This is a genomic window from Ruminococcus flavefaciens, from assembly GCF_900116855.1.
GTDB lineage: Bacteria > Bacillota > Clostridia > Oscillospirales > Ruminococcaceae > Ruminococcus > Ruminococcus flavefaciens_R.
The window spans coordinates 173,014-230,684 of sequence record NZ_UETD01000002.1; the positions used below are offsets into that span (position 1 = coordinate 173,014).

Below are 57,671 nucleotides of genomic sequence, written 5' to 3' on the forward strand. Positions count from 1 at the left end.
TCCTTAGCGATAGGTGCAGGAGGATTACCGTACTCGCCCTTTATGTAGTTCTTGATCTCCTTGGAGATATTCTTGTATCTTTCGCCAACAAGCACATTTGTTACAGCCTGATTTCCTACCATCTGAGAGAGAGGTGTAACAAGCGGAGGATAGCCCATATCAGCTCTTACCTTCGGTATCTCGGCAAGAGCATCATCGAACTTATCCATTGCGTGCATATCGGTAAGGTTAGCGATCATGTTTGAAAGCATACCGCCGGGAACCTTGTAAACCAACGCCTGAGCGTCTGTACCAAGGCTCTTGGGGTTGAGCTGACCGTTGTCGATATACTTCTGCTTGATGGGCTTGAAGTAATCGTTTACCTTGTTTATGATATCTTCGTCAAGACCGGTCTCGATGCCGTACTGGCTGAGAGCATAGAACATACTCTCGGTAGCGGGCTGAGAAGTACCGCCTGAGAAGCATGAAGTAGCACAGTCGATGACGTCGATGCCGGACTCGATAGCCTTTGTGAGAGTCATGTAAGCCATACCTGTTGTGCAGTGAGTATGGAGAATAAGAGTCATATCGCCGATAGCATCCTTGATGCCCTTGATAAGGTGCTCAGCCTCATAAGGAGACATTGTACCTGCCATATCCTTGAGACAGATAGTATCAAAGCCCATTTTCTGGAGCTCCTTACACATCTCGATATACTTGTCAACTGTATGCACAGGGCTCTGAGTATATGAGATACATCCTGAAGCGATAGTCTTTTCTGTCGCATACTTCTTTGTGGCATTGAGAGCTGTCTCAATGTTTCTGAAGTCATTGAGAGCATCAAAAATTCGGATAACATCGATACCGTTCTTTATTGAAAGTTCAATGAACTTCTCAACTACATCATCGTGATAGTGCTTATATCCCAGAAGGTTCTGACCTCTGAGAAGCATCTGCAGTCTGCTGTTGGGAAGATTTTTCCTCAGATTGCGAAGTCTCTCCCACGGGTCTTCACCGAGATAACGAAGACAGGAGTCAAATGTTGCTCCGCCCCAGCACTCGATAGAGTAGTAGCCCGCCTTGTCCATATCAGAGAGAATGCCCTCATAATCAGAATAAGGCAGACGCGTAGCCATCAGTGACTGATTGGCGTCACGCAATACGGTTTCTGTCAGTTGCACTTTTTTCATGTACAAGCCTCCTCAAAAATAAATCTGCATAGCAGAAAAAATATACTGAAATTTGATCGGTCAGGAAATATTTGTTCAACATTTCTTAAAAAAATCCCAATCAAAATCAATTATAACATATTACAGAATAAAATTCCACTATTTTTTCGGAAAATATAATTATTTTTTTATTTTACTCAAAAACAGCATGTTTTATATAACCAAAAAGCAGACCTTTACAGATCTGCTTTTATTTCACATTGAGTCGATAAACTCTTTTATTGAAACCTCGGCGGCTTCGTATCTTTTTCTGAATTCAGTGGCAGAAATCCTCATAGCACCGTTTCCGAGGATTATCATCTGCTCCAGACCATCTGATGTAGCGACCCTTACTTTATGCTTCTTTGAAAGCTCATGAGAAACCCTCTCGATATAAGAATCCGCAGTTTCAGACTCCTTTGTATATACTATATTAATATTGCAGTATTTCTCAACTTCGCGGTGCTTTCCTTTTACTCTGTAAGCATCAAATACAAGTATCAGCTCGCAGCCTGCGTACCCCTGATAGTTGCACATACGGTTGATAAGCTCTCCCCTTGCCGCATCAAGATTATCCCCTGCTATTTTTTTCAGGTCATCCCATGCGAATATAATATTATATCCGTCCACAAGAAGATAATCGGGGCCTTCATATTTGGGAAGTCTCACTTTTTTATCGTCTATTGAAACAGCTTTTGTCTTCTTGAAGGCTTTATGAGGATCACGGTTAATCTTACCATATGTCCTCTCAAATATCTCCATAAGCTCCTCGTCGCTGACAGCCTTTTCAATAAACCTCTGAGCTTTGTTCTTTCTTGCCTCGGGAGCCTCATCATCTTCGTTCTCATCAAGACTAAGCGGCAGGTGCATATGATCGTACACCTCGTTCCATTTAACAAGATAACCTGCACCGTGTGAGCAGAATACAGAATCTGCACTGTTCTCTGTATCATTATCAGCCGAATATCCGATGGAACTTATTACTTCATCAGCATTGTGACACTCCTTGTATCCGCCGAGAGAAAGCGAAAGCTTACCTTTGCCGTGAGTATAAGCAATGATATCTGCCTGATAGCTGTTCATTTCAGCCACAGGAGCACTTCCTCTTATAACCGAGCTTTCGCCGATAGTCTCCGGAGTGTCAAAGGAGGCACACATACGCTGAAGATCGGAGATTGCTCTGCCAACATTTTCTGTCGGAACTTCCAACTCATAATCATAATACGGTTCAAGAAGAACGGATTCAGCCATTCTGAGTCCCTGTCTGATTGCACGGTAAGTCGCCTGTCGAAAATCGCCTCCCTCGGTATGCTTCAGATGTGCCTTTCCCTTTACAAGAGTCATCTTTATATCCGTAACAGGCGAACCTGTCAGAACCCCAAGATGAGTTTTTTCTTTTACATGAGTAAGAATAAGTCTCTGCCAGTTTCTGTCAAGCTCATCCTCAGGGCACACAGTATCGATAACGATACCGCTCCCCTGCGGCAATGGTTCAAGAAGAATATGCGCCTCGGCGTAATGTCGCAGCGGTTCATAGTGGCCGACGCCCTCTACAGTATCCCGAATGGTTTCTCTGTAGGTGACCGCTCCGTCCATAAATTGAATATCGAAGCCGAACTTATCAGCAATGAGCTTTGTCAGCACCTCAGTCTGAACGGCGCCCATAAGCTGAATATGTATCTCACGATTCTGTTCATTCCACAAAATGTGGAGCTGTGGGTCCTGATCTTCAAGGATACGCAGTTCCTTCAGGGCTTCATATACGTTCTTATCCTCAGGCAGGGATACACGATAGGTCATAACAGGTTCAAGAGCCGCTTCATCCGAGTCATTCTCCGCACCGATGCCCTGACCGGCATATGTCCCCGTAAGTCCGGTAACAGCACATACCATGCCTGCTTCTGCTGATTCCGACGTTCTGAACTTCTCACCGGTATAGAATCTTATGGAGCTTACCTTTGCGTTGACAACATTTCCATCCTGATCACTATAGCTCATGTCATCCCGCATTTTCAGCACTCCGCCTGTGATCTTCATATGTGTCAAACGACTTCCCTTAGCATCATATGATATCTTGTAGACCTTAGCGCCAAACGATTCTCCGTAAGCTTTCCCCGATGTATATCTGCAAAGAACGCTGATAAATTCCTCCACGCCCTGCATTTTCAGCGCAGAGCCAAAGAAGCATGGAAAAATCTGCCTGTTTTCAATTGCAGCAGAAATGCTTTCTTTACTGAGGGAACCTGTCTCGATAAACTGCTCCATAAGCTCCTCACAGCAGGTCGCACAGTCCTCGTCTATATTGTCGAAGTCACCGGTAAAATCGACACACCTGTCCGAAAGCTCTTTCCTGAGTCTATCTATCAGGTGAGCCTTATCGGCTCCTATTAAGTCCATCTTATTGACGAATACAAAAACAGGAATATTGTATTTTCTCAGAAGCTTCCATAGAGTTGTGGTATGGCTCTGTACACCGTCAGTTCCGCTTATAACAAGAACCGCGTAGTCGATGACCTGCATGGTACGTTCTGTTTCCGCAGAAAAATCAACATGTCCGGGAGTATCAAGCAGTGTAAACATAGTATCATCTACAGTAAACTCTGCCTGTGACGAGAAAATAGTGATACCTCGTTCGCGTTCTATTGAATTTGTATCAAGTGTGGAATTTCCGCGGTCAACTCTGCCAAGACTGCGGATAGCACCCGAAGTATAAAGCATGGCTTCCGCAAGAGTTGTCTTTCCAGAGTCAACATGAGCGGTTATGCCTATAATAACGTTTTTCATAATAGCTCTCCGAAATATATTATTGCTTTATTTTAACATAAAATCTCGAATTTGTCCATAGATGCGAACACAAATGGTTCAAAATGAATATAATAAATAAAAAGGAGCTTTATTATGAGAACAATGCGCAGAAAAAGATATCGCAGATATCGTGTGGTTATCCTGTTAAGTATAATATCAATAGTCGTCTTCATTGTCTTTATCGAAACAGAAAAAGCACTGAAGCCTGTCGCAAAACTTCGGGCAGAACAATTCGCTAAGCAAACAGCCGATAACGTTATCGCCGCGGTTGTTTCCGAATATCTCACCGATAACAGATTTACATACGAGGATTTCGCTGTTGTAATGTACAATGATGACAATTCTCCTGTTTCCGTAGAAGCTATACCGTTTACAATCAACAAGATACAATCCGAGCTGACAGCCGAGATCAACAAGAGACTCAACTCATCGGGAGACAGGTCTGCCAAAATACCACTTGGTTCCCTGACAGGTTCACCTGTTTTTACCGGAAAGGGTCCCTCAATAAAGATAAGGGTTTGCCCTGTTGGCAGTGCCGAGGTGAAGCTGAAAAGCTCATTCACTCAGGCAGGACTTAATCAGACCTGCCACAGTATTTCAGCCTGTGTAGATGTAAAAATGACATCATCCGTGCCAATGTACAGCTTTAACGTAAAGGCGGAGTTTGAATTTATTCTTGCAGAAAGCATTATTGTAGGAAAGGTACCTGATATTACTCCATATATGGCGCAAAAATAAATGCCGTATCAAACAATACGGCATTTCTCATCACTTGTTACCTTCAGCGCAGACCCACTTTTCGCCTTCCTTGGTATGAACAGAAACATTCTTGAAGCCTGCATTTTCAAGGAGTTCTCTGAACTGTTCCAGAGTGGGATTAAAAAGGTCATATTTTCTGATACCCTCAATATCCTTTTCATCAAGGTCTGCATCTCCGTTTATATCAGCAACTATAAGGAACTTGCCGCCCTCTTTGAGAATTCTGTATACCTCTTTCAGGTTTTCCTGCGGATCGGGCCAGAAATAGAAGCTCTCAACGGTGATTATTTTATCAAATGTATCACTGTCAAAGGGCAGTTTCTCAACAGACGCCTCCACGACGTTGACTTTGCCGCTTTTAACATTCTCCATGTTACGCTTCAATGAAAGCTCCACTGACAGCGGCGAATAATCTACTCCCCACACTTTTCCGCCGCTGATATGATCAGCAATTCTGCGAATAGTCTCACCGCCGCCGCATCCGATATCAAGTACAGTGTCGCTGCTGTCGAAGTTGAAATAGTCCAGAGCCCATCCTGTTACCGCATAGTGTCTTTGGTTCATACCCTCCAGCATCTCTGCCCCTGCATCACCATGAGGTTTGCGTGGATTTCCCAAATCTGTTACAGATACTTTTTTCTCATTCATTTTCTATTCTCCTTAAAAGCCTTAGTGTTTTCATTTGATTCTGCTTCTCGCGCACTTTATGACTTCATAAAAACACCTATTTTACGGCATATTCAAATGCCGAATTTGATCTCAATGTCCTCGCTGAGGTGTGAGATGTAAACGACCTCGATCATCTCAGCGGCAACATCATGTTTTTCCTGCACTGTCAGGGTATCCCACATGGCAAGCGGTTCCGTCAGCGGTTTCGAGTTGATTGCTTTGCGCTTACGAGACTTGGTCTGCAACTTGCGTTCAAGCTCCGACTTCTTGGAGTGTAACTCCTTGATTCTCTGCTGAATGTATGCGAACACCACATCGTCTGCTTCTGCCATTCTGTCCATGAGGGAACGGATCTCGGTATCCAATTTCAGAATATCGCCCTTGATGCTCTCGACTTCCATATCGGGAGCTTCTTTCTGCTTATGGGCGATCTCGATCTGCTGTAATCTCTCACACATTGCTGCGTAGACGCTCTCCTCAATATCGTCAATTCTGATGCTGTACTTTCTTGCGACACACTTGTTGATCGTAAGCCAGCCGCTGTCAGCGAGGTATCTGTGGATATTGGTCGGTGACTTTTTCTGCATATCAATGATAACAGACAGTCCACATTCTTTGCATTTCAGCAGACCTACAAGCCATGAGTTGAGCGCCTTCCTGTTTGTCTGAAAACGCTTGTTCGTACTTTTCTTGTCCTGAACTCTCAGCCACAGTTCCGAGGAAACCAGTCCCTCATGATAACCGACTTTGACATATTTTCCACCGTCTGCGTTGTCGTGCATGAAAACTCCGTGAACGCCGTCATAGGCTTCGACCTCATCTATGATCTCATAGCCACGGCTCTGGAAGAAAGCATACACATCTTTATCAGCACGGACATATAACGGATTTTTCAAGATTGCTGATAACGAGCCTGCATTCAATTTGCCGCTGTGACTTCCATTCTTACCGCCGTATTCATCGGTGCGGAGATAGCGGATCTCGTCCTCATGCTCCTTAAAATATGTGAGAATATCACGGAGCGAGGTTGACGGTTCAGCGTACATCTGATAGGCGAGCTTCAATGCTTCTGCCTGTTCCGAGGGAACAAGCACTGAGCCTTTTTTACCATTCACGATCATACGCTGTGTAGTGTATCCGAAGCTCATCATACGTCCCTGAAAGAATCCAGTTTCTCTGCTTCTGGTGTTATAAGCATCTGCCACTCTGCCTGCGATCGTTTCTCTCTCAAACTCCGCAAAGTTCAGGAGATTGTTTCGCATCATGCGCCCTTCCTTAGTCTCCGTATTGAACGGCTCAGAGAGCGAGTAAACAGTCACACCGAGCTTGTCCAGTTCCTCAGAAACATTCAGATAGTCACGCAGATTACGGCTAAAGCGGTCATACTTTTTTACAACGATACGACTGATAAGACCTTCACGGGCATCGCTCATCATCTGCTGAAAAGCTGGTCTATGCTCAGTGTCTTTTCCCGAAAATCCGTTATCACAATACAGGCGATACACACAATCTTCGCCTACATATTTGATGCAATCCTCCTTCTGCGATTCGATGGACAGCGAATTGTTATCCCTGTCCGCTACGGAACGGCGGACATAGATCGCAGTCACTCCGCCGTTGTTTGTTACCTTCTTTTTCATGTTTATCGACCTCCGATTATATGCAATCGACAGCCGATCTTGCTATATCTATATCATAGCGCAAATCGGCTGCCATTGCAATAGTTTTTTGCAAATTATTCCGATTTGTGCTGAGTGAGAATGTCATAAATGTGGTTGATCTTTTCCTGCCTTACCACATCAGAGACATCAGTCGGATACGAAATAAAGACCTTCGTATCCTTTGCAGTTGTAATAACCTTATCTGCCTTTTCTCTCTCTGCGACAGATGTGTTCTTGTTCGTTCTACACTATCCTTTCCGACAGCTCGTTCCATTTTCGCACTTCCTGCTGTCTGTATCCATAAAAATCGTCCCGTCGGTTACGGGGAAAATGCCTTGTGACCGTTCAGGCATTTTAGTCATCATCGCTGTCCTGCTTATCGTAGAACGCAATGTCATCGCTGTCCTCAGACGAGCGACCGCTGCCTGCAAGCTCTGCAATATCTGCATCACTCAGACCGCTTGTCTGGAGCATCTCTGCCTGCTGATGTTCTCTGCTGAGAATATCGAGCAAATCCTGCCCCGTGCAGTTGTACTGTTCGCAGATTGCCTGATAGCTCAGTCGGGCATTTTCCTCCATGAGCTTCTTGCGTTTCTCAGTATCACGCTTGATGTTCTTGGAGAGCTGTTCGATCTTGCGATCATTGTCAGCGATCTTTTCAGAATAGAGTGCTATGGGAATCACCTCACCTTCGTTTTTGTTTTTTCCATATTCCATGAGCCGAAGCCCTGAATTCTCCTTTTCATACTCCAATTATAGCGCGCAATTCCATTAAAAATCTACTGGCAGACCAGACAAACTTTTCTCAACATAGCCCGAAATCGGAGCAACCGAATTTTCAGAAACGTGCAGTTATGAGGGGGTTACGATACCCTAAGAGCATAGAAACCCGCAACTGTCATTTTGACGAATACCCATTTTCCGTTTCATTGACTTTTTGATTTTTTTCTTGTATCATATCCATAGGGACGGGCGCAGAGCTTTGAGCCGAAAGCGATACAGAGAAATATAGTCGCTGACGCTCCAATTCCACACATGGAAGTGCGGAAACAAAGCAGAGCCACAGGCTCAAATGCAAAATAGCCCCACTGGGGCTAACACAAATCGCAAGCTCGGCAAATCGTGGGCGCACTAACGGCAATCCACAATTCGCACCGCTTGGCAGAGGGCTGCTGCCCCTACGACCCCGCACAGAAGAATAAAAAGAGAGGTTTACACCAAAATGAATGAGAAAGAAAACAAGAATCGCCGTGATCTCTACCTGAAGATCAGGGTGAGCCGTGAGGAGCTTGACGCCATCGACCGCAAATTCCGCAACAGCGGAATGAAGTCAAGGAGCGAGTTCGTCAGGGCGATGATCTTCGAGGGCTACATCGTTCAGTTTAACGATGAGAAGCTGAGCGAAATCCTCAGACTTGCAAGGAACATCTCAGGCAATATCAATCAGATCGCTGTCCGTGCAAACAGCGGCGGCAGAGTTTATGAAAACGATATTGCTGAGATCAAGGAAGGGGTGAATAAGCTCTGGCAACCACTAAGATATTTTCAATCTCTGCTGATGACCTTGCAGCACTGAACTACATTGCTAATCCTGAAAAAACGGATAACGGCAGACTGATCATCACCGAAGGTTGCAGCTCTGATCCGTTGCAGGCAAGTCATGATTTTGCTGAGATTCGGAAACACGGTACAGGCAAAAGCTCCGTTCTCGCCCAGCACTTTATCGTCAGTTTTAAGCCTGGGGAAATTACTCCCGAACGAGCATTGCAGCTCGGTCAGGAGATATGTGAGCAATTTCTGAAAGGTGAATATCAGTATTTCATGACCTGCCATATCGACAAGGAGCATATCCATCTACACACAGTTTTCAATAACACCAACTGCATCGACGGCAGGACTTTTGAAACCCATGAGAACCGCAGGACTACAAAGCAGGACAGATCATTTCAGAAGCTCATGAACATCACTGATGAGGTATGTAAGCGGCACCACCTCTATGTTATCGAGCGCCCTGAAATGGGCAAGGGTAAGAGCCATTGGGAATGGGATATGAGCCGTCAGGGATTATCGTGGAAAGCAAAGCTGAAATTCACGATAGATCAGGTAATCAAGGTCAGCGAAAATTTTGAGGACTTCCTTGCAAAATGTGCAGATTTCGGAGTGCTTGTCGAGTATAACCCCGACCACAAGATCGACCTGAAATTTATGCTTGCCGAACAGCGTGAACGCAATCCGAGAGCTAAGTTCACTCGGAGCCGAACGCTGGGCTGGTATTATGAAACCGAGCAAATCAAAGGGCGTATCGCACAGTATATGGGCGGTATGATATATGTTCCGAGAATCAAAGTCAGACAAATCACTCCGAAAGCTGAGGAGAACAAGTTTGTTCGTGACGCTATCGACCGTGGCAATATGAAGGTGGCAAGCATCGCCAAGAACATCATCACCGCATACGGTGTTGAGCCGAATCAGGTTCGTGGTGCTGCGATGGCGGCATTTATTGAAAGGGCGCATCTTGTCGGTGAGCTGAATGACCTGAACGCACAGATCAAGGATTTGCAAGAAAAGCTCAAAGTACTGAAAAAATATCGCAAGGTCAAGCATATCGGAGAGGAACTGAAAGCACTCAGCGGTCGGGAGGAAAAGAAGTACCGCAAGGAACACGGCGGCGATATTGCCGAATATCACGAAACCTGCAAACAGGTTTTGGAGCTTTACCCGTCAGGCAATATTCCGAAAGTTGAAAATCTTGAAAAGCATATCGCATCTTTGCAGAAAAAGCTGTCGAAGAAAAATACAGAATACAATCAGGCGGATAAGAAGTCCCGTAAGCTGTCCGAAGCAACGAGAACGATAGAGGAATATCTGCGACAGGAGCAGAGCCGAGATCAGCAGAAGAAAAGAAAGCGGAATGACCTTGAATGATACAGCGCAATGTACCGAGGAAAAATGTGATATTGCTGCGCTCTGCACAAGATTTATTACAATTATTCTGATATGCTGGACTCTAAAATCATTGTAGACTATAATATGGTTACTATGAAACTGGAGGTGCAACGTATGTTAGCAATACCCGAATTGGCGATGCCGAGGTCACGCAAGGTTACGACTGTGTACAACGGTAGGTGTGAGGTCTGGACAGACTACGAAGAAGCTAAGTCACATTTCCTTGAAATAATGATGACCACCGAGGGTGAGGAGCGTGACCGAGCAGAGTGCGTATACATTCAGCTCACACATGGATTGTCGGAGTGTTCAGACGAGGACGAATAAGCAGCACAGAGGCTTTGCAGAAATGCAGAGCCTTTTGCTTTGCCTCAGGCGAACGGAAAAGCCACTCAGTGCTGTGCGTGATGATTATAGTGGAGAACACCCACTGAAAAAGAAAGATGGCACAGAGAGCGTTCTCCGTGCCGTCTAATAGATGTTACCATTCAGTTTTCACAATATTGAGCTGATCCCAATTTGCGTATATCGCATCAATGACTTCCTGTGTAAGCGCAGCTTCATTATCCGCATCTCCAATCAGACTCGGTCTGCGCCATACATAAGAATAGGATGCGTTCTCGTCAAGGTGAAGATAGTAAACTGTTCCGTCAGGTGCAGTCAGCTTATGTGTAGGCAGTCCGTCACAGCTAATTGCCTGATAATTCAGGCTATCAAGCATTTTGAAAACATCGTCAGCCTTTCCGCTATCAGCAACAGCAGGAGCATCGGTTGTCACAGCCTGTGTAGTGGTTGCCTGAGTGGTACTTTCAGTAGCAGCAGACTTTTCCGTTTTTGCCGGGGATTGTTTTTCCTCTGCCTGTGGCTGAGGTGTATCGTTATTCTCCGATATTAAATTCGTAGTGCTATCTTCTGCCTGCGTTTCAGAAATCGAAACGTCACTCGTGGTTTCCATACTCGTTTTCTCTGTTGTCGGCTGGGCGGCAGAGGTTTTCTCCGTTTCTGTTATAGTTTCAGTGGTAACTGAATCAGTATGCACCTCCGTCTGAATTTCGATCTTTGAAGCAGGCTTATCGTTGCTATCAGTAGTTGTCAACGGTTCGTTGATCTGACCACAGCCTGCCAGTACAACAGCCATAAAAGCCGTTATTGCTAATATTCTTTTTTTCATAATAATTCCTCCTGTAATTCGTAGTATTCCGTTGTATTCATATCTACGCTATCCTTGTTGTCTGTAAGCCAAGTGATAATATCATCAGGCAGTACAGCTTCTGCGTCCACACCGTCTTTCCATATCCATTTACTGCTGAGATTCAGCCAGTAGACAGCACCGTTATCATCTGTCAGCTTGTACTCAGGCAGTCCGTCACAGGTGATCGGTATGTATTCCAGCGAATTCAGTCTGTTGAACATCTCTGCTTTATCAGCAACAATAGGTGCGACTGTTGTTGTCTCTGTTGTTATAGGCGTTGCTTCTTCCACAGATGAAGACGGGACGCTTTCTGTAACATTCGGTGCGACGGACAGCTTTACCTCATTAGCCACGCCGAATTGCGACAGCATTTTCAGTGTCAGCTCATATCTGTCATTGCCCGTGCTGCAACCTATAACAGCAGAAAGATAGGTCTTTCCATTTCTCTCAAAGGCGGCAATGAGACAGTTTCCTGCACTTGCGGTAGTTCCTGTCTTAATGCCGACAGCATCAGCACAGTAATAGGCGCTGTTTGGATTCAGCAGAGCGTTGGTGTTCGTCCATGTGATATTTTCGCCCGACACAAAGTATACCTTTTTCTGATATGTGCCTGTTATCGTCTTTATCTCAGGTATCGAAAATGCGTGATTCGCCAATACAAGCAGATCGGAAACCGTTGTATACTGGCTTGCATCGTCCCAGCCTTCGGGAGTCGTGAAGTGACTGTCTTTCATACCGATAGAGCTTGCGTAGCTGTTCATCAGCTCTGAGAAGTATGCGACTGCCTGGGCATCCGTCATTGCTGTATCAGGCTTTACAGCTCTTGCTGTTGTTACCGCTACGGTATAAGCTGCATCGTTGCCCGAAGCCATGAGCATACCCTTGAGCAGATCGTATAATTTCAGCTTGTGTCCCGGTCTGATAAGGCATAAACTGGAACCCGATTTCACAAGACTCTGTTCCGAGCCTACGGTAACTACCGTATCAGGACTCAGATAATGCAGAGCGACCGAGGCGGTCAGCAGCTTTGTTAGGCTGGCAGGAGCGATATGCTCATTGATGTTATCGTAATAAAGCAGTTCGCCATCGTCCGCACAGGCAAAAGCCGCTGCTTTGCAAGCAGGAGAAGTGATATGTACGGCTTCGCTTGCATATATCAGCTCCCGTTTCATCAGACACAGGTCAAACACATCGAGCCTGTTGTCCTTGCAAAGATCGGCTGCCTGCCAGTTTTCAAGGTGCGTATCAGGAACGGCAAGAAGCCATTTTTGCAACAGCACCACATCAGCTACATCAAATACTCCATCGGCATTCACATCGCCCTTGATGCTGAATCCCTCAGCGTTTACAGGCAATGCAGAGAGCATCGCAGAACCGACCGACACAGCGAGCAGTGCGGATATTATTTTTCTCTTTATCATTTATCTTCTCCTGTCCTATCTCAGCAATTCTTTCAGTGTGATGTTCTGCTCTGGTGTAAGTTCCTGCATACCAGCGATATAGCCATTACCGATAAACGGTTGATAGACAATATCTTTCAGCACTGTACCGTTCTTGAAAACAATATCAAAAGTAATATCCTCCATTGTATAGGCACTCGGATCAGATTTGCACGCTTCCCAAGCATCTACCACCCATTGCGGCGTTGCAGATGCCGAATCAGAAGTGTTCTCCGCTTTGAGCTGATACAGAATATCCACGATAGAAGCGATTCTGTTTCTGTCGGTGATCGTTCCCGCTTGTGCAACTTCATATACTGCACCGTTTGGTACAGTGATCGTAAAGGAGATACTCTCTATATCATCAGCCGAATATGCACCATAGACCTTGAAAGTTTCTGCAAAAGCGGAGTTTTCATCAGTTGCAGTCGTCATACCGTTAAACATGAAGATACTGCATTGTTCTCCCTTTTTTACAATGATAACAGCGGAACTATCCGCAGGAGCATAGTAAAATACGTCAGCTCCCGAAAGATTCGGCTCTTGTGAAGATACTGTATATTTGGAAGAATCGTCATATTCGCATAATTCAGTAATTCTTCCGACATACTCACCGAAATCGCTGTCGGATACAACTGCGGAGATATTGTGTGCAGGGTGTTCTGAGGTGTCGAGCTGATAATAATATCTGCCAGAAATAATAACGCTTACAAGATGCAGCTCATCCTCGCCATAAGCATCAGAATAGGGATCGACCGTAGCTTTGAAGTTTTGGTAGTAATTATTTGCGGAGGTCGGATCTTCTGGCGGATCAGTATGATCATGTTCCTGTGCAGTTCCTTGTTGTGTATTCGGTGTTGAACTCTCGCCGGGAAGCTGCGTTCGGGAATCCGTCTTGCTTGCAGCATTTTCCGATTCGACTGCATCAGTATCTTTTACTGGCGTAGTAACTGTTCCTTTGGTATCTTCTTGTGGTTTATCTGTTTGTGATGCGATTGCTGAATTGTTTGTTGTATGTTCCTCTGATTTGTCACTGCTTGTAGTGGCATGAATGCCCTGATGATCGGAATTTGCATCATTTTTATGAGAATTATCCTGCTCGATGACTGAATGATCTGCAAGCAAGTCCGAGGGCTTATGAGCATTGTAAAAAGCAACAGAGCCAACCGTGATCACAGCAGCGGCAGCGACAGAACCGAATACACAGATATTTCTCTTAGGTGTTACACGGCTATCCTTCTGCTTAACATCAGACATAGCCCCTCTGATAAGGTCGTCGTCGATCTTTCCCATTATTTCGAGAAATCTTAGCTCATTCATAATCGTACCCTTCTTTCTGTAAAAAGGCTTTTAGTTTTTTTCTTGTCCGAAAAAGATAAGTGGCAACGGTTTTCTCCTTCATACCGTAAAGCTCTGCGATCTGAGATAATGAATCGCCAAACCAATAGCGCCTGATAAACACATTTCGGTGTCTTTCGTCCTGACTACGCAGAAAACGGCTGAACGCATCGGCAAGTGCATCATCGGATACGCTCTTGTCATCGTCCGAGGGGATTATTTCAGCGATCTCATCTATCGGAACGGTGAATTGCGAATTTCTCTTTTCAGCAGAGTTATATTTCAGCCTGTTGATTGCGATGTTACGCACAATACGGCACAGGTATGATCTGAAATCGTTTGGATCGTCAGGCGGTATGTTATTCCAAATCTCATAATAAGCAGAATTTACGCATTCGTCTATATCTTCACGCTGGGAAAGGATATTGCCGGCTACATAACAGCACAGCTTGTCATACTTCCGCTTCATTTCAGCGATCGCCTGTTCATTTCTTTCACGGAACAACTCAATAATTGATGCATCATCCATTGGATATGCCTCCTTCCGTGAGGCGTAGAGGTCCTCTACCCATATAGTCAACTTTCGCTTCACAAATATTTCACTTCTGAAAAATTTTTCTCGGAAATCTTTTATACATTCTTATTATAAGGCTTAAACTCCGCTTTTTCAAGCCCAATTATAGAAATAGAGCTACTCTCCAGATTGAAGAATAGCTCTTACTTTCATTATAGCAAAATCGTCTGTTTATTGCACTATTTGATTGTTCGTAAGGCGTTCGGGTAGGTTCTCCCAATACAAAAAGGCTGACGTATAAGAGTAGTACTTATATAGAAGTTTATATGTAATTATTGGAGGAAAAAACCTTTCTGAGGAAAGGTTCTTTTCCCCCAAGCCCCCTTTTTCCAAAGACTTTATAACTGAATTTAGCCCCAACAGGGCGCTCCACACAAGATGTGAAAAACAGTAATAATACTGAGAGCGCCCTGACGGGGCTAAATTTAATGCTAAAAGTTTTAGGAAAGGAGTTTGAGGAAGAACCCTTTTTCAAAAGGGTTTTCCTCAATATCACTTGTAAAACTTCTATAAGAGTACCGCCCTTAGCGACAGCCTTTTGTGATAAATTATTCAACAGTTACGCTCTTTGCAAGGTTTCTCGGCTTATCCACATCATAGCCCTTGGCTACAGATACATAGTATCCGAGAAGCTGAAGCGGGATAACGGAGAGACTTCCTGCAAAATGTGCGTCAGTCTGGGGGATATATACTGTAAAGTCAGCAAGATCCTCCATGCTGTAATTACCGTAGGTTGTAAGTCCCATAAGTGAAGCGCCGCGGCTCTTTACCTCAACCATATTGCTGACAGTCTTCTCGTAGAGCTCCTGCTGAGTGAGTACGCCGATAACAGGTATACCTTCCTCGATAAGGCTGATAGGACCATGCTTGAGTTCACCGGCAGCATATGCTTCAGAATGGATATAGCTGATCTCCTTCATCTTGAGGCTTCCCTCAAGACCGATAGCATAGTCTATACCGCGTCCGATGAAGAATGCGTCCTTAGCGCCGGCAAGCTTGTTTGCATACCACTGGATGCGCTCCTTGTCCTCAAGAATCTTTTCAATCTTGTCGGGAATAGTATAGAGCTCTTCAAGAAGCTCTCCGCACTTCTCCTCTGACATCTCTCCGCGGGCAACAGCAAACTGCATAGCAAGAAGATATCCGGCGATAAGCTGAGTACTGTATGCCTTGGTTGTAGCAACCGATATCTCGGGGCCTGCCAGTGTATAGAACACATTGTCTGCTTCACGAGCAATGGATGAACCTACAACATTAACTATGCCGAGGGTCTTTATGCCCTTTTCCTTAGCCTCTCTTAGAGCAGCAAGGCTGTCGGCAGTCTCACCCGACTGGCTTATGATTATTACGAGGCTATCCTTGACAAGAGTCATCTTTCTGTATCTGAATTCGGATGCAAGCTCTACTCTTACAGGAATAGATGTGAAGTCCTCGATAACATACTGAACTGCCATACCTACATGATATGCACTTCCGCAGGCAACGATATATATCTGGCTGATCTTCTGCATCTCCTCATCTGTGAGGCCGATGTCTGAGAAATCGATCTTTCCGTCCTTGACTACGGAATGGATAGTATCGCGTACGACCTTGGGCTGCTCATGAATTTCCTTGAGCATAAAGTGCTCATAACCGCCCTTTTCGGCTGCCTCTGCGTCCCATTTGATCTCTGTAAGAGACTTCTCGATCTCCTCACGATCGATATTATAGAAGGTAACGCCGCCCTTTACAAGCTTTGCGATCTCCATATTGCCTATATAGTAAACATTTCTTGTGTACTTGAGAATTGCAGGTACATCTGAAGCAACATATGTCTCACCGTCAGCGATTCCGATGATCATGGGGCTGTCCTTACGGGCAGTATAGATCTCACCGGGATAGTCCTTGAACATTACGCAGAGAGCATATGAACCTCTGATACGGATCATTGCTCTTGCAATAGAGTCAACAGGGCCCAGACCATACTTCTTGAAATAGTAATCGATAAGCTTTACAGCTACTTCTGTATCAGTCTGTGAGTAAAACTCATAACCGCTTTTTGTAAGCTTCTCGCGGAGCTCCTGATAGTTTTCTATGATACCATTGTGAACAGCGATAACATTCTCATCGTCACTGCTGTGTGGGTGAGCATTTACAGCAGAAGGCTCACCATGTGTTGCCCAGCGGGTATGACCGATTCCACAGCTTCCCTTTACAGCACTGCCGTCGTTGGTCATTTCCTTCAGGACTTTGAGCTTGCCCTTTGCTTTGACTACTTCTGTCTCCTTCTCTCCGTCACGGACAGCAATACCTGCCGAGTCATATCCTCTGTATTCGAGCTTAGAAAGGCCATCAAGCAGTATTGGAGCTGCCTGTTTACTTCCTGTAAAGCCGACTATTCCGCACATAATATGTTCCTCCAAATATATTTTCTGTTATTTTGTTCCTACCTATTTATACAGCGGTAATAAAACGCCATATTACACCTATTATACTACAATTAAACGTGTTTGTCAACCGTGTTATTTTCTCACATTGGGATGATTTGGCGGAGCAGTGTTCGTCCTCGCTATCGGGCTCTTTTCTGTCTTGACACCAAGATATGTATCGTCGTTGACTCTGAGCTTCAGACTGTTTTCCTTGCGATAAACGGCAGCGCCTGTCTGTTTGTGTACCGACTTCATGCTTGACTTCATTATCGAAACTGCAATAAAAGCGGCAACAAGTCCGATAATAAGGCTTATTATAAATGACTTTACGGGATTGAATGTTCTTTCCGATGACCTTGAATCATAGGACGAGCTGTAGGATATATCCTCATCATCCAACTCAATATCGTCAATTTCTATTTCATCGATGTCTACATCATCAACGTCAGTATCGTCGCCGATATAGTCAAATTCATAGTCCGCATATGCTGTTGTTCCGACAGAAACGCTGTACTGTCCTGCTGCCGCTATCGGCACCGCAAAGAGGAGAAAAAGTGAGGCTGCTGATGCAGCAATTTTTCTAAAATTCATAATTCCCCTCCTTACAGTCCAAGCAGCAGCGAAATGCCGAAGCATACAGCTGTTACACCTGCTGCTATAGCAAAGAACCACTTTGTCGCTGCACCCGAATCAACAGGCAGATCACCTACGAATTTGCCAGTCTGACCGTTCATTGCAAATGTGTATTTATTGCCGTTCCAGGTAGTATTCAGCAGCCACACGGGATAAAGCGCATATTTAGCCTTTCCGTTATTGAGCTTGATATTACCGCTCTCCCTTGAGAATGAGTCATATCCGTTCACGGTGCTGTCGAATATCTGCTGGGTAGTCCTCTTTATACGCTCATTTGCACGAGCAATGCTGTCCTCTGCTGAAACATCGTACCTGTCAGCAAGATATCCCGACAGATAGGCAGTCTGAAAATCAACAGCATCCTTGAAATCAAAAGGCTCAATAGACTCCATAAGCTCATCCTGCATTTTGGTGGAACCGTCTACGGGAACAAGTTCAAAGGCAACATTTCCCTCACGTTTTACCGAATAATACTTTCTCTCGATATAATTGAAGCTGTTATCGCTCCATCTGCGTATTTTCTCAGCCTTATAGAGCATATTTGCATCAGCATCTGCGTCAAAGAGCCACACCGGAACATAGAGTCCCTTGATCTCGTCGATATGGTTCTGATCCTTGAAGACCTTCGGAAGAAGCTTTCTGCCCTCAAGATGCTTGTTAAGAGCCTTCTTGGCAGCTTCCTTATCGAATTTAAACGGAATTACATAGTCCGGCTTCAGATCACCCGAGAAATTTCCCGACATTACAACAGGGTTGTCACAATATGGACACTTTGAAGCGGCTGTAGTAGAGTCGGTTATTATCTCACCGCCGCAGGACTTACAGGTATAAATACGCATACCCTCGGTCTCGCCGTCTTTCCAGTCGCCGCCTGCTGTTGTATCCCAGTTCATCTCATCAGGCTTGGCGTTTTCAAGGGTGCTGTCATGATCCTTCAGTGACTCTACATCAAATTCAGACTCGCAAAAGGGGCACTTCATCTTCTGTGTGCCGCTGTCAAATTCCAGCTTTCCTGCACAGGCAGGGCATTTATATTCAATAATATCAGACATTTATTTCACCTCTGTTATTACATATATCATTTTTTACATCTTAGTATGCTTTTTCAACTCCTCATCGCAGCTCCGCATGACTGACATGAATAAATGAGGCTTCTTCCGTATCATTCTCCCATAATCTGAAACAGGCGGACGCTAAGGTCCGCCCGTTATGTATTATTTTACTTTACGATATCATCATCCGTAAAAGGATCGCCGCACTCAGCGCAGAACTTAGGAGGATTGAACGGATCCTCAGGCTCCCAGCCGCACTTGTCGCACTTATAGAGAGGTGCGCCCTCGGGCTTCTTCTTTCCGCACTCCGAGCAGAACTTCCCCTTATTTACAGCGCCGCATTCGCAGGTCCATCCATCAGGTGTAAGCTGTACCGGCTTGGGCTTTCCGCATGAGGGGCAGAACTTTCCTGTGTTTGTTGCACCGCAGGCACACTTCCATGAGTCAGCTGCAGGTGCTCCGCCTGTGGGAGGAGTAGGCTGAACAGGCTGCTGAGGCTGGTTCTGCTGAGCCATACCAAAGAGTCCCTGAGCGTTAGCGCCGCCCATCTGCTGAGCCATTCCCATACCGAAAAGACCCATTGCAGCACCGTTGGGGTTGTTAGCCGCATTCTGCATAGCCTGAGCCTGAGCCTCGACCAGAGTAGCAGCAGCATTGCCGGGATCGCGGTTCCAAGCTCTGTCCTCGAATTCCTGAATTCTCTTGGTGTCTTCCTCAGAGATAGTTGCAGAGTTGATATTAACTGTCCAGATCTTGAGACCTCTCTTCTCGTTCCAGATAGGATTTACCTCTGTCTCGATAGCAGCCTTTACCTCGCGCTGTCTGCCGGGAAGTTCGTCATATCTGATACCTGATGCAGAGATAGCTGCAAATGCAGGCTGAAGTGAATCGAGGAACTCACTCTTGAGCTGATTGTCAAGCTCTGAACGCATATAGCGGTCTGTAACGTTTCCGCATACATTTACATAGAAAAGAACGGGATCAGCGATCTTGTATGAATAGATACCGTTGCAGCGAACGCCTACTGTAAAGCTTCTGCCAAGGTCCTGATAAGCCATTCTGAAAGGAACGGGATTCTGTGTGCCGAACTTGTTATCAAGTATCTCCTTCATGTTGAAGAAGTATATTCTCTGATCCTTAGCAGCAGTTCCGCCGTACTTGATACGCTCCCACATTTCCTTGAATGTAGCTTTAAGACCTGCACCGAAAGTGCTTGAGAAAATACTGGGTGCCGTACCTGTCTCGTACTTGTATACGCCGGGCTCAGTTGCGATCTCTGTAACAACGCCCTGATCGACCATGATCATAGCCTGACCTTCGTGTACAACAATGCCGCTTCCGTCAGAGATAACATTATCGTTACCCTTTGTATTGGAAGAATGTTTACCGAGCTGCTTCTTACCTCTTACAACGAGGCAATCTGTAGGAATTGATTCGCAAACGAAGAATTCCAGCCATGTATCAGCCAGTGTCTGACTTGCTCCAACGAGAGCTGCCTTGATAAGTCCCATAATTTTAGCTCCTTTCGGGAAATAATCCCTATAAAAATAATATTTAGCGGAAAACAAGGATTTTCCGTTATTTGTCAGCTGAAAAAACTAACATAATTGAATTATAACATATTTTGAAGTAAAATGCACTACCCTTTTGTCAATTTTTTATGTTTTTGGACATATTTTTATTATTTAACTATTTCATTCCCAGTTTTTCCAGACCTCAGGGCAGTAACCGATAGTTGCTTTTTTACCGTTTCTCACAACGGGAGTTCTGATAAGCTTGGGATTTTCCAGAATTTTCTCCTCCTTATCCTCATCCGAAAGATAATTGATGAGAGCAAGCAGGTCTTTATCCTTGCATGAGGTGTCAATAAGGGCTTCTGTGCCGCCGACAGCCTGCTTCACATTATTGAACTCGCCGCGGCTCATTCCCTTTTCTTTCATATCTATGAACTGATACTTTATACCGCGCTCTTTGAAATAACGCTCTGCCTTTTTGCTGTCAAAGCATTTTTTTGTCCCAAAAATCTGTATATTCATTTGTCGTCCTCCGATACAAAAGCTATATCCATGCTGTCAACAGTTCTCAGAAGCTCAAATTCTATACTTTGAAGATCAAGACCGCTCTGCGCAAAGTAGAGTCTTATCGCGGTAAACTTTGAAAAGAACGGTATTTCCTTTTCAAGCGGTACAGGCTTTCCTTCGGTACCGTTCCATGTGAAAGTACCGCACGGTGTTCCCATGGCGATAAAAGTAAGCGGTATCTGCGCAAGACTGCTCTGTGTAGATGATGCTGTGATAGTCACTTTATAAAATCCCGGATTATTTACCACTACCGCGAATGAGTAATTCTCTCCCTGAACGCTCTTTACTCCTGTGAGATCAAGGGTGAACTTCTCTCCAAGGTCATAAAATTCAACGGGTTCATCGCCGCCTACCTCGCTGTCGGCGCGGTTTATTATCTCAACCGTATCATCCTCGCCCATTATGCGCTTCATAGCATGAGTATCGAGAAGTACACGGAGAACGTTTGCGGCATTGCGCTGAAGCTCTGCTCTTGAAAGTGTGCCGTCAGCCAGAGCTTTTTCAATATCAGGGTCGGCGCATGAGCTGTCCGAGCAAACCATGTACACATCGTTCTGAGCCTTTGCCATAGGGACGTAATTACTCCTGCGGGGTTCTTCCCCGCGGTAATTGACATTAGCCCACCAGTCGGTCATAGAGAAGCCCGTAAATCCCCATTGATCTCTGAGAACAGTAGTATTTAGGTCGAAGTTGCCTGCTGTCCACACGCCATTCAATGAGCCGTAAGTGGTCATTATTGTCTTTGCACCGCCAAGCTTTACAGCCATTTCAAAACCTCTGAGGTATATCTCGCGCAGTGCTCTCTCTGAGACAACAGAATCAACAGTATGTCTGTTTGTCTCCTGATTATTAGCACAGAAATGCTTTATCGTTCCCGTAACACCTGCACTATGGAGTCCTCTGAGCTCAGCAGAAGCCATCTGCCCCGTAAGGAACGGGTCTTCCGAGAAATACTCGAAGTTTCTTCCGTTGAGAGGGTGACGATGAATATTCATCCCGGGACCAAGTAGGCAGTCTACCTTATTGGCTACCATCTCTATGCCGACATACGCAAAAAGCTCCTCAATAAGCTCCTTGTTGAATGTTGAAGCGATCAGAGTGCCGTTGGGGAGACTGAAAGCCTTGGTTCCGCAGTCCAGACGCATTCCCGAAGGTCCGTCATCACAGCAGCCCGCTGGAATGCCAAAAGCATTCAGTTCATCGGAAACTCCACCAAAAGCTGATGCTGTTCCTGCTGTTACACGGGGGCTTCCCATTCCTTCGCCTCTGATGATGCACGAAAGATCATGGTCTGAGAGCTGTGCGATAAACTCACTCATGGAGCATTTGCCGTTCTTAACATCTGCAAGCTTGAGGCCCTTGTCCCCTGTGTATTTGATCTCCTCGGGTATACTTGCAAGAAGTCTCTGTTTTTCATCGATAAGGCTGAGAGGAGCCTTTTCCTTTACAGCATTCAAGCCATTCTCGGTCGGAACTGCCTTTATCCTGTCAAATTCCGTCACAGGAGCAAGTGCCTGTTCGCACTTTTCCAAAACTACATCATTTCCGAGCTCAAATTCAAAGCAGCCTGTGCAGCTTCTCACATCACTGCCGATACAGAGGGTATATTTCCCTTTTTCGAGTATCCAGCAATATGCCGTGTCGGAGCCGTTATGATCATCATATGAAGCGATATTTCTGTGGTCTATAATTATTCTGAGGGACTGAGACTCGCTGGGTGCAAGCTCCTTGGTCTTCTCAAATCCACACAGTACCCTTGCAGGCTTTCCAAGCCTTCCCTGTGGCGCTTCGCAATAGATCTGAACTACTTCCTTGCCCTTGAAGCTTCCTGTATTTGTTACCTTTACTTCAATAATAGTTTCATTTTCTTTATTCTCAGCGTTAGTCATAGAAATATCGAATGTAGTATATGACAGTCCGAAGCCAAAGGGATAAAGAACATTATCCTTTGCAAATGTCTCGAACCAGCGGTATCCCACAAAAATATCCTCGGTGTAGAGCTCTCTTATCTTATTTCCGAAATACGGGTCTGAAGGATAGTCCGATACCTTTTTCGCAGCTGTATCGGGAAGCTTGCCTGAGGGGCAGACCTTTCCGGTAAGCACATCAGCTGTACCTGTTCCGCCTGTCATACCGCCCTGCCATACATAAAGAAGAGCATCGGGAGCACAGTCCTCGATATCGGTAAGGTCCATAAGACCGCCCACATTCAGAAGAACGATGACCTTGTCGAAATGCTTTCTTACCTTTCGCAGCATATCGAGCTCCGTTTCGGTAAGAAGATACGAGCCCTCCTCAATACGAAGGTCCTGTTCTTCGCCTGCTGTTCTGCCGATAATAACAATAGCCCTGTTACTTACAGAAGCGGCGTTCTTTACGATCTCATCGTCAATGGGCATCTCTTTTTGGGACCACGGCTCAGCCCCCCAGCCTGAGCCCTGCTCGAAGGGATTTTCCTCATCCCATTTTCGATAAATGCCGAGCAGTTCTTCGTTGACCTTTACGCCTGCTTCAAGAAGTCCGTCAAGAATTCCGGTCACCTTGGACACATTTACCATTCCGCCCGAGCCTGTGCCGCTTTTATAATAATGAAGCTGAATACGTCCGAATACGGAAACGGTTTCATTCATATCAAGCGGCAAAGTTCCGTTATTGTTTTTCAGCATTACTATGCCTTCGGATACAGCACTTGCTGCCTTTTCAATATATTTATTCCAGTCAAGTATTTTTTTCATAGAATATCCTCCTTCAAAGAATATTATGAATACATTATAACAAATTCAGCATCTCATTTCAAGTCTTTTAGTATTATTTACACAAAAAATTAATAATTATACGTATAAAAAAACTGACGAGGCTTCTGCCCCGCCAGTTACGTTTGTAAAAATTAACCGAAGTATCTCTTGAGGAGTCCCTCAAAAGCCTTGCCGTGACGAGCTTCGTCTCTTGCCATCTCGTGAACTGTGTCGTGGATAGCGTCAAGGTTGAGCTCCTTAGCTCTCTTGGCAAGCTTCAACTTACCCTCGGTAGCACCGTGCTCTGCGGCAACTCTCTTTTCGAGGTTTTCCTTTGTGGATGATGAGAGAACTTCACCTAGAAGCTCAGCAAACTTTGCAGCGTGCTCTGCTTCCTCAAATGCAGCCTTTTCCCAGTAAGCACCGATCTCAGCATAGCCCTCACGGTAAGCAACTCTTGCCATTGCGAGATACATACCTACCTCTGTACATTCACCTGTGAAGTTAGAACGGAGTCCCTCGATGATCTCGGGGTCAGTTACTGCCTTAGCAACGCCAAGCTCATGCTCGCAGGCAAATACAAGCTTCTCGCCTGCTTCCTTCTCTATAAACTTAGATCCGGGTACGCCGCACTGAGGGCACTTCTCAGGGGGAGCATCTCCTTCGTGAACGTAACCGCATACGGGACAGACATATTTCTTCATAATAGTATACCTCCATTGTTTTGATTATAATTGAGTCCTGACGAAAGGGGCTATGCCCTTTCGTGCACAAGGACTATCATACTGAATGCTTTACTCTGTCGTGTTCTTCAGCACGCTTGCCGTTATTGAAGCGGTCAAGAGTACCAACCAGATATCCTGTTATCCTTCTTATCCTGTCAAAAGGGATATCCTTTGCAAAATCGTACCGAAGATCAACGTAGTCGCCGTCAGCCTTTACAGTCATACCGATAATTTCCCTATCGCTGTACTTTTTTCTGCCGTAATCGATGTATGCGTCGATCTCATCCTGAGAAAGCTGTTCGCCTATAACATTTACATTCATTGTAATGACCTCCGTTTAGAATAGTATTGACTTTTGTCTGAATATATTGTATCATAAAGAAAAAGAAAAATCTGTTGCATATGCAACAACGGAGGATATTTTTATGTTACCGGAAGATAACGTATTATTTAAAGGCATAGACCAGAATGACTGCCGCAGGATGATAAGCTGCTTTAACGCTGATATAAGGAAATTCAAATCGGGCAGCAGAATAATGGACTATTCTGATAATCCCGACAAGCTCGGTATCGTTTTAAGCGGTACAGCTGTAATGGTAAGGTACGATGTGAACGGCGTCCGCTCCATAATGGAATCCCTTGATGAACAGAGCGTTTTCGGTGTTTATTTTACATTTACAGCTTCACAGAGAAGCGGCATCGAGATAATGGCTGAGACAGACTGTGATATAATGTTCGTGAGACGTTCTGAAATTACAAAAAGATGTGAAAACGCCTGCCAGTGTCACTCAAAGGTGGTTGAAAACCTGCTCGACCTCATGTCGGAAAAGGCAATATCGCTCAACGAGCGCATAGAAGTGCTCAGTCAACGCTCCATAGAGGATAAGCTCATAAGCTGTCTCAGGATAATCGAGGAAAAGACTCCCGAAGGAAAAAGTCCTCAGATACCGTTCTCGACAACTGCTCTTTCAGACTACCTCTGTGTCAACAGAAGTGCTCTCCAGCGAGAGATCACAAGGTTGAAGAACGCAGGAGTACTTACTATATCAAAAAGGAAATTCAAGCTAATGAGAAATCATGACTCTGACAATTGACATACATTTGTAAATGTGTTATAATTGACTTTGTATTTTAACGGAAAGGAACTATATAATATATGATCTGGGAGATAATCAAAACTATAATACTCGGCATCGTTGAAGGAGTTACAGAATGGCTCCCCATCAGCAGTACGGGACATCTTATCCTTGTGGAGGAATTCCTGAATCTCGACAAGTCGGATGAATTCAAGGAAATGTTCGATGTTGTCATACAGCTCGGCGCCATAATGGCTGTTGTTGTCATTTTCTGGAAAAAGCTCTGGCCATTCGGTAGAAAAGGCAATGCCCATCCTCTCAACAAGACGCCCTTCGGCAAGATGATAAAGACTGATATCTTTGTGATGTGGTTCAAGGTGCTTGTAGCCTGTCTGCCTGCGGCTGTTATCGGACTTCTTCTTGATGACTGGATAGACGAACACCTCTATAATCCATGGACTGTCGCTGTTGCGCTTATCGTTTTCGGAATTGCGTTCATCATCATCGAAAACTGGAACAAAGGCAAGAAGCCCAAGATAACTACCATTGCTGAACTTGGCTTCAACACTGCTTTCATTATCGGAGTATTCCAGCTTATTGCTGCTATCTTCCCCGGAACTTCACGTTCAGGCGCAACTATCGTCGGCGCACTCCTTATAGGTGTATCGAGAACTGTTGCCGCTGAATTCACATTCTACCTGGCTATCCCTGTTATGTTTGGAGCAAGCCTGCTGAAGCTCGTAAAGTTCGGCTTCGACTTCACAGGCAGCGAGCTCGCGGTCCTTATCACAGGAATGGTCGTGGCTTTCCTTGTTTCCGTAGTTGTTATCAAATTCCTCATGGATTACATCAAAAAGCATGACTTCAAGGTGTTCGGCTGGTATCGAATAGTTCTGGGAATACTTGTCCTGATCTACTTCGGAGCTAAAGCTATTATTAAATAAGAAAGAGGCAGCTCATTGAGCTGCCTTGATTTTTTATTCAAATGAGTCAAGATCGATGCCTGCGAGGAGCTCCTTGAGCTCTGCAAGCTCATCTGCTGAAAGGGTAACGCCCTTGCCCATTCTTGAATGATCGGGTGACCACTCTCTGATATCATACTTAGGCTCATGCTCGTTCCAGCTGACCATGTTCAGCTCCTTTGTCCAGCCCTTTGCATTTTCAGACAGTACACCTATTTTCTCGGTTATCTCATATTTTAACTCTGCCATATTCGACCTCTCCTTTCGATTTACGGCTTATCTGCCGTTTCAAGTTAACATTATATCATACTATTTCGGAAAATGCAACCGCTGAATCAAAAATATTTTGTTATCAAATATAAACACGCAAGAAATCAAGTGCTTTGCTGTATAGCTGGCGCGGACGGCTCTTTTCGTTGATAAGAGATTCCGCAAAGCATACTGCATCCTCTATGTTTCGGGAGAAATCAGGAATACACTCCTTTTCTCCGCTCCTGTGATCGAGAACCTCTATTCCGTATGTAATGACTTCGTCCCCGAAGACAGACATCCTGCCGCTTAGCACACGATACGCGACCTTATTATCACCGAATATCTCCATATACAGCGTCCTGTCTATCACCTCATGTTTAATTCTTTTTACAATCCCGAACATTTTTACTCTCCTTTCTGTTCTGCTTTTTGTTCCGTATCATTATTATAGCATCACGGAAGCTGAATGTGAACGGGTATTTTTTTGTAAAACAATAGTGTTAAGGACAGATTTTGACGAAAAAGCTCACCATAACCGTGATACTCGTACAGCAGTTTTATAGGTGATATTGAGGAAAACCCTTTTGAAAAAGGGTTCTTCCTCAAACTCCTTTCCTAAAACTTTCAGCATTAAATTTAGCCCCGACAGAGCGCGCCTCACAAAATGTGAAAATCAGTAATAATACTGAGAGCGCCCTGTCGGGGCTAAATTCAGTTATAAAGTCTTTGGAAAAGGGGCTCGGGGTGACTCCCCGCAGTGCGGGGAGATGTCACGCAGTGACAGAGGGGCGCGCCTCCGTCAGAGGAGAACCTTTCCTCAGAAAGGTTTGTCCCCGATAATTACGCATAACCTGCTATATAAGCACCACGGTTAAGGTGAGCTTTTTATTATTCCATATCATTTATCTGCATATAGATGCGCTGCATCTGCATATCTGTCTCTGCAATACGCTCTGCACACTGCCTCAGCTCCTCAGATATCTCGGGAGTAAGCGCAGCTGAGGTCTTATACTTCAGCTGATGCTCAAGACTTGCCCAGAAGTCCATAGCAATGGTCCTGATCTGTATCTCCACGGGAGCGTACTCCTTGTGGGTGGAGAGATACACAGGAACATTCAGTATCATGTGGTAGCTTCTGTAACCGCTGGGCTTTGGAGTTTTTATGTAGTCCTTGCGCTTTATCACCATGAAATCATCACGCCTGCCAAGCATCTCCACGATAGCGTAGATATCGCTGATATAGTAGCAGGTAACGCGAATCCCTGCAAGATCGAGGAGATTTTTCCTTGCTGCCTCAGTTGAGAGCGGAAGCCCTTTCTTCTGAAGCTTACCTATAATGGACTGCGGTGACTTCAGCCTGCTCTCTATATTGTGTATGGGATTGCGCTGGAATTTTACGCTGAACTCATTATCAAGTATGTTTAAATACGTTTTTACGACTTCTATAGCCGAATCATACAGATGAGACAGCTGCAGAAAATCGTAGAAAACATGAGAAAATGTCTCCTTTACCGATTCGCTGTTGTCTGCAAGGGCAGGCAGATTATCAAATGCCTCCATGTAGAATTCCTTTTCATCCATATGGTTATCCTTCCTTTCTGTCTGTATCTTATTTTCAGTCCTCACCTTCTGTGTATTCAAAGCGTTCCGTGCCGCTCTCGGCTTTGCTGAACTGTGTTTTGTAAAGCTCGGAGTAAACTCCGCCCTTATTCACAAGCTCACTGTGAGTACCGCGCTCGGAAATAACGCCGTCCTTGATGACAAGTATCTCATCAGCTGCAAGTATCGTCGATAAGCGGTGTGCGATAAGTATACTGGTTCGTGAGGATATAAGCGGCTCAATGGCATCCTGTATCTTCTGCTCGGAGATAGAGTCAAGTGCCGATGTTGCTTCGTCAAATATCATAAGGGCAGGATCTTTCAGCAGCACTCTCGCAATGGATATCCTCTGCTTTTCACCGCCGGAAAGCTTCAGACCTCTGTTGCCCACAACAGTGTCAAGTCCTGTTTCCTGCTTTTCTATGAACTCATAGATATTCGCCTGTTTGCAGGCTTCTATAAGCTCCTGCTCCGTAGCGTCAGGCTTTGCATAGAGCAGATTCTCGCGTATTGTGCCGTTGAAAAGATAGGTCTCCTGACTGACGATACCTATATGCTTTCTCAGGTACGCAAGATCAAGCTTTCTTACATCTGTGCCATCGAAAAGAACAGTACCAGCTGTGACATCATAGAGTCTTGGGATAAGGTTTACAAGAGTACTCTTGCCCGAGCCCGATGGACCGACAACAGCGATACACTTTCCGCTGTCCAGTCTGAAGTTTATATCCTTAAGTATCTGTCTATCTTTATCATAGTAAAAGCCTACGTTTCTGAACTCCACCTCGCCCTCGGGAGCCATTTCGGGAGTTATGGCATCGGGAGCATTCTCTATCTCAACAGGCATATCAAAGTACTCAAAGATTCGAGTGAACATCGCCATTGAACGTATCCAGTCCACCTGAATGTTGAGGAGCTGATTTACGGGTCCGTACATCTTGCCGAGAAGTGCAACGAGAACGGTGATATCGCCGACTGTAAGGCTTGAATCGAACTTCATCATAAGTATTCCGCCCGCAAGGTATATGAGCATAGGTCCGATACTGGAAAAGGTGGTAAGCGCAACTCTGAACCAGCGTCCTGCCATGCCCTCGCGGATATTCAGCTTTATCATCTTATGATTGACTTTTTCGTATTTTTCGTATTCGGTCTGCTCCATACCGAAGAGCTTCACGAGAAGCTGACCGCTGACGGACATAGTCTCATTGAGAATGCCGTTTATCTCGTCGCTGCAAGCCTGTGACTCCTTGGTTATGGACCATCTCGTCTTTCCGGCGCTTCTGGTCGGTATCGCAAACAACGGCACCACAAGTATTCCCACAATGGCAAGTATCCAGTTCTGCCTGAACATTACTATCATCGCTACGATAAGGGTTATGGAGTTTGAAAGGATACTTGTGAGAGTATTGGTGATTATCTGCTGAACACCCGAAATGTCACTGGTCATTCTTGTGATGATGTCTCCCTGATTGTTTGAGGTAAAGAACCTCTGGGACATCTTCTGAAGATGTGCGTACATCTTATTACGCATATCATATGTGATATGCTGAGCTATCCATGTGTTCATATAGCTCTCGAGAACTCCTATAAGATTGGCTCCAAGAGTCACACACAAAGAGAGAACAATGAACAAAATGAGTTTTTTAAGGCTGCGTCCGATAAGTCCCTCGTCGATTATCTTACCTGTCAGAACCGACGGCAGCAGGTTAAGAGTAGATGATATGATGATAGCTGTAAGAACTATTATCATCTGCTTCCAGTAGGGCTTCAGATATGAGAATATCCTTTTAAGCAGCTCCTTGGTAACCTTCGGGCGGTTCTTCTTTTCTTCTTCCGTGAGGTAGCCCATTCCTCTTGGTCCACCTATAGGCGGCATAATTATCAACTCCTTGATATGGATTTATTCCGTCTTTTCCACAGAAGCTGTTTTCCCGTCAAGTGATTCAACAATTTTGTTGACTGCACCGAAATAGTCGTTCTTGGCTGTCAACTTATTTGCCTCTATCAAAGCCTGATTGAACTTTGCAGAAGTTTTTTCTTCAGAATATGCTATCATGGTCTTTGTATTAGTATCAGCCATTAGCATTATTCCTTCCCCGTTCTTGTATTTGCGCTTGTAATAGCTCTTCAGCACATCCTCATTTGATATGGACGAGCCGTTGCGCGAAGCAAGAAGAGTTATGTCACTCTTGCAGGATGCAAGCGCTTTATCAAGTGATGTCATAACATCATAGCTGAATACCTGAGTATTATCGACAACATGATCAGTACAAAGCTCACCAAGCTGGAGAAGTCTCATTATACCGCGTCTGTAGCTTCCGCCGACTATCTCCTTGGTCGCCCAGTACACAGCGTTGTCCTCTGAAGTCTGACTTATATCCGACAGACATGAACCCGTCCTCCAGATGCTGTCCTCATTGGTATCGTTATTGATAACAACAAGCAGACCGCTTCCCTTCCCCTCATATATCTTGTTATATTGTTCAAGGGCGAAATCCGACGGAGACTTGCCGCCAAGATCGTTTGTGGTGACAACTGCGGTATTTATCAGCTTGTAGGAATACAGCCAGCCTGCATAGTCGTTGCAGGCTTTCAGATCATCGGCGCTGAGAAGTCCGGCATTATCAAAGATGAACGTACCCTCAGCCGTGTCTACCTGTCTTTCAGTAAAAGGCTGACTTGTTGCCTCGGTCTTACTGCCGTCATCTGAACCGTTCTTTGACGCACATCCGCACAAAAACAGCCCCAAAGAAAGCACAGCTATTGTAAAAGATATGAATTTTTTCAAAAAAATCATTCCTTGCTCTTGTATTTACTATTATATTTTAGTATAATTTAATAGAAAAATCAAGTGCAAACCCTCATTCAGATCAAATATTTTCAGAAAAGGAGTAAGATTATGGATTATCGTGTTCAGGGAAATGATATTATAGTTTTTGAACCCGACCTGGATCTTGACGAGACTCTCGACTGCGGTCAGGCATTCCGCTGGAAAAAGATCCCCTCGGACTACATCTCGACATACGAAGGAGCATTCCTGAATGATAAGCTGAAAGTCTCCCAGACCGACAAGGGAAGCTTTATTTTCCATGACACAGATGAGAACGACTTTATATCCAAATGGATAAATTATTTTGACTTTGAGACCGACTACTCCGAGCTGAAGCGCTGCTTTTCAGAGGATGAGACGCTTGCAAAGGCTGTAAACTTTGCAGGCGGCATACGCCTGCTCCGACAAGACAGCTGGGAGTGCCTTATTTCCTTTATTATTTCCCAGAATAATAATATACCTCGCATAAAGGGCATTATTGACAGGCTCTGCGAGCACTATCATGGTAAATTCCCCAACGCCGAGCAGCTCTCACAGGAAAATGAGGACTCTCTGGCTTACCTCAGAAGCGGATTCCGCGCAAAGTATATCACGGATGCTTCCGATAAGGTGTATAACGGAATTGCAAAGCTTGATGAGATAGCTTCTATGCCCATTGACGAGGCTCGTGCTGCACTGAAACAGATCAAGGGAGTAGGTCCCAAGGTAGCAGAATGCGTGCTTCTTTTCGGTATGTACCGCGTTGAAGCATTTCCCAAGGATGTGTGGATAAAACGTGTTCTTGCCGAATACTATCCCGACGGCTTCCCCGCTTTCGCAGCAGATAAAGGCGGTATCGCCCAGCAGTACCTTTTCCACTACATAAGAAATCTTGACACTCAGAGTGAATAAACACCTTTCTTTCTGCCAATGCTTTCCGTAAACAAGCTTTACGGAGGTACTATGCTAAAAGGCGTGAATAAAAGGATCGTCGAGATAAACGATCCCGAAAGTATATATTTTGAACGAGCGGTTTTCTATCTCAGACCAAATATCACAGTGGTCCCCGATATGGTCTCTCATCTTGAGGCTGAACGGCTGTACACTAAAGCATCGGGCAGCTCCCAAGAAGGGCGCTCTCGCAAAGTAAGCAGAAAAAAGCTTCTTATCATCGGTGCAGCTGCAGCGGCTGTGCTGCTTATGCTTATGAAAATATTCTGATCAAGGAGTATACTATGGATATACACGGTTCCAGCGGATTCAGGAACAAGCTTTCAAGACGTCTTATCTGTACGCCAAGTCCTGCCGCTAAAAATACCTTTTTCTATATACAGGAAACGGGGTGTCTCAAGACTGAGGATGCAGCTGCAACTCAGAGACATAATCTTGACTCTTTCCTTATCGCCGCAGTCATCAGCGGCAGAGGCGAAGTCACCATCGGCAACGAAACCTATCCTCTAGGCAAAGGTGACTGCTTCTTCCTTGACTGCCGTATATCCCACTTCTACAAAAGCTCCGCCAATGACCCTTGGGAGCTTATGTGGGTACACTTCAACGGCAGCACCTCACAGCAGTACTACGACTACTTCATATCACAGTCAAAAAACGTGTTCCGCCCCCCTTTTTTCGATAAGGTCGTTTCTGCCATATCGGATATAATCGACATTAACGACAGAAAGCTTCCCGACGCGGAGATAACTACCTCAAAGCTCATAGTTGACCTGCTTACCCTTTCCCTTACCGTTAACAATACCGCACAGCAGTACGATTCCGCTTTGAAGCAGAAGCTGGCGGCTGTACATAACTACATAGATGACCATTTCAATGAGGACCTTTCTCTCGAAAAGCTGTCCTCGGAGTTTTACATCAGCAAGTACTATCTTACACGCGAATACAAAAGGATATACGGTAAGACCATATTCCAGCATATAATCACAGCCCGTATAAACTACGGAAAAAAGCTGCTGCGTTTTTCGGATAAGTCCGTGGAGGAGATATCCCATCTCTGCGGCTTCAACGACCAGAGCTATTTCGCAAGGCAGTTCAAAAAGACCGAGAACCTCACCTGCTTTTCATACAGAAAAATGTGGAGAGACTGATACATAAAACAAAAAAGAGAGCATAAGCTCTCTTTTTTTATGACCAGACCGATAAGCCGGGTTCTGTCGTGTGCGGTAATTTATCTACGCTTACCGTCGCCGATAAGCTGAAGCCGTCATTACCTGTTATCCGCCGAGCCGACGTTGAGATAACAGGCACCAATAGACGTTGCATCAGATAGGGTTTACATAGCAACACTGTCTCCAGCGCTCTGGTGAGCTCTTACCTCGCCTTTCCACCATCACCGCCGTATAAGCGGCAGTATATCTCTGTTGCACTTGCCCTAAGGTCGCCCTCGGCTGCCGTTAGCAGCTACCCTGCTCTGTGATGCCCGGACTTTCCTCGTAAACTATATCGTTTCCGCTACCGCATAGTCTGCTCACTTGAATATGATACCATTTTTCCGAAAAAAAGTCAAGCTTTGACTTTTTCCGCGAGCTCATAACCGAGTATGTCGGCTATCTTCCGAACATCGGAAGCCTTCATAGCCTTTATCTTGAAGCGTCTGTGCTCCTCGCCCTCAAACCATATACTCATTGCACATCTTCCGCTGAGAGCCTGAAGAAGGTTCTGCTCCAGCTCCATCTTAACTATCTTATCCCTCTCGGAAACAACTTTATGAAATCTTGTCCATGCAGAACAGCGTATCATTATCTTGTCATCGTAAAGTGCAACTCCGCTTGTAAGAAGTGCAACGAACTTGACGATGATAAACCAGACCGCAGGTATCTCCAGCATGACAGCAACGAAGAAGGACAGCTCCGCAAAACGCGGAAACAGTCTCGCTACCCAGTCATGGGACGGGATTATAAGTGCTGCGATTATAAGAGGTATCAGCAGGTATGAACCGATACCCGCAGGCTGGGCACTGTAATCATTCTTGATGCCGCTGTATATTCCTATGACCTGAAGGTTTTTTCCCAGCTTCTTTTCATGCTTAACGGGGAGTAATACGGGAAGTCTGTTCTTTGATGAGCCGTAACCTGCACAGCTTATGTTGACAGCAACAGCTCCGAACAGTTTCATTATAAGATTCTGACGAAGGTCTGTATAATTAATATGTGAATTCTTGATACGATATTCCTTCCGGTCAAGTATACCGTATCTGACCTTCATGCAGCTCTTGTCACACTCAATGGTAAATCTGCCATATCTGAAAAGGTTCACAAGAAATGACAGGAACCACGAAGCAATAAAAAATACACCTATAAAAATCGCAGCAGTAGGTATCTTTAATACCAGCTTTTCCGTTATCTTCGCGGTCTCGATAGTTATGATATTGAGTGAACGGCTTATGATGTTATAGGCAATGTCTCCGCCTTTGAAGAAGAACGTAGCAAGATAAACGGTTCCCGAAAAGCCGCTTGAAAAGAAAATAGAAAACATAAGTATCGACCATACATTAGGCTGCGGTATCCCTTCTATCTTTTCTTTTGCATCAATATCCAGCATATGTTCCATAATGTGCCGACGTGTCTTATCGCTTACAAGGAGCTTCAGATCAACTGTTTTGAATATACCTGCTCTTGTATCGCATCTGAACCTCATGGCTCTGAGCGGAGCCATATATATAGGACGCTCCACCGTCACCGAGCTTATATTCCTAAACGGGATATATGTGTGTATCCTTAAAAAAACACCATCACGATGGACAAGTTCCTCATCGGTGAAATATATCCTTGAGAAGAACCATCTTACAAAGCCAAAAATAATAATGGCTCCAAGTACGGCTATATCGAACCATGCGCCCTTTGCCCAGCTGTAGAACCAGTTCTTGTCAAAGTGGTAGGTATAGATACCGCGCAGCAAAGGAAAAATAAGGAGCCAGATGTTTTTGGCGGAATACTTCAGTATTTTCAGAGGATGTTCAAAATACATCTCAATCCTCCTTTACGCTGATGCTTCCGGAAAGCCTTATTATCTCGTCAGCGTCGGAGCGCTTCAGAAACAGCAGCCTGAGCTGTCCCCCGTATACGAAGAAGATAATAAAGTTGAAGCCCGTATACTGTGAAAGCGGACTGGATATCCTTGTGGTGTACTGGATAGACGAATAGCGGACAGACTGGTGTACTTTTATAAAGACACCGCTGCTTTTCGTTACTTCTGTCTCGGTGGCGGAATAGCTGATGGAATTGAAAAACATCGGAAGGTGTACAAACATCTCGAAACAGGCAATACTGATGACAACAACGATACTGAGCATCACTATTTTCTCGATAGGTATAAAATATCTGACAGCCCACAGTATAATTACGACCGCTGCAGTTATGATCAGTCTCATTGTCGTAAGACAATGCCTGTCAGGATAATATTGCTTCATTTTCCGCCCCCTTTCGCAGTATATTTTTATTATATCACAAATAGTATTTAATGTAAAACATATTTTAAAAACAAATTGTAAACTTTATTGCGATAAAATCGCGGAAAGAGTGTAACTATGGCGGAAAAGATAAACGCTCTTATCTGGGGAACGCCTACTGTATGTCTGCTTTTGATAACAGGTATCGTATATACTTTCAGACTGAAGTTCATACAGTTCAGAATGTTCCCGTACATGATCCGTAAGCTCAGAAGCGGCAAAGATATCCGTCCGCAGCTGAAAACTTCGTGTCTTTCACTCGGTGCTGCTATGGGCACGGGCAATATAACCGGAGTGGCATCCGCACTTTCCATCGGCGGAGCAGGTGCTGTTTTCTGGATGTGGGTATCAGCATTTCTCGGCATGGCAATAGTTTATGCCGAAAACAGTCTCTCGGCATCTTACAGTGACAGTTCCTTGAAAGGACCTATGGCTTATCTTGAAAAGGGTATCGGCAGCAGACTGCTTGCAGCTTTCTTTGCTGTTTTCTGTGTCTTTGCTTCATTCGGCATGGGAGGAATGGTACAGATAAGCAGCATGAGCGACAGTATAAAAAGCTTCTTCACTGTCAGCCCGTTCATTCTCTCAGCAGTACTGTTCACGATGATTTTCATTACAGTAAATGGCGGAGCTTCAAGAGTGGGCAGCGCAGCACAGCTTCTGCTGCCGACAGTATCGGTGATTTATACGACACTATGCGTTATTGTCATCATGCGTAACTTTGAAAGGCTGCCCGAAGCATTGACTGATATATTCCGCAGTGCATTCGGTATCAGACAGGTTGTGGGAGGCACAACAGGATATACTGTTTCCGCTGCCATTTCAGCAGGTCTGCGAAGGGGTATTTTTTCTAACGAGGCAGGGCTCGGCAGCTCCCCTCTGCTGCACAGCTCAGCTGAAAACAGCCGTTCGGCACAGGTGCAGGGCATGAGCAGTATGCTGGAGGTATTCATTGACACAATACTGTGCTGTACCCTGACAGCGTTCACACTGTTATGCAGTGGTGCTGAAAAAAACATATACGCAGCATTTGAAGCTGTCACAGGCAGATACACAGGACCGCTGCTTGCCGTTATACTGTCAGTCTATGCATTTTGTACCGTAATAGGCTGGTACTGCTGCGGTGAAACAGCTTTCAAGTATATTACCAACGGACATTATACGGAGAGTTTTGCATTTATATACGCACTTATCGCTTCTTCGGGCGCTGTTTTTAAAAGCACTTTCCTCTGGACCTTATCGGATATTTTCAACGGTGCTATGCTGATACCGAACATTATAGGACTGCTTTTACTCGTTAAGAAGGTCAAAAATGAATAAATCGCCGCAAATTGCCAATAAATGAAGTAGTTCCATATAGCCGGCAGCCACAATTATTTAAAACAATGATAAAAATTTATTGATAATGCCAAATGTTTATTTCAGCCACTTTTGCTATTGACATTATGCTCCTGTTTTTGTATAATTATAGTGTGAATAATTATGCTCTGATGCGAATAAACAATGAGTATTTTTATATAAAATTATTACGGCTTTTATGACGAGGACGATCGTCATTAAGATATAGGACCGCCGGGCGATAGACGGTCCAAACGGTTTCGGAAACATATATTTTCAGGATCACATATGCTTTATGCAGGTTTTGCTCATCAAAAGAGCTTGTACGTTCACCTGTTTTCTGTGTGGTCAGTCTTTTTATCGCCTTTTTGAAAGTAATGATCATCATGATCTGCCGTTCCGGAACATTTTTACATAACTTTTCAGACTTCTGCGTCGTTCATGCGGAGGTCTTGTGATTTTTGAAAGTGAGGTCATATAGTGAACGAAAAAGAAAAAACTCCAAAGGTGAAGAAGACTGCTTCCGACGCACCTAAAAGAACTTACAGAAAGAGAACAGCCGCTCCGAAGGAGAAAACTGTAAAGGAAAAGGCAGTTAAGGAAACTGCGGCAAAAAGCGAAAAATCAGCTTCAACAAAGCCTAAGACACGCACAAGGCAGCCAAAGGAGATCAAGAAGACTCCCGTAAGGATAATACCTCTGGGCGGTCTTAATGAGATCGGTAAGAATATGACTGTTTTCGAGTGCTCAAACGATATGTTCATACTCGACTGCGGTCTTGCTTTCCCCGATGCGGATATGCCGGGTGTTGACATCGTTATCCCCGATTTCACATATGTTGAACGAAATCAGGACAAGATAAGAGGTATCGTTATCACCCACGGACATGAGGATCATATCGGCGGTCTTGCATACCTACTCAAAAAAATCAATGTTCCTGTTTATGCCACAAGACTCACTATTGGTCTTATCGAAGGCAAGCTGAAGGAGCAGGGACTCTACGGCAAGGTCAACCTTAATATCGTTGAGCCTAAAAAGACCGTAAAAATGGGTTGCATGGCTGTTGAATTCATCAAGGTCAACCACTCCATCCCCGATTCGGTAGGTATGGCTATCCATACTCCCGCAGGTGTTATCGTCCATACGGGAGACTTCAAGGTGGACTTCTCGCCTATCGACGGCAAGATAATCGACCTTGCACGTTTCGGCGAGCTGGGAAGCCGCGGTGTCCTCGCACTTATGGCAGACTCCACCAATGCTGAGCGTCCCGGATATACTCATTCCGAGAGAACCGTAGGCGACTCCTTTGACAAGCTCTTCCAGAAGGGAGAGGGAAAGCGCATCATCATTGCTACCTTCTCCTCAAATATTCACCGTGTTCAGCAGATCATCAACTGTGCCGTAAGATACGGCCGTAAGGTCGCTGTATTCGGAAGAAGCATGATAAATGTTATCAATACTGCCATTGAACTGGGCTATCTCGATGTTCCCGACGGTATTATCATTGATATCGAGATGATGAACCGCTATGAGAGCGAAAGGATAGTTCTCATAACTACGGGAAGTCAGGGGGAGCCTATGTCTGCTCTGACCAGAATGGCTATGAACGACCACAAGAAAGTCAATATTACTCCCATGGACTTCATCATCATCTCCGCTACGCCTATCCCCGGCAATGAGAAGTTCGTTACAAGAGTTGTAAACGAGCTTATGAAGTCGGGAGCAGAGGTCGTATATGAGGCTATGTACGAAGTACACGTTTCGGGTCACGCCTGCCAGGAGGAGCTGAAACTCATGCAGTGTCTGACCAGACCCAAGTTCTTCATTCCCGTCCACGGTGAGTACAAGCATCTGAAAAAGCACGCTGATCTTGCTCTCCAGATGGGCATGCCCAGAGAGAATATCATCATCGCAGAGATAGGCAATGTTATCGAGACAGACGGTAATACCATGAAAGTCGTTTCACAGGTGCCTGCAGGCAGAGTGCTTGTGGACGGCCTTGGCGTCGGTGATGTCGGTTCTATCGTTCTCAGAGACAGAAAGCATCTGGCTCAGGACGGTCTTATCATTATCGTCATCGGCATAGAAAAAAGCACCAACGAGATCGTTGCAGGTCCCGATATCATATCAAGAGGCTTTGTTTATGTAAGAGAATCCGAGGAGCTTATGGTAGAGGCTCGCAGTCTTCTTTCGGATACTCTTGCCAACTGCTCTGCAAGTGAGCTCAGGGAGTGGAATTCCCTCAAGGGTAAGCTCCGCGACGCTCTCTCAGACTATATTTACCAGAAAACAAAGCGCAGCCCTATGATACTTCCTATTATCATGGAGACATGATCTGTCCGAAAGGAGCTTAAAGGTGAAAAAGAAATTCCCGGCAGTTCTGATGATCCTGCACCTGCTTGCGCTTGGTACAATGATCACATCATACCTGCTGATCGGCCGCACCGACCGCACTGTCGACTGGCTGTTTCTGGCATCTGCCGTTATCATTTTTATCTGCATCATTTACACTATCATTTATTCAAGGAACTCAATGCGGCATATCTCGAAAATGAACAAGCATCTTGAAAGCTCTGCCGCAGAATTCATGAATTCTCTCCCCGCTCCTGTTGCCGTTATCGACGAGCACAGGCAGTTTGTCTGGTACAATCAGATATTCGCCGAAAAGATCGGTCTCGGTCAGGACGTCTACGGTCACGACTTTGAAGGCTTTGTCAAAATCGATATAGAGTCGCTGAAGTCCAACGGAAGGGCTATATGTCCCATAAATGGAAGTATCTATGATGTTACAGCTGAACAGTTCGACAAAAATGATATGTCATTCCTCGTTCTCTACTTCCATGACGATACCAATTACTACGCCATAAAGAAGAACATGGACGAATCCCACCCCAACGTTGTGGTGATAACCATCGACAACTACGACGATATAATGCAGAACGCCAAGGAGAGCGAAAAGGCTCAGACCTCGGTGGAGACTGAAAAGCTCATCGAAAACTTCATGAGCAAGACAAACGGCTTCATCAAAAAGACCTCCTCCAATACGTTCTTCGCAATAATCGAAAATCGTCACTTAAACGCTATTATTGACGGCAGGTTCAAGATACTGGACGCCGCAAGAAATATCAAGATCGCAGGGAAATATCCCTTAACCTTTTCAATAGGTGTCGGTCAGGGTGCTTCATCTCTGTCAGAAAGCGAGAATATCGCAAGGCAGTGCCTTGATATGGCTCTCGGACGCGGCGGAGATCAGGCTGTTATCAAGACCGATAACGGTTATCGGTTCTTTGGCGGAGTTTCCAAGGGCGTTGAAAAGCGCTCAAGATCAAAGACAAGGATAATTGCAAACGCCATGCAGGACCTTATAATGAGTTCGGAAAGAGTTTTTCTTATGGGACACCGCTTCGGCGATCTGGACTCTGTAGGAGCTGCCTGCGGACTGGCAGGAGCACTGAAAATACTTGGCAAACAGGCTTATATAGCTGTTGACCGCTCAAAAAACCTGGCGTCAAATCTTATCGATATCGTCGATGAGGAGACAAATTACGGACTGTTTATCAATCCGGCGGAAGCAGAAGAACTTATCGGTCCGAATGATATGCTCATCATTGTTGACACACATAATAAGGACTATGTAGAGAGCCGTGCTCTCTACGAAAAGGCTCATTCTGTTGTCGTTATCGACCACCACAGAAAGACCGTGAACTTCATCGATGACGCTGTCATTTTCCACCATGAACCCTACGCTTCATTGGCTTCGGAAATGGTGACCGAGATAATCCAGTATTTCAATTACAGCTCTGACGAAAAGATCGCAAGCTGTCACGCTGACGCTCTGTTGGCAGGTATAATGCTTGACACCAAGAACTTCGTCATGAGAACCGGTGTAAGGACCTTTGAAGCCGCAGCATATCTGAAGAAAATGGGTGCAGACACAGTTGCAGTAAAGCTTCTTTTCTCAAACTCCATCGACTCTTACAGAAGAAAGACACAGATCGTCGCTTCTGCAAAGATACATAACAACTGCGCTATCGCAGCTGCTGATTTCAAATCAGACGACATAAGGCTTGTGGCACCTCAGGCTGCCGACGAGCTTCTCGGCATAACAGATGTTGATGCTTCCTTTGTCATATACAAGACAGGAAGCACAGTAAATATATCCGCAAGATCTCTCGGCGCTCTCAATGTTCAGGTCATTATGGAACAGCTTGGCGGCGGAGGTCATCAGACTATGGCGGCTACTCAACTCGAAGGAACTACCGTAGAGGACGCAGTAAAGGCTCTGATCTACGCCATCGACGACTGCCGCAAGAACGCTTCGGAACAATAATCAATGAAAGGTCGGAATAAATATGAAGGTAATTTTCTTAAAGGACGTTAAAGGCTCAGGCAAAAAGGGCGAATTAAAGAACGTTGCAGATGGATACGCCCGCAATATGCTCCTCCCCAAGGGACTTGCTGTTGAGGCTACTCCCGAGAATATGAACAAGCTGGAAGGAGCACAGGCTTCCGCACAGCACAAGATCGATGTTGACATCCAGAATGCCAAGGATGCTGCTGCAAAGCTCAAGGGCAAGAAGATCAACATAAAGGCTAAAGCCGGTTCAAACGGCAAGCTTTTCGGCTCTGTTACAGGCGCCAACGTTGCAGATGCCATCGCTGAGCAGGTCGGCGTGACCGTTGACAAGAAGAAGGTCTCTCTCAGCACTGATATCAAGAACTTCGGCTCGTATACTGCTACTATCAAGCTGTACAACGGTATCTCCGAGACAATTGATGTGGAAGTTATCGAAGGCTGATCGGTGAATAATATGGATGAAAATGATATCCTGCTCTCCGCCCGCGAACTGCCGCACAGTATCGAGGCGGAGCAGTCCGTTTTAGGAGCCATAATCGCTGATCCTTCAGTGCTCTCCGACGTACTCGAGCTCATTAAGCCCGAGTATTTCTATAATGATCAGCACAAGGCACTGTACTCCATTATGCTGCAAATGAACTCCATGAGCCTCCCCGTTGATATAGTTACGGTGCTCAACGAAGCTGAAAAGCAGCATATATTTGAAAGCCCTGCCGAGGGAAGACGTTATCTTGCCGAGATAGGCAATATGCTCCCCTCCACTGCGAATATCGAGAGCTACTGCAAGATCGTTGCAGATAAGTACTTCCTGAGGAGTCTCAGCTACGTTGCGAGGACAATTCTCGAAGAAGTGCAGTCCGGCGAGCAGAATGCCCAGCTTCTTCTGGACTCTGCCGAGCAGAAGATTTACGATATCAGACAGGGACGCGATGTACGCGGTCTTGTTCCCCTCTCTGAGGCGATCGCCGAGGCTTATGACAGACTCGGAAAAATATCAGGTCCCGATAAGGACAAGTATGTGGGTGCAAGAACGGGCTTCACTCTTCTCGACTCCATCACATCTGGTCTTAACAAGTCGGATCTGATAATCATAGCTGCCCGACCGGGTATGGGAAAGACCTCCTTTGCCATGAATATCGCTACGAACGTAGCAAGACGCGCTGAAAAAGAAGTCGTAACCTTTAACCTGGAAATGTCAAAGGAGCAGCTGGCTACGAGAATACTCTCCACAGAGGCTCTCGTTGAGTCAAATACCCTCAGAAACGGAAGAATATCAGGAGATGACTGGGTAAAGCTTGCTACAAGTGCCGGATACCTCAGCTCCCTCCCCCTCTATATCGACGATACGGCAAGCATGACAGTTCAGCAGATGAAAGCAAAGCTGAGACGAACAAAAAATCTCGGTCTTGTCATCATTGACTACCTCCAGCTCATGGAGTCTACCTCACGCTCGGATAACCGTGTTACCGTTATCAGTGAGATCACACGTCAGCTGAAAGTCATGGCAAAGGAACTGAATGTCCCCGTTATCCTTCTCTCTCAGCTCTCCCGTGCTGTTGAAAGCAGAACAGATAAGCGTCCCATGCTCTCCGACCTGCGTGAATCAGGTTCTATCGAGCAGGACGCTGATATCGTACTTTTCCTCTACCGAGAGGCTTATTATAATAAGGAAAGCCAAAGGCAGAATATCTCGGAATGTATCGTGGCAAAGAACCGTCACGGTGAAACGGGTACTGTCGAACTCATCTGGGACGGTCAGTATACAAGATTTTCAAATCCTGATTACGAAACTCCTCCCGAAAACGTCTGATCATGTTAACCAAGGTTTACAAGTTTATATGTGAAAATAATATGCTCACCTGCGGTGACACTGTTGTCTGCGGACTGTCGGGAGGCGCTGACAGCGTTGCCCTGCTTCTGTCACTGTATCAGCTGAGAGAAAAGCTTGGCATAAAAGTTGAAGCGCTCCATGTCAACCACTGCATAAGGGGCGACGAGAGCGACAGGGACGAAGAATTCTGCCGCGATTTGTGCAAAAGGCTTGATATAGCTTTTACTGCTGTAAGATGTGATGTTATCCGACAATCCGATATATGGCAGAAGTCCACGGAGGAGACAGCAAGGATAATGCGCTATGATGAGTTTTCAAAGTGCTCCGAGGGCAAAAAGCTTGCCACTGCTCACAATGCCAATGATAATCTTGAAACTGTCATCCTTAATCTTTGCCGTGGAACGGGTATAAAGGGGCTTGCAGGGATCCCATGCATCCGTGGGAATATCATAAGGCCGCTTCTTACCGTCACTCGTGCTGAGATAGAAGAATTTCTCAGAATATCTGGACAGAACTATGTTACGGACAGTACCAATCTCTCCAATGACTACACCCGCAACAAGATCAGACATAAGATAATCCCTATGCTGGAGGAGATCAACAGCTCTGTTATAGCTACCTCTGTTAACAGTATAAATACTGTCAGAGAGGAAAATGCTCTTATCGAAGCCGATACTGACCGTGCAATGGCTGAATGCAGGAAGAAAAATGCACTTATTGGTCTGAACGGCTATCCCGCTGTTATCAGAAAGCGCTGTATCTCCCGTCTGCTTTCCGAAAACAGCCTTCCCTACTCCCATCAGAGACTGGAGGAAGCCGATACCATCCTCGCAGGCGGCGGGAAGCTCAATATTTCAGGAAAAACCTACCTTGTGGGCGAAGGAGGTTCACTAAGTCTTCAGGTCATTGATGCCCCTGCGGAAATAGTTGTGGAACAGGCTCTGGAGCTTGGTGATAACATAATATGTGACAATTGCACTGTCAGATGCGAATTGTTAGAATGTGATAATTTGAAGAAAATTGAAACTGTTCACAAAAAATCCACATTTTATCTTATTGATTATGATAAAATAAGAGGAAGGCTTATTGTGCGTACAAGAAAGTACGGCGACAAAATAAGACTTAAAGGAAGAAGCTTTACTTCTTCCGTGAAAAAGCTTATCAATGAAAATATCCCGTCCGATAAACGTAACGGGCTTCTCTTTATTGAAGATGAAGAAGGGACTATTCTCGCTGAAAGGCTTGGTATAGCTGACAGAACAGCTCCCGATGATAATACAACGGGATTTCTGAAAATTTCATTTATACGATCATAAAGAATGGAGAGGATAATTTGACACCAAAGAAAAGCAAAGGTCTGATCACCTACCTGCTGCTTATCGTGATCGCAGTATTCTGTCTCGTATTTATAAGTTCAAGACTGAATGCTGACGCTGAAAAAACTGAATACACAACAGTTATCAGCTATTTCGACCAAAAAAAGGTCTCTGAGTACACTCTTGATCTGGGTACGGGAGACCTCACCTACAAGCTTCAGGGAGATGATGCGGAAAAGCATTATACCGTTCCTAACGTTAATATCTTCCTCGAAGATACTGAAAACTATCGTCAGGAGTATAACAAGGCAAACCCGGACGCTCCCCTTGTTCAGGATTATATCAAGATCACTGACAGAACATGGCTCTATTCTCTTATCCCTGTTCTGCTGACTATAATCCTCGGAATCGCTATCCTCTACTTTATGATGAAGCAGAGCGGCGGCGGCGGCAAGTATACTACATTCGGCAAAGCAAACCTCAAAAACGGTGCAAGTGCAAGAAAGGCTACCTTCAAGGACGTTGCCGGTGCCGATGAGGAAAAGCAGGAGCTCGTTGAGATAGTTGACTACCTCAAAAATCCTAAAAAATACACTGAGCTGGGTGCTAAGGTGCCAAAGGGTGTTCTCCTTCTCGGCCCTCCCGGAACAGGTAAGACCCTTCTCGCCCGTGCAGTTGCAGGTGAGGCAGGCTGTCCGTTCTTCCCTATCTCGGGTTCAGACTTCGTTGAAATGTTCGTCGGAGTCGGTGCATCGAGAGTAAGAGACCTCTTTGAACAGGCTAAGAAGCACGCCCCTGCCATAATTTTCATCGATGAGATCGATGCTGTCGGACGTCACAGAGGCGCAGGTCTCGGCGGCGGACACGATGAACGTGAACAGACACTTAACCAGCTCCTCGTTGAAATGGACGGTTTTACCGGCAACGAAAGCGTTATCGTTATCGCTGCTACAAACAGACGTGATATCCTCGACCCTGCCCTCCTCAGACCCGGTAGATTTGACAGACAGATCGTTGTCGGCTATCCCGATGTAAAGGGCCGTGAGGAGATTCTGAGAGTCCACGCAAAGAACAAGCCCCTTGGTCCCGATGTTGATATCAAGCGTATCGCAAGAACAACTCAGGGCTTCACAGGTGCTGACCTTGAAAACGTACTCAATGAAGCTGCGCTCCTTGCAGCAAGAAATGAACGCCGCGCTATCACAGAGGCTGATATCGAGGAAGCAACTCTCAAGGTAATCGCAGGTCCCGAAAAGAAATCAAGGATAGTAACAGAGCACGACAGAAAGGTTACTGCTTATCACGAAGCAGGTCACGCCGTTGCTTCCTATAACCTCCCCACACAGGATAAAGTTCATCAGGTTACTATAATCCAGAGAGGTATGGCAGCAGGTCTTACAATTTATCGCCCCGATACTGATGATCAGCACGTTTCGCGCAATCAGATGCGTGAGCGCATAATCTCTCTGTTGGGTGGTCGCTGTGCTGAGGAGATATTCCTCGATGATATCTGCACAGGTGCTTCAAATGATATCGAGAGAGCTACTGCTACTGCAAGAAACATGGTAACAAAATACGGCTTCTCTTCAAAGCTCGGTACAGTTACCTACGGTTCAGACAACGATGAGGTCTTCCTTGGCAAGGACTACGGTCATACCAAGAATTACAGCGAATCTGTTGCTGCTCAGATCGATGAGGAAGTTCGTTCTATCATTGAGAAGGCTTACAGCGACTGTGTCGAGATCCTCAGAGCAAATGCTGACAAGATGCATTTCCTCGCCAAGTATCTTCTCAAATATGAAAAGATCGACGGTGATGACTTCGAGAAGCTCATGAAAGGTGAGATCAGCGAAGACGTCCTGTCAGATGATGAAGTAGGCGCTCCTCTTGGATTCGGAGATACTCCCGAACCCGAACTCAACTGATAATGTAAAATCCCGAAGAGCTTATCTTCGGGATTTTTTTGCAGCTTCTTTTCGTAAATATTCATCAGACATTTTTATATGTGAGCTATCAACGGCTGTTTTGCGGCATAAATTGCTGTTTGATGCCGCGCATCTTGCTATTTTTTTACTTGTATGTTATAATATAAAAAGCATTTTTACACGGAGGTGTTTTTTTGGAATCCCTTGATCTCATATTTTGTGCTGTTGCAGCTGCTGCACTGGATATATGTATCTTTGTGCTCATCATAACAGCTTACCGCGAGAAAAGGTCAACAAAAAAGAACTGGCGTCAGATATCAAACGATATGGAGCTTGCCGAGCAGGACAAGTCCTATGAGCTTGGCTGTGATGAGGTGCTTATCGGCAGACACGCCTCAGCTGATATAAGGCTCCCTGACCTTTCGGTCTCAAGATACCATGCAATGCTCACTGTTGTAAACGGCGTCTGGACTATAAAGGATATAGGTTCTAAATCAGGTATTTTCGTAAACGGTGAGCTTACCCGCGAAGCTGTTCTTCATGAAAACGATATAATAAAGCTTGGCAACCGCCGGCTTCTCTTCAGAAAAAGGAGGGACAGCCGTGTACGCTAATCCGATCGCTTATGTTTTCTCATGTATTTTTGTACTGATCGCACATTCTGCCATGCTCTGCAATATCTGGTTCAACGGTAAATTCGATGAGCCCCGTGATATTGCCGTTCTGGGGGCGGCTGTCATTATTCTCGATATCGCATATTTTGTGGTGATACTTGCTTTCAAGCAGATATCCTACGTTCTTGACTTCCTGCTGATACTTGTGCTGGGGATGAGTATCATATTCCAATCCTGCTTTGGCAAGGTGGGATTTGACGTAAAACACTACATAACCTGCATCGTCTGTCTTGCAGCTTGTAAAGCAGGATATATACTCTGCCGCGACCATAAGCTGCTTCAGGACAAAAAGCCGTACATTTACGGTGCTATCGGAGTCATGGTACTTATAACCCTTGTATTCACCAGCGCCGAGAATATGTGGATAGAGATCGGTTCATTTACATTACAGCCCTCTGAGTTTATCAAACCGCTGTTCGTGCTCGCCTGTGCGACCTCTATCGCAGACCAGCAGAAAAAGCACAAGATACTTATATTCAATGTAGTCTACGAGAATATTGCTCTGTTCTGCATAATGGCTGTTATCTGTCTTGTGCAGGTCAAATCACACGACTACGGAAGCCTTCCCACCTTCCTCAGCATTTATGCAGTAGGTTTTCTGCTCAGGATATGCTACCCAAAGGCTAAATTCTCCAAGAAAAAGCTTTTTGCAGTCATTGCCGTACTTGTTGTATTCGTTCTCATAGGTCTGAAGTATGCTCCCGACTACGTTCAGCACAGACTCCACGTTGATATCTGGAGCGACAAAACAGGTGACGGCTATCAGCAGTCACAGGCACTTATCGGTATCGCTAACGGAGGCTGGTTCGGTGTAGGTCCCGGAAAGGGTTTCCTATGCCATGTATTCGCGTTTGATAATGATATTGTATTTGCCACTATCAGTGAGGAATGGGGACTAATGTTCGCACTCATGATGGTGCTGACCATAATCATAATCACTGCTATCCCCCTTGTTAACCCTGCACGTTCATATTTTCACGGTACAATGTCTGCCTGCGTCTGTGCAGCCTTCATTGTACAGATGGCTCTCAATATTTTTGGTTCGTGCAACCTTATCCCTTTCACCGGTGTAACTATCCCCTTCATATCCACGGGAGGAAGCTCTCTGATGGTAAGCGGTCTTATGATCGGTATGCTCATGGCAGGTCAGTCCCCTGTTTTCAAGGAACATAAACAGAAGAAACAGGAAGACTCCGAGCCGGCATGGAGGTGGAAAGAATGAAAAGTATAAAACGAACACAAAGGATCACAAGCCTTGTAATACTCCTTTTTATCCTCGGAATGGCTGTGCTCGTCTTCAAGCTTGTACATGAATCATCTTTCTATATGATGAACTCGGACAAGCATGAGCTTGGCTTCGTCTATGACAGAACAGGCGATGTACTGTTTGACGGTACGGGTGAAGGCTCTTACCCGGACAATTATTTCCTCGATGTGGGAAATATCATCGGTGACGACTCTGGTCAGATGAACAATACTCTCGTCGCAAATAATATCGAAAAGCTCAATAACTACAGCTTCTCAAACGGACTTATCCAAGACGGCGGAAAGGCTGCCATTTACACTACACTTGACCACGCCGCAAACCGTGCGGTCTACAATGCATTCGGTTATCAGGACGGCTGTGTTTGTGCGTATAACTATAAAACGGGAGAAATGCTTGTTTGCGCAAGTATCCCGTCACTTGACGTCACAAAGGGCTATGACAACATAGGAAGCTTCCGCCCCGGTACACTCTTATCCAAACCAATGTCCGGGACTGTTCCGGGCTCTACTCAGAAGGTCTCAACTGTCATTACCGCTCTGGAGATAATGGGCTCAAGCAACCTATACGCAAAGAGCTACAACTGCTCGGGCAAATATATCAACAGAACAGGCGACAGCATCGACTGTCATAACATTTACGGTCACGGTACCCAGAATATTCAGGAAGCCTTTGAAAACAGCTGTAACCCGTTCTTTGCACAGCTCATTGAGGACGATGAAATGCCTCTCGACAGAGTTATGAAACAGTACGAAAAAATGGGATATGTTCTCAACGGAGGCGAGCCCCAATTCTATGAAATTGACGGTATACAGTGCGCCACTGCATCAACTACTCTCGAGGACAAGTACCAGTTCAAGACTCAGTGGGGCTGTATCGGTCAGGGTGATACCCTTGTAAGCCCTATGCAGCTCATGATGTGGGAGAGCGCTATCGCCAATGAATCAGGCAAAATGACCATGCCCTACTTCATCGACCATGTGACTGATGTAAAGGGACATATCAGAGACAAAGCAAAAACACGATACAGTGACAAGCTCTTCTCAGAGAGCACTGCATCTGCCGCAAAACAGATACTCCTCACTAATGGTGCAGATAAGTACAGCTATTCCATAGTCGGCTACAATGTTGGCGTAAAGAGCGGTACTGCTCAGGTAGATGAAGGAGCTCATGAGAATTCCCTGCTGGTCGGCTTCGTAGATGATCCTTCCTTCCCCATCGCCTTCTGTATTCTCATTGAGAACAAGGACAGCGGATATCTAACCACTGAACAGGTAGCACAGGTGCTTCTTGATAATTTAAAAAACAATAATTGATGTCAGTTTAAACAAATAAAAGATTTCTCTTTGTGCATTTAAACGAATTTAACAAAAATATCTTGTAAAAGCTATTATATTATGGTATAATATAACCATAAACTTATGCTATGTTTGTACATAGCTTAAAGGAGGACTAATATGAAAACTACCATCACAGCAAAAAAAATGCAGATCCCGACTAACTTTACTGAATACGCTGAGAAAAGGATCGATACCCGACTCGGAAAATTCTTTGGCGATGATGCTGACGCTAAGATCGTTATATCCGAGATCAGAAACCAGATCATTCTTGAGCTTACTGTTAAATACAACAGCATTATTTTCCGTGCAGAGCGTACAGCTGAAGATAAGTATGTAGCTCTTGACGATGCTATCGATAAGATCATCAGACAGATCAGAAAGAACAAGACCAAGGTCGAGAAGAAGCTGAAGGATACAGCTTTCAAGGAGGCTTTCGCTTATCCCGTTCCCGAGTCTGTTGATTACGAAGTAATCAAGCACAAGAAGTTCAAGATGAGACCCATGGATATCGATGAGGCTATCCTCCAGATGAATATGCTGGATCACGAGTTCTTCATGTTCACCAATGCAGAGACAGGTCTTATAAATGTTGTTTATAAGCGTGCAGACGGTAATTATGCAGTTCTCGAACCTGATAACGACTAAATCACAGTGACAATATGCGGGGCTTTGCGTCCCGCATATTGATTTTATAAAAGGAGTGCTAAAAATGGACAACAACAAGAAAACTATACTTGAAAAACGTATCAAAGCTGTGGGAGAAAAGCTCCGCAGGAACAACATGGAGTTCTACTATGCAGAGACAAAAGATGACGTCTGTCCCATTGTGGCTTCACTTATCAAAAAAGGCGATGTAATTACAAACGGCGGTACAATGACAATGGCAGAATGCGGACTCGGTGAGCTGCTCTCCTCCCCCGACTATAATTATCTCGACCGCTCAAAGATGACTCCCGAAGAAGTTCAGGAGCTCTATATCAGAGCCTTCTCAGCCGACGTTTATATTTCCAGCTCAAATGCTATCACTGAGGACGGTGTTCTCTATAATGTAGACGGAAACAGCAATCGTATCGCTGCTATTGCTTACGGTCCCAAATCCGTAATAATCATTGCAGGCTATAATAAGATCGTAAGAGATCTGAACGAAGCGGAGATAAGAGTCAAGAGAGAGGCTGCTCCTCCTAACTGTGTGCGTCTGAACTGCGAGACATACTGTAAAGAAAAGGGAGAATGTGTGTCGCTCTCCAAAGCTGACCGTCAGATAAGCGACGGCTGCGGCGGTGACGGCAGAATATGCTGTAATTACCTCATTTCCGCTCAGCAGAGGCATAAGGGCAGGATAAAGGTCATAATCGTCGGCGAGGAACTGGGCTATTGATATATGAATGCGACACTGACGGCAGTATATCAGACTGCCTGCTTCTTTGTAATATACGCCTTCTTCGGATGGTGCCTTGAAGTTGTATATCAGGCGGTGGAGCACGGCAAATTTATCAACCGTGGCTTCCTGAACGGTCCTTATTGTCCAATTTACGGCTTCGGAGTCATAATCGTCTGTGGGGCACTTGAACCTATCAAAGAAAATCTTATTGTTCTATATTTGGGAGCGGTAATTCTTACTTCTACACTCGAATTCATCACCGGCTTTCTGCTTGAGAAAATTTTCCGGCGAAAATGGTGGGACTACACAGGCGAGAGATTTAATCTGAAAGGCTATATATGTCTAAAATTCTCGCTGCTCTGGGGAGTTGCCTGTCTTGTAACAGTCAGGCTGATACATCCTCTGGTCACAGCCTTTGTTGAGAAACTGCCGCAGACACTGGGAATCATTATCCTGTCTGTCATACTAATCGGCTTCCTCAGCGACGCAGTTATCACTGTCTGCGCTATTATCCACATCAGAAACAGACTCATTCTCACAGAGCGCATTTCCACTGAAATGAGAAAAATATCTGATGCCACAGGTGAAAAACTGTTCAGCGGCGTCGAGTTCGTAATGGATAAGAAGAATGACCTTGATGAAAAGGCAAACGAACACAGGAAAAAGCTGGAAGAGCTTGCAGCTAAATACAGAAAACTTACCGAGAAACGTGAGTTAACTCTGAAACGACTTGCAAAGGCTTTCCCTAAGCTTTCCCTTGAAAGCACAGCTGAACTAAAGGAGCGCTTCGCAAAAATAAAGGATGAATTAAAACTTAAATAGCATATAAAATGGGGACATTGTCTGAAATGTCCCTGTTTTTTTATTAGTTTTGATATAAAACGTAAAACTTCAAAAAATGTTTGACAAACTATAAAAAGTATGCTATACTATTTTCAGTGAGACTTTAAAGCGTTACAGCGTAAAGTGCTACAGTACTCAACGAAAGAGGAATTTTTATGAAAGAGATATCTAAGCTTATGAATTACAGATCAGATGTCAGAGTTATTGACGCAACTCTGCGTGACGGAGGACTCGTAAACGATTTCAGATTCAGCGATGAGTTTGTAAGAGACCTTTATCTCTCAAATATCAAAGCAGGCGTTGACTATATGGAATTCGGTTACAGAGCCGATAAGGAAATGTTCAAGGTCGAGGACTTCGGTCCATGTAAGTTCTGCGATGACGAGTATCTGCGCTCTATCGTAGGAGACAACCACACAGACCTTAAAATCGCTATCATGGCGGATGTAGGACGCTGCAACTATAAGCAGGATATCGTTGAGCGTGAGAACAGTCCTGTTGACCTTATTCGTGTCGCTACTTATATACACCAGATACCCACAGCGGTTGATATGATAGAGGACGCAAAGAAGAAGGGCTATGAGGTAAGCTGCAATATCATGGCTATCTCAAATGCTCAGGAAAGCGATATGAAGGTAGCTCTCGATATTCTCGGTCAGTCCCCTGTTGATGTTTTCTATATTGTTGACAGCTTCGGTTCGCTCTATCCCGAGCAGATCGCAAGAATAGCAGACCTTTATCTCGAAGTTGCTGCAAAGTACGGTAAAAAGGTCGGCATACACGCTCACAACAACCAGCAGCTCGCTTTCGCAAACACCATTGAAGCTGTGGGTGACGGAGTTGACTGGCTGGACGCAACATACTCATCAATGGGCAGAGGCGCAGGAAACTGTGCTATGGAGCTTCTTCTGGGCTTCCTCAAAAATCCTAAGTATAATGTATACCCCGTTTTCCAGTTCATTGAGAAGCATATGGACAAGCTTCGTGAGGAGGGCGCTGTATGGGGCTATGACCTCCAGTACCTGCTGACAGGTCTGTTCAATCAGCATCCGAGAACAGCTATCCAGTTCACTAAGGATAAGCGCAAGGATTTCTCCGAATTCTACAAGGAGATAATCTCTCAGGAATAAATATCGGAAACTGCAGACAGTTTTCATAACATAAAAAGCATCTCAGTAAAGGCGGTACTCTTATAGAAGTTTTACAAGTGATATTGAGGAAAACCCTTTTGAAAAAGGGTTCTTCCTCAAACTCCTTTCCTAAAACTTTCAGCATTAAATTTAGCCCCAACAGGGCGCTCTCAGTTTTATTACTGATTTTCACATCTTGTGTAAAGCGCCCTGTCGGGGCTAAATTCAGTTATAAAGTCTTTGGAAAAAGGGGGCTTGGGGGAAAAGAACCTTTCCTCAGAAAGGTTTTTTCCTCCAATAATTACATATAAACTTCTATATAAGTACTACTCTTAATGAGGTGCTTTTTGTTGTCAGAATGTAAGCTGATTGCTGTCGCCAAGCTCCTTTGCAGGCTTTCCTGCGGCAGGAACGCTCTTTGCTCTGTACTTCTCCAGCTCGGGAAGCTCTTCCTGTGTGATAATAGAAGCTGCTGAAAGTACAGCCTTCTTTCTCAGATTTATTACCTGAACGCCCTGTGAGTCTCTTGTAGACTTTGGCAGTATCATTCCTGTATTGAACACCAGTGCGTGACCGCTTGATGTTCTGAGCAGGATATCAGCGTCCTCACCAACAAAGAGTGCAGCTACAAGCGGCGATTTTGCAGAATATGCATTCGCCAGCTTCTTGCGGTTTGTCTTTGTCTCATAGGACTTCATAGGTACCTTAGCAGCCTTTCCGTTCTCAAAGAAGAACACGATATATCCACTATAATCGGTAGTGGGGACAAGTGTTTTAAGTCCCTCGTTCTCATCAAAGCTGAGCTTTGCAGGGATATAGTCACCCATGACGCTTGCCTTGGTATCGTCAAATGCACTTGCCTTTGACTTGTATGCCTGAGCCTGATCGGAGAAGAACACAAGCTCCGTCTTGTTGGTAGCTTCAAAGCTCTGGCTGATGAAGTCGCCCTCCTTCAGCTTCTGCTCTCCGCTCATTCTAAGGGACTGAGGTGTTATCTTCTTGAAGTAGCCGCTGTCTGATACAAAGAGGTGTACGGGATAATCGGGAGTATCGTCGATTACCTCCTCTTCCTCAACGTCAGACTGATAGTAGAACATTGTCCTTCTGGGCTTAGCGTAGTTCTTTATTACTTCGCGAAGCTCATTCACGATGATCTTTCTTATCTTCTTCTTGTCGCGGAGTATCTCCTCCATCTCCTCGATGTCCTTTTTCAGCTGATCAACTTCCTCAACGCGGCGGAGAATATACTGCTTATTGATGTTGCGGAGCTTTATCTCAGCAACATATTCAGCCTGAACCTCATCTATGCCGAAGCCTATCATCAGGTTTGGGACAACATCCGCTTCATTCTCAGTCTCGCGGATGATCTTTATTGCCTTGTCAATATCAAGAAGTATCTTAGAGAGAGCTTCCAGCAGGTGGAGCTTCTCTTTCTTCTTCTGGAGATCGTGGTAGGTCCTGCGCTGGATACACTCCTCACGGAAAGCAGTCCACTCGGTAAGTATCTCACGGACACCCATGACCTTTGGAGTACCTGCGATCAGGATATTGAAGTTGCATGGGTAGCTGTCCTGCAAAGGAGTCAGACGATAGAGCTTCTGCATGAGCTTATCAGGGTCTGTTCCGCGTTTTAAGTCGATGGCTATTTTCAGGCCGTCGATATCTGTCTCATCACGGATATAGGATATCTCCCTTATCTTGCCCTGTTTTACAAGGTCGATTATCTTCTCGATTATCGCCTCAACAGTGGTAGTATAAGGTATCTCCGTCACCTCTATGCAGTTTGCACTCTTGTCATAGCTGTACTTTGAGCGAACCTTTATGCTTCCGCGTCCTGTCTCGTAGACCTTATTAAGCTCTGCTTCATCATAGAGCATAAGACCGCCGCCGGGGAAATCCGGTCCCTTGAGAGTGCTGAGGATATCGTGGTTTGGATCCTTCATCAGCGCGATAGTTGTCTCGCAGACCTCCTCAAGATTGAAGGGGCACACATTGCTCGCCATTGAAACGGCGATGCCCGTGTTTGAGTTTACGAGGACAGTTGGGAAAGTAGCAGGCAGAAGTGTGGGCTCCTGCATGGTATTATCGTAGTTTGGAACGAAATCGATCGTCTCCTTGTCAATGTCACGGAAAAGCTCGTTGCATATCTTCTCCAGCTTTACCTCGGTGTATCGCGGTGCAGCAAAGTGCATCTTGCTGGAGTACTGCTTACCGAAGTTACCCTTGCTGTCTATATATGGGTGAAGCAGCGCCTCGTTGCCCCTTGTCATACGGACCAGTGTCTCATATATAGCCTGATCGCCGTGGGGGTTGAGCTTCATGGTCTCACCGACCACGTTCGCAGACTTTGAACGCTCCTTGTCGGGATTGAGAAGTCCCCTCTTGTACATCATGTAAAGAAGCTTTCTGTGTGAGGGCTTGAAGCCGTCTATCTCGGGAAGAGCTCGGGAGATGATAACGCTCATAGCATAGGGCATATAGTTCTTTTTCAGCGTGTCTGTGATCTTCTCGTCAACGACGCTTCCTGAACCCTCTATATAAGCCTCGTGCTTGTACACGGGCTGTTTTTTGGGAGTTTCCCTCTTTCTTGGCATTTATGATTCTCCTTCTGTACGTCTTTTGCTTTTCTTCAAAAGTTTTTCGGGATCCTTAACATAAGTTCTTACAACGCTTCCGCAGTCGCGGCAGATTGTATGATACAGTGAAGTTGAATGCAGCAGACTGTCCGCACTGTAAACTGCACCGTAAAAATTCTGATAGCCCGTAATGAACTCAGTTCCGCCGCAAAAACGGCATTTTGTCATTTTGACCCTTTTCATATCAAATCTCCTTAGCTTATATCTGCTAATTCAAGATAGTCGGCACCGTATTCGGATATATAGTCCTTACGCCCCTGAAGATCGTCTCCGAGAAGCATTTCGAATATCTCCGCTGACTCTGTGATATCATCAGCTGTCACCTTGATGAGACGGCGTGTATCGGGATTCATAGTCGTAAGGCTCATCATATCAGGCTCGTTCTCACCGAGACCTTTCGAGCGCTGTATGGTATGCTTCTTGTCGCCTATCATTTCGAGAATACGCTGTTTTTCCTGCTCGGTATAGGCAAAATAGGTCTTTTCCTTGGTATTAATCTCAAACAGAGGAGACTCAGCGATATAAACGTATCCCTGCTCAATGAGAGTAGGAGTAAGCCTGTAAAGCATGGTCAGGATAAGTGTTCTTATCTGAAAGCCGTCTACGTCCGCATCGGTACAGATAACTATCTTGCTCCAGCGGAAATTGTTTATATCAAAGTTTGAAAGCTCCTTGTTGGCTTTGGTGGTGACTTCAACACCGCAGCCCAGTACCTTGATAAGGTCTGTGATTATCTCGCTCTTGAATATCTTTGTGTACTCAGCCTTCAGACAGTTGAGTATCTTACCGCGGACAGGTATTATAGCCTGAAACTCAGCATTTCTCGCAAGCTTTACGGAACCGAGAGCCGAATCGCCCTCCACTATATATATCTCGCGGCGGGAAACGTCCTTGGTACGGCAGTCAACGAACTTCTCGACCATGTTCGCAAGGTCGATAGTTCCCGTCAGCTTCTTTTTGACATTGAGTCGTACCTTTTCTGCGTTCTCACGGCTGCGCTTGTTTATGAGTATCTGCTCGGCTATCTTCTGAGCCTCATCGGGATTTTCTATGAAGTAGACCTCCAGCTGGTGGCGGAGGAACTCCGTCATAGCCTCGCGGATAAACTTGTTTGTGATAGCCTTCTTGGTCTGGTTGGCGTAAGAGGTCTGTGTGGAGAATGACGAGGATACAAGTATAAGACACTCCTCAACATCGGCATAGGTTATCTTGCTCTCGTTTTTCTGATAGCCGTTTATTGACTTTATATAGCTGTCTATCTGGGACTGGAAAGCTCGCTTTACTGCTTCGGCAGGTGAACCTCCGTGCTCAAGATAGCTGGAGTTGTGATAGTATTCCGTAAGCTTTGCCTTATTTGAAAATGTCAGTGCCACATCAAGCTTCACCTTGTACTCGGGCTTGTCCTCACGGTCCTTACCCTTTTTCTCGGCAGTCCAGTGCTGAATAGATGTTAGAGCGCCCTCACCTGCTATCTCCTGAACGTACTCGGTAATTCCCGACTCATAGAAAAACTCCTGCTCGTTAAAGCCGCCTGCTTCATTCTCGGAGCGGAACACAAAGAGGATATTGGGGTTTACTATTGCCTGACGCTTGAGTATATCGCAGAAAAACTCGTCGGAAACATCTATATCGGTAAATACCTCAAGGTCGGGGCGCCAGCGTGTTTTGGTGCCTGTCTGCTTCCTCTTGCAGGGCTCTTTTTTAAGTCCGCCTACGTTGTTGCCCTTTTCAAAGTGCAGGTCGTACTTGAAGCCGTCACGGATGACCTCAACGTCCATGAACTCAGATGAGAACTGTGTGGAGCACAGACCAAGTCCGTTAAGACCAAGAGAGTACTCATAGGACTCCGCAGAGGTATCATATTTGCCGCCTGCATAGAGCTCACAGTAAACAAGCTCCCAGTTATAACGCTTTTCATTGTTATTGTAATCAACAGGACATCCGCGTCCGAAGTCCTCTACCTCGATCACATTATTTCTGAAATGAGTGATGATGATCTTATTACCGTAACCCTCACGGGCTTCGTCTATGGAGTTTGAGATGACTTCAAAGATCGAATGCTCACAACCGTCAAGACCATCCGATCCGAATATAACAGCAGGACGTTTGCGGACTCTGTCCGCGCCCTTCAGCATTGAGATACTGTCATTGCCGTAATCTTGTTTCTTAGCCATAATCCACTGCCTTTCAGTCACGTTTTAATGCATACTTAATAATTATATCACATCAGAAATATTTTTGCAAGTCCGCGGCAAAAAAATCCCCTATATACGGAAAA

General features: G+C 45.2%; 51 protein-coding genes and 1 other RNA gene (1 of these 52 running past the window's edge). 23 read left to right on the forward strand and 29 right to left on the reverse strand.

Annotation, left to right across the window (positions count from 1 at the left end; genetic code table 11):
* Together DSZ37_RS00900 and DSZ37_RS00905 are read right to left on the reverse strand one after the other, a co-directional pair.
* Nucleotides 1-1,169 carry the 5' portion of a pyruvate carboxylase subunit B gene (locus DSZ37_RS00900; RefSeq protein WP_109725093.1) on the reverse strand. Its footprint begins 229 nt before the window's first position, so only the first 1,169 of its 1,398 coding nucleotides appear in the window; its start codon is at nucleotides 1,167-1,169; its stop codon lies off the left edge, out of view.
* Between the two features lie 234 nt (nucleotides 1,170-1,403).
* Complete coding sequence (locus DSZ37_RS00905; protein ID WP_109725094.1) at nucleotides 1,404-3,971, reverse strand: translation factor GTPase family protein; 2,568 nt, start codon at nucleotides 3,969-3,971, stop codon at nucleotides 1,404-1,406.
* Nucleotides 3,972-4,085: 114 nt separating this feature from the next.
* On the opposite strand from DSZ37_RS00905, the gene yunB reads away from it, so the two are divergent.
* Nucleotides 4,086-4,730 (forward strand): sporulation protein YunB, encoded by a 645-nt coding sequence (gene yunB, locus DSZ37_RS00910; protein ID WP_242978532.1) that lies wholly within the window; start codon nucleotides 4,086-4,088, stop codon nucleotides 4,728-4,730.
* A 30-nt stretch (nucleotides 4,731-4,760) separates the two neighbouring features.
* On the opposite strand, the gene DSZ37_RS00915 is transcribed toward yunB, so the two are convergent.
* From DSZ37_RS00915 to DSZ37_RS00925, 3 genes are all read right to left on the reverse strand, one after another.
* Nucleotides 4,761-5,399 carry a class I SAM-dependent methyltransferase gene (locus DSZ37_RS00915; protein WP_109725095.1) on the reverse strand — a complete coding sequence of 213 codons (639 nt, stop codon included), beginning with the start codon at nucleotides 5,397-5,399 and terminating at the stop codon, nucleotides 4,761-4,763.
* Nucleotides 5,400-5,491: 92 nt separating this feature from the next.
* Nucleotides 5,492-7,060 (reverse strand): recombinase family protein, encoded by a 1,569-nt coding sequence (locus DSZ37_RS00920; protein ID WP_109725096.1) that lies wholly within the window; start codon nucleotides 7,058-7,060, stop codon nucleotides 5,492-5,494.
* 375 nt (nucleotides 7,061-7,435) lie between these two features.
* On the reverse strand, nucleotides 7,436-7,798 hold the full coding sequence (locus DSZ37_RS00925; protein ID WP_242978533.1) for a hypothetical protein: 363 nt from the start codon (nucleotides 7,796-7,798) through the stop codon (nucleotides 7,436-7,438).
* Nucleotides 7,799-8,303: 505 nt separating this feature from the next.
* Between DSZ37_RS00925 and DSZ37_RS00930 the strand changes: the two genes are divergently transcribed.
* The 3 genes from DSZ37_RS00930 (at nucleotide 8,304) to DSZ37_RS00940 (ending at nucleotide 10,354) form a co-directional block, all read left to right on the forward strand.
* On the forward strand, nucleotides 8,304-8,657 hold the full coding sequence (locus tag DSZ37_RS00930) for a plasmid mobilization protein (protein ID WP_109725097.1): 354 nt from the start codon (nucleotides 8,304-8,306) through the stop codon (nucleotides 8,655-8,657).
* A gap of 5 nt (nucleotides 8,658-8,662) precedes the next feature.
* The gene (locus tag DSZ37_RS00935; RefSeq protein WP_242978545.1) at nucleotides 8,663-10,006 is read left to right on the forward strand and encodes a relaxase/mobilization nuclease domain-containing protein; all 1,344 of its coding nucleotides are present in this window, start codon (nucleotides 8,663-8,665) and stop codon (nucleotides 10,004-10,006) included.
* A gap of 135 nt (nucleotides 10,007-10,141) precedes the next feature.
* Complete coding sequence (locus DSZ37_RS00940) at nucleotides 10,142-10,354, forward strand: hypothetical protein (protein WP_109725099.1); 213 nt, start codon at nucleotides 10,142-10,144, stop codon at nucleotides 10,352-10,354.
* A gap of 154 nt (nucleotides 10,355-10,508) precedes the next feature.
* Here DSZ37_RS00940 and DSZ37_RS00945 read toward each other — a convergent pair whose 3' ends face one another.
* The 13 genes from DSZ37_RS00945 to nrdD all read right to left on the reverse strand — a co-directional run bounded on the left by DSZ37_RS00945 (nucleotide 10,509) and on the right by nrdD (nucleotide 24,526).
* Nucleotides 10,509-11,198 (reverse strand): hypothetical protein, encoded by a 690-nt coding sequence (locus DSZ37_RS00945; RefSeq protein ID WP_109725100.1) that lies wholly within the window; start codon nucleotides 11,196-11,198, stop codon nucleotides 10,509-10,511.
* Nucleotides 11,195-12,640 (reverse strand): dockerin type I domain-containing protein, encoded by a 1,446-nt coding sequence (locus tag DSZ37_RS00950; RefSeq protein ID WP_109725101.1) that lies wholly within the window; start codon nucleotides 12,638-12,640, stop codon nucleotides 11,195-11,197. Before DSZ37_RS00950 ends, DSZ37_RS00945 begins: the two co-directional genes overlap by 4 nt.
* Before the next feature lie 15 nt (nucleotides 12,641-12,655).
* Nucleotides 12,656-13,978 (reverse strand): hypothetical protein, encoded by a 1,323-nt coding sequence (locus tag DSZ37_RS00955; protein ID WP_109725102.1) that lies wholly within the window; start codon nucleotides 13,976-13,978, stop codon nucleotides 12,656-12,658.
* Complete coding sequence (locus tag DSZ37_RS00960) at nucleotides 13,971-14,525, reverse strand: RNA polymerase sigma factor (protein WP_109725103.1); 555 nt, start codon at nucleotides 14,523-14,525, stop codon at nucleotides 13,971-13,973. The genes DSZ37_RS00955 and DSZ37_RS00960 overlap by 8 nt, the downstream gene beginning before the upstream one ends.
* A gap of 307 nt (nucleotides 14,526-14,832) precedes the next feature.
* A complete protein-coding gene (locus DSZ37_RS00965) occupies nucleotides 14,833-15,126 on the reverse strand; it encodes a hypothetical protein (protein WP_109725104.1) in 294 nt (97 codons plus the stop codon).
* Nucleotides 15,119-16,957 (reverse strand): glutamine--fructose-6-phosphate transaminase (isomerizing), encoded by a 1,839-nt coding sequence (glmS, locus tag DSZ37_RS00970; RefSeq protein ID WP_109725105.1) that lies wholly within the window; start codon nucleotides 16,955-16,957, stop codon nucleotides 15,119-15,121. The genes DSZ37_RS00965 and glmS overlap by 8 nt, the downstream gene beginning before the upstream one ends.
* A gap of 114 nt (nucleotides 16,958-17,071) precedes the next feature.
* Nucleotides 17,072-17,569, reverse strand: coding sequence for a hypothetical protein (locus DSZ37_RS00975; RefSeq protein ID WP_109725106.1), 498 nt, complete (start codon nucleotides 17,567-17,569; stop codon nucleotides 17,072-17,074).
* Nucleotides 17,570-17,580: 11 nt separating this feature from the next.
* Complete coding sequence (locus DSZ37_RS00980; RefSeq protein WP_109725107.1) at nucleotides 17,581-18,663, reverse strand: hypothetical protein; 1,083 nt, start codon at nucleotides 18,661-18,663, stop codon at nucleotides 17,581-17,583.
* Nucleotides 18,664-18,830: 167 nt separating this feature from the next.
* Nucleotides 18,831-20,174 carry an SPFH domain-containing protein gene (locus DSZ37_RS00985; protein WP_109725108.1) on the reverse strand — a complete coding sequence of 448 codons (1,344 nt, stop codon included), beginning with the start codon at nucleotides 20,172-20,174 and terminating at the stop codon, nucleotides 18,831-18,833.
* Nucleotides 20,175-20,357: 183 nt separating this feature from the next.
* Nucleotides 20,358-20,699, reverse strand: coding sequence for an arsenate reductase family protein (locus DSZ37_RS00990; protein ID WP_109725109.1), 342 nt, complete (start codon nucleotides 20,697-20,699; stop codon nucleotides 20,358-20,360).
* Nucleotides 20,696-23,479: a glycoside hydrolase family 3 protein gene (locus DSZ37_RS00995; RefSeq protein WP_109725110.1), complete on the reverse strand. Its 2,784-nt coding sequence runs from the start codon at nucleotides 23,477-23,479 to the stop codon at nucleotides 20,696-20,698. The genes DSZ37_RS00990 and DSZ37_RS00995 overlap by 4 nt, the downstream gene beginning before the upstream one ends.
* A gap of 152 nt (nucleotides 23,480-23,631) precedes the next feature.
* Nucleotides 23,632-24,183 carry an NADH peroxidase gene (locus tag DSZ37_RS01000; protein WP_109725111.1) on the reverse strand — a complete coding sequence of 184 codons (552 nt, stop codon included), beginning with the start codon at nucleotides 24,181-24,183 and terminating at the stop codon, nucleotides 23,632-23,634.
* Between the two features lie 76 nt (nucleotides 24,184-24,259).
* Complete coding sequence (gene nrdD, locus DSZ37_RS01005) at nucleotides 24,260-24,526, reverse strand: anaerobic ribonucleoside-triphosphate reductase (RefSeq protein ID WP_109725112.1); 267 nt, start codon at nucleotides 24,524-24,526, stop codon at nucleotides 24,260-24,262.
* 103 nt (nucleotides 24,527-24,629) lie between these two features.
* Here nrdD and DSZ37_RS01010 point away from each other — a divergent pair, with 103 nt between their 5' ends.
* Both DSZ37_RS01010 and DSZ37_RS01015 read left to right on the forward strand, forming a co-directional pair.
* Nucleotides 24,630-25,298 carry a Crp/Fnr family transcriptional regulator gene (locus DSZ37_RS01010; RefSeq protein ID WP_109725113.1) on the forward strand — a complete coding sequence of 223 codons (669 nt, stop codon included), beginning with the start codon at nucleotides 24,630-24,632 and terminating at the stop codon, nucleotides 25,296-25,298.
* 62 nt (nucleotides 25,299-25,360) lie between these two features.
* Complete coding sequence (locus DSZ37_RS01015; RefSeq protein ID WP_109725114.1) at nucleotides 25,361-26,224, forward strand: undecaprenyl-diphosphate phosphatase; 864 nt, start codon at nucleotides 25,361-25,363, stop codon at nucleotides 26,222-26,224.
* 33 nt (nucleotides 26,225-26,257) lie between these two features.
* On the opposite strand, the gene DSZ37_RS01020 is transcribed toward DSZ37_RS01015, so the two are convergent.
* From DSZ37_RS01020 to DSZ37_RS01040, 5 genes are all read right to left on the reverse strand, one after another.
* On the reverse strand, nucleotides 26,258-26,491 hold the full coding sequence (locus DSZ37_RS01020; protein ID WP_037298838.1) for a YdbC family protein: 234 nt from the start codon (nucleotides 26,489-26,491) through the stop codon (nucleotides 26,258-26,260).
* Between the two features lie 103 nt (nucleotides 26,492-26,594).
* Nucleotides 26,595-26,897 carry a hypothetical protein gene (locus tag DSZ37_RS01025; RefSeq protein ID WP_109725115.1) on the reverse strand — a complete coding sequence of 101 codons (303 nt, stop codon included), beginning with the start codon at nucleotides 26,895-26,897 and terminating at the stop codon, nucleotides 26,595-26,597.
* A 485-nt stretch (nucleotides 26,898-27,382) separates the two neighbouring features.
* Nucleotides 27,383-28,075: a GTP pyrophosphokinase gene (locus tag DSZ37_RS01030; protein WP_109725116.1), complete on the reverse strand. Its 693-nt coding sequence runs from the start codon at nucleotides 28,073-28,075 to the stop codon at nucleotides 27,383-27,385.
* A gap of 34 nt (nucleotides 28,076-28,109) precedes the next feature.
* A complete protein-coding gene (locus DSZ37_RS01035) occupies nucleotides 28,110-29,966 on the reverse strand; it encodes an ABC transporter ATP-binding protein (protein ID WP_109725117.1) in 1,857 nt (618 codons plus the stop codon).
* A 24-nt stretch (nucleotides 29,967-29,990) separates the two neighbouring features.
* Nucleotides 29,991-30,878, reverse strand: coding sequence for a TPM domain-containing protein (locus DSZ37_RS01040; protein WP_181380190.1), 888 nt, complete (start codon nucleotides 30,876-30,878; stop codon nucleotides 29,991-29,993).
* Nucleotides 30,879-30,989: 111 nt separating this feature from the next.
* Here DSZ37_RS01040 and DSZ37_RS01045 point away from each other — a divergent pair, with 111 nt between their 5' ends.
* Genes DSZ37_RS01045 through DSZ37_RS01055 form a run of 3 tightly spaced genes read left to right on the forward strand, consistent with a single transcriptional unit; the run spans nucleotide 30,990 to nucleotide 32,998 of the window.
* Nucleotides 30,990-31,811, forward strand: a complete 822-nt coding sequence (locus DSZ37_RS01045) for a DNA-3-methyladenine glycosylase family protein (RefSeq protein ID WP_109725119.1) — start codon at nucleotides 30,990-30,992, stop codon at nucleotides 31,809-31,811.
* Nucleotides 31,812-31,862: 51 nt separating this feature from the next.
* Nucleotides 31,863-32,120: a hypothetical protein gene (locus DSZ37_RS01050; RefSeq protein WP_109725120.1), complete on the forward strand. Its 258-nt coding sequence runs from the start codon at nucleotides 31,863-31,865 to the stop codon at nucleotides 32,118-32,120.
* A 14-nt stretch (nucleotides 32,121-32,134) separates the two neighbouring features.
* Nucleotides 32,135-32,998: an AraC family transcriptional regulator gene (locus DSZ37_RS01055; protein ID WP_109725121.1), complete on the forward strand. Its 864-nt coding sequence runs from the start codon at nucleotides 32,135-32,137 to the stop codon at nucleotides 32,996-32,998.
* Nucleotides 32,999-33,034: 36 nt separating this feature from the next.
* Here the strand turns inward: DSZ37_RS01055 and rnpB are convergent.
* The 3 genes from rnpB to DSZ37_RS01070 form a co-directional block, all read right to left on the reverse strand.
* Nucleotides 33,035-33,381, reverse strand: an RNA gene (gene rnpB / locus DSZ37_RS01060) — RNase P RNA component class A.
* 32 nt (nucleotides 33,382-33,413) lie between these two features.
* Complete coding sequence (locus DSZ37_RS01065) at nucleotides 33,414-34,877, reverse strand: PH domain-containing protein (RefSeq protein WP_109725122.1); 1,464 nt, start codon at nucleotides 34,875-34,877, stop codon at nucleotides 33,414-33,416.
* A 1-nt stretch (nucleotide 34,878) separates the two neighbouring features.
* Nucleotides 34,879-35,319, reverse strand: coding sequence for a PH domain-containing protein (locus DSZ37_RS01070; protein ID WP_109725123.1), 441 nt, complete (start codon nucleotides 35,317-35,319; stop codon nucleotides 34,879-34,881).
* Nucleotides 35,320-35,436: 117 nt separating this feature from the next.
* Here DSZ37_RS01070 and DSZ37_RS01075 point away from each other — a divergent pair, with 117 nt between their 5' ends.
* The 14 genes from DSZ37_RS01075 to DSZ37_RS01145 all read left to right on the forward strand — a co-directional run bounded on the left by DSZ37_RS01075 (nucleotide 35,437) and on the right by DSZ37_RS01145 (nucleotide 52,757).
* Nucleotides 35,437-36,678: an alanine/glycine:cation symporter family protein gene (locus tag DSZ37_RS01075; protein ID WP_109725124.1), complete on the forward strand. Its 1,242-nt coding sequence runs from the start codon at nucleotides 35,437-35,439 to the stop codon at nucleotides 36,676-36,678.
* Nucleotides 36,679-37,173: 495 nt separating this feature from the next.
* Nucleotides 37,174-39,030 carry an RNase J family beta-CASP ribonuclease gene (locus DSZ37_RS01085; protein ID WP_431768062.1) on the forward strand — a complete coding sequence of 619 codons (1,857 nt, stop codon included), beginning with the start codon at nucleotides 37,174-37,176 and terminating at the stop codon, nucleotides 39,028-39,030.
* Nucleotides 39,031-39,052: 22 nt separating this feature from the next.
* Entirely contained in the window at nucleotides 39,053-41,026 is a 1,974-nt protein-coding gene (locus DSZ37_RS01090; protein WP_109725126.1) for a DHH family phosphoesterase, read from the forward strand.
* A gap of 22 nt (nucleotides 41,027-41,048) precedes the next feature.
* Nucleotides 41,049-41,495, forward strand: coding sequence for a 50S ribosomal protein L9 (rplI, locus tag DSZ37_RS01095; protein ID WP_109725127.1), 447 nt, complete (start codon nucleotides 41,049-41,051; stop codon nucleotides 41,493-41,495).
* A gap of 12 nt (nucleotides 41,496-41,507) precedes the next feature.
* Entirely contained in the window at nucleotides 41,508-42,863 is a 1,356-nt protein-coding gene (gene dnaB / locus DSZ37_RS01100; protein ID WP_109725128.1) for a replicative DNA helicase, read from the forward strand.
* A gap of 2 nt (nucleotides 42,864-42,865) precedes the next feature.
* On the forward strand, nucleotides 42,866-44,200 hold the full coding sequence (tilS, locus tag DSZ37_RS01105) for a tRNA lysidine(34) synthetase TilS (protein ID WP_109725129.1): 1,335 nt from the start codon (nucleotides 42,866-42,868) through the stop codon (nucleotides 44,198-44,200).
* Between the two features lie 17 nt (nucleotides 44,201-44,217).
* Entirely contained in the window at nucleotides 44,218-46,125 is a 1,908-nt protein-coding gene (gene ftsH / locus DSZ37_RS01110; RefSeq protein WP_109725130.1) for an ATP-dependent zinc metalloprotease FtsH, read from the forward strand.
* A gap of 194 nt (nucleotides 46,126-46,319) precedes the next feature.
* Nucleotides 46,320-46,739: an FHA domain-containing protein gene (locus tag DSZ37_RS01115; RefSeq protein WP_109725131.1), complete on the forward strand. Its 420-nt coding sequence runs from the start codon at nucleotides 46,320-46,322 to the stop codon at nucleotides 46,737-46,739.
* Nucleotides 46,729-48,021 carry an FtsW/RodA/SpoVE family cell cycle protein gene (locus DSZ37_RS01120; RefSeq protein WP_109725132.1) on the forward strand — a complete coding sequence of 431 codons (1,293 nt, stop codon included), beginning with the start codon at nucleotides 46,729-46,731 and terminating at the stop codon, nucleotides 48,019-48,021. Before DSZ37_RS01115 ends, DSZ37_RS01120 begins: the two co-directional genes overlap by 11 nt.
* A complete protein-coding gene (locus DSZ37_RS01125) occupies nucleotides 48,018-49,379 on the forward strand; it encodes a penicillin-binding transpeptidase domain-containing protein (RefSeq protein WP_109725133.1) in 1,362 nt (453 codons plus the stop codon). Before DSZ37_RS01120 ends, DSZ37_RS01125 begins: the two co-directional genes overlap by 4 nt.
* Nucleotides 49,380-49,520: 141 nt before the next feature.
* Nucleotides 49,521-50,048, forward strand: a complete 528-nt coding sequence (gene hpf / locus DSZ37_RS01130) for a ribosome hibernation-promoting factor, HPF/YfiA family (RefSeq protein ID WP_109725134.1) — start codon at nucleotides 49,521-49,523, stop codon at nucleotides 50,046-50,048.
* Nucleotides 50,049-50,112: 64 nt separating this feature from the next.
* Complete coding sequence (locus DSZ37_RS01135) at nucleotides 50,113-50,781, forward strand: lactate utilization protein (RefSeq protein ID WP_109725135.1); 669 nt, start codon at nucleotides 50,113-50,115, stop codon at nucleotides 50,779-50,781.
* Between the two features lie 3 nt (nucleotides 50,782-50,784).
* A complete protein-coding gene (locus DSZ37_RS01140) occupies nucleotides 50,785-51,606 on the forward strand; it encodes a putative ABC transporter permease (RefSeq protein WP_109725136.1) in 822 nt (273 codons plus the stop codon).
* Between the two features lie 176 nt (nucleotides 51,607-51,782).
* Nucleotides 51,783-52,757 (forward strand): aldolase catalytic domain-containing protein, encoded by a 975-nt coding sequence (locus DSZ37_RS01145; RefSeq protein ID WP_109725137.1) that lies wholly within the window; start codon nucleotides 51,783-51,785, stop codon nucleotides 52,755-52,757.
* A gap of 353 nt (nucleotides 52,758-53,110) precedes the next feature.
* On the opposite strand, the gene DSZ37_RS01150 is transcribed toward DSZ37_RS01145, so the two are convergent.
* Genes DSZ37_RS01150 through DSZ37_RS01160 form a run of 3 tightly spaced genes read right to left on the reverse strand, consistent with a single transcriptional unit; the run spans nucleotide 53,111 to nucleotide 57,567 of the window.
* The gene (locus tag DSZ37_RS01150) at nucleotides 53,111-55,351 is read right to left on the reverse strand and encodes a DNA gyrase/topoisomerase IV subunit A (RefSeq protein WP_109725138.1); all 2,241 of its coding nucleotides are present in this window, start codon (nucleotides 55,349-55,351) and stop codon (nucleotides 53,111-53,113) included.
* Nucleotides 55,352-55,576: a hypothetical protein gene (locus DSZ37_RS01155; protein ID WP_109725139.1), complete on the reverse strand. Its 225-nt coding sequence runs from the start codon at nucleotides 55,574-55,576 to the stop codon at nucleotides 55,352-55,354.
* A gap of 11 nt (nucleotides 55,577-55,587) precedes the next feature.
* Nucleotides 55,588-57,567 carry a toprim domain-containing protein gene (locus DSZ37_RS01160; protein WP_109725140.1) on the reverse strand — a complete coding sequence of 660 codons (1,980 nt, stop codon included), beginning with the start codon at nucleotides 57,565-57,567 and terminating at the stop codon, nucleotides 55,588-55,590.
* Nucleotides 57,568-57,671: the final 104 nt, after the last annotated feature.

Coding starts and splice junctions, on each gene's coding strand:
- DSZ37_RS00905 (WP_109725094.1), bottom strand. CDS start 3,971: ATGAAAAACGTTATTATAGGCATAACCGCTCATGTTGACTCTGGAAAG.
- yunB (WP_242978532.1), top strand. CDS start 4,086: ATGAGAACAATGCGCAGAAAAAGATATCGCAGATATCGTGTGGTTATC.
- DSZ37_RS00915 (WP_109725095.1), bottom strand. CDS start 5,399: ATGAATGAGAAAAAAGTATCTGTAACAGATTTGGGAAATCCACGCAAA.
- DSZ37_RS00920 (WP_109725096.1), bottom strand. CDS start 7,060: ATGAAAAAGAAGGTAACAAACAACGGCGGAGTGACTGCGATCTATGTC.
- DSZ37_RS00925 (WP_242978533.1), bottom strand. CDS start 7,798: ATGGAATATGGAAAAAACAAAAACGAAGGTGAGGTGATTCCCATAGCA.
- DSZ37_RS00930 (WP_109725097.1), top strand. CDS start 8,304: ATGAATGAGAAAGAAAACAAGAATCGCCGTGATCTCTACCTGAAGATC.
- DSZ37_RS00940 (WP_109725099.1), top strand. CDS start 10,142: ATGTTAGCAATACCCGAATTGGCGATGCCGAGGTCACGCAAGGTTACG.
- DSZ37_RS00945 (WP_109725100.1), bottom strand. CDS start 11,198: ATGAAAAAAAGAATATTAGCAATAACGGCTTTTATGGCTGTTGTACTG.
- DSZ37_RS00950 (WP_109725101.1), bottom strand. CDS start 12,640: ATGATAAAGAGAAAAATAATATCCGCACTGCTCGCTGTGTCGGTCGGT.
- DSZ37_RS00955 (WP_109725102.1), bottom strand. CDS start 13,978: ATGAATGAGCTAAGATTTCTCGAAATAATGGGAAAGATCGACGACGAC.
- DSZ37_RS00960 (WP_109725103.1), bottom strand. CDS start 14,525: ATGGATGATGCATCAATTATTGAGTTGTTCCGTGAAAGAAATGAACAG.
- glmS (WP_109725105.1), bottom strand. CDS start 16,957: ATGTGCGGAATAGTCGGCTTTACAGGAAGTAAACAGGCAGCTCCAATA.
- DSZ37_RS00975 (WP_109725106.1), bottom strand. CDS start 17,569: ATGAATTTTAGAAAAATTGCTGCATCAGCAGCCTCACTTTTTCTCCTC.
- DSZ37_RS00980 (WP_109725107.1), bottom strand. CDS start 18,663: ATGTCTGATATTATTGAATATAAATGCCCTGCCTGTGCAGGAAAGCTG.
- DSZ37_RS00985 (WP_109725108.1), bottom strand. CDS start 20,174: ATGGGACTTATCAAGGCAGCTCTCGTTGGAGCAAGTCAGACACTGGCT.
- DSZ37_RS00990 (WP_109725109.1), bottom strand. CDS start 20,699: ATGAATATACAGATTTTTGGGACAAAAAAATGCTTTGACAGCAAAAAG.
- DSZ37_RS00995 (WP_109725110.1), bottom strand. CDS start 23,479: ATGAAAAAAATACTTGACTGGAATAAATATATTGAAAAGGCAGCAAGT.
- DSZ37_RS01000 (WP_109725111.1), bottom strand. CDS start 24,183: ATGAAGAAATATGTCTGTCCCGTATGCGGTTACGTTCACGAAGGAGAT.
- nrdD (WP_109725112.1), bottom strand. CDS start 24,526: ATGAATGTAAATGTTATAGGCGAACAGCTTTCTCAGGATGAGATCGAC.
- DSZ37_RS01010 (WP_109725113.1), top strand. CDS start 24,630: ATGTTACCGGAAGATAACGTATTATTTAAAGGCATAGACCAGAATGAC.
- DSZ37_RS01015 (WP_109725114.1), top strand. CDS start 25,361: ATGATCTGGGAGATAATCAAAACTATAATACTCGGCATCGTTGAAGGA.
- DSZ37_RS01020 (WP_037298838.1), bottom strand. CDS start 26,491: ATGGCAGAGTTAAAATATGAGATAACCGAGAAAATAGGTGTACTGTCT.
- DSZ37_RS01025 (WP_109725115.1), bottom strand. CDS start 26,897: ATGTTCGGGATTGTAAAAAGAATTAAACATGAGGTGATAGACAGGACG.
- DSZ37_RS01030 (WP_109725116.1), bottom strand. CDS start 28,075: ATGGATGAAAAGGAATTCTACATGGAGGCATTTGATAATCTGCCTGCC.
- DSZ37_RS01035 (WP_109725117.1), bottom strand. CDS start 29,966: ATGCCGCCTATAGGTGGACCAAGAGGAATGGGCTACCTCACGGAAGAA.
- DSZ37_RS01045 (WP_109725119.1), top strand. CDS start 30,990: ATGGATTATCGTGTTCAGGGAAATGATATTATAGTTTTTGAACCCGAC.
- DSZ37_RS01050 (WP_109725120.1), top strand. CDS start 31,863: ATGCTAAAAGGCGTGAATAAAAGGATCGTCGAGATAAACGATCCCGAA.
- DSZ37_RS01055 (WP_109725121.1), top strand. CDS start 32,135: ATGGATATACACGGTTCCAGCGGATTCAGGAACAAGCTTTCAAGACGT.
- DSZ37_RS01065 (WP_109725122.1), bottom strand. CDS start 34,877: ATGTATTTTGAACATCCTCTGAAAATACTGAAGTATTCCGCCAAAAAC.
- DSZ37_RS01070 (WP_109725123.1), bottom strand. CDS start 35,319: ATGAAGCAATATTATCCTGACAGGCATTGTCTTACGACAATGAGACTG.
- DSZ37_RS01075 (WP_109725124.1), top strand. CDS start 35,437: ATGGCGGAAAAGATAAACGCTCTTATCTGGGGAACGCCTACTGTATGT.
- rplI (WP_109725127.1), top strand. CDS start 41,049: ATGAAGGTAATTTTCTTAAAGGACGTTAAAGGCTCAGGCAAAAAGGGC.
- dnaB (WP_109725128.1), top strand. CDS start 41,508: ATGGATGAAAATGATATCCTGCTCTCCGCCCGCGAACTGCCGCACAGT.
- tilS (WP_109725129.1), top strand. CDS start 42,866: ATGTTAACCAAGGTTTACAAGTTTATATGTGAAAATAATATGCTCACC.
- DSZ37_RS01125 (WP_109725133.1), top strand. CDS start 48,018: ATGAAAAGTATAAAACGAACACAAAGGATCACAAGCCTTGTAATACTC.
- hpf (WP_109725134.1), top strand. CDS start 49,521: ATGAAAACTACCATCACAGCAAAAAAAATGCAGATCCCGACTAACTTT.
- DSZ37_RS01135 (WP_109725135.1), top strand. CDS start 50,113: ATGGACAACAACAAGAAAACTATACTTGAAAAACGTATCAAAGCTGTG.
- DSZ37_RS01140 (WP_109725136.1), top strand. CDS start 50,785: ATGAATGCGACACTGACGGCAGTATATCAGACTGCCTGCTTCTTTGTA.
- DSZ37_RS01145 (WP_109725137.1), top strand. CDS start 51,783: ATGAAAGAGATATCTAAGCTTATGAATTACAGATCAGATGTCAGAGTT.
- DSZ37_RS01150 (WP_109725138.1), bottom strand. CDS start 55,351: ATGCCAAGAAAGAGGGAAACTCCCAAAAAACAGCCCGTGTACAAGCAC.
- DSZ37_RS01155 (WP_109725139.1), bottom strand. CDS start 55,576: ATGAAAAGGGTCAAAATGACAAAATGCCGTTTTTGCGGCGGAACTGAG.
- DSZ37_RS01160 (WP_109725140.1), bottom strand. CDS start 57,567: ATGGCTAAGAAACAAGATTACGGCAATGACAGTATCTCAATGCTGAAG.